Origin of the sequence: Enterococcus sp. SB12 (assembly GCF_030910025.2) — a bacterium.
GTDB classification, from domain to species: domain Bacteria; phylum Bacillota; class Bacilli; order Lactobacillales; family Enterococcaceae; genus Enterococcus_B; species Enterococcus_B faecium.
The window spans coordinates 115343-173013 of sequence record NZ_CP175676.1 but is presented as its reverse complement, the minus strand read 5'-3'; the positions used below and the strand labels follow the sequence as shown (position 1 = coordinate 173013).

Below are 57671 nucleotides of genomic sequence, written 5' to 3'. Positions count from 1 at the left end.
GTATGTTCTAACAAAAATTCCAATCAATATGACAACAGCTAACAATAGTGTAGTTTTAAAATATGAAACGCAACAAGAGTAAGTAATGATTCGGTGCTGCTCTTGTTATAGGAGTTATTTGAAGATTGTAAGCCCTAAAAAGTGTTATTTTTTTCGTGATATATCCTTAGCTTTCATTTTTTCGATTTCTTTGCTGGCTTTCTTCTTCCTATCCCTCAGTGCCTCTAACCAGATACCATTTAAAAGTGCCTCTCCCACAATCAATACCATTAGTTTGGCTAGTAAAGACTGATCCTTAGTAAAGATGATATAAACCATTAATAACAGAAAAGCAATTCCAGGAATCGCTCCAAACCATTTTGGCAAATATCTATCTAAAACGTAAAGTATAGCTACAATCAACATACCCATTAAAAGCCCTTTAAACTCACTCATTTTTTTCCTCCTTAAAATCTTCAATAATTTGTTTTGCTAAGTCTAACGATATTTTTTCGTCAATTACCAATTGCATAATTTTGGCTTCAAAGGTACTTGTATTATCCTGTTCAATTAAATCAATTTTTTGAATAATTTTATTCAAGCGCATTCTGACGGTCGGATAACTTACTTGATATACCTTTGCCAATTGCTTTAGAGAGCCCGAAGCATGTACTAACTGTTTAACAAATTCTTGGTCCGCTTGATCTAGTGTTAAAAACCAGTTCATATTTCTCCCCTCCTTAATTAAATAATATTTATTTTAATTTAACATTATTTATAATAAATGTCAACAAAAGACATTATTTTTTATATGTTGACCGATTTAATTTGACTCCGAATTTGACAAAAATAGTCTTTCAAAGCGATAACAATGCCGCTTTGAAAGACTATTTAAAAAGTATTTAGTACAAAATTGTTATTTAGATTTATAGACCCTAAACAAACATCTTTTGTAAAAAGCCTTTTTTCTGTTCTTTCAATAAATCTAACTTACGTTGATGAAGAGTGATAGTATCATCTAATTGTTTGAAGAATGAGCCGATTTTTCGTTGTTCTTCATAACTGGGAACACTTATTTCAAAGGTAGAGTATTCTTTTGCATTTACCCCAGGTTGTCCTGAACGTTGTGAGGTAACTCGAATAAAATTTTCGTAAGAACTTGTGAGTGTATGTTGAAATACAAAATTTGAGTCGACTCCAGATTTTATTCTAGCTCTTATTAAGAACCCTGCATAGTAGACTAATCCATCAGAATCAGCGGTTCTGTTGCAAAGTTTTAAATAAAGAATAAAATCCCTTACGGTATCTATGATTTAAGCTGGGATTCCCAATAATACCTTGATTTCAGTACAGACCGAAAACCCGAAGAGAGTGCCTTCTTTTCGGGTTTTCTTATATAATCCTCGAATGGCTTCCATGCCTTTAATCGTGGTAGAGGCAGTGCGTAAACTTCGATAGAATTTATTGCGTCTCTTTACTGGACGATGGTCTTGTTCAATCAAATTATTCAGGTATTTAATGGTACGATGTTCTGTCCCTTGATAAAAGCCGTATTCTTTTAGTTTCTTAAAGGCACTTGTAATAGAGGGGGCTTTATCTGTGACTACAACCTTCGGTTCATCAAACTGCTTCACTAACCGCTTAAGAAAAGCATAGGCTGCTTGTGTGTCCCGTTTTTTACGTAACCAAATATCCAAGGTTAAACCATCTGCATCGATGGCTTGATACAAATAATGCCATTTTCCTTTAATTTTGATGTACGTTTCATCCATTTTCCATGAATAAAAGGATTTTTTATTTTTCTTTTTCCAAATTTGATAGAGTAGTTTGCCATATTCTTGCACCCAACGATAAATCGTCGTATGAGAAACGTTAATGCCACGATCATATAAGATTTCTTGAACTTCACGATAGCTAAGGTTATAACGAAGATAGTAGCCCACGGCTACAATAATCACATCCTGCTGAAATTGCTTTCCTTTAAAATGATTCATCGTCATTCCTCCTGCTATCTTTTTCTATTATTCTACCTTATTTGATAGTAGATTTAAAACTTTGCAACAGAACCTTGGACTTCCTCTTTTAAAACACAAAAATAAATACTACCTTATTTAGGTAGTATTTATTAAAAGTTACGTCAAATTTGATTAAAAATATACTACTTGAACCTCTCATGAGTAAAGTCACGAAATTTTTGGGAATAGAGCGTACTTGATATCTTATTTTTTCACTAATAGCAGTGTCTCTTATTCACCAAGCGATCCCCGTAGTTCCTACGGTTCTTAATTTTTCTCTAGACTAATGATTGTATCTTTAGACCTTCGGCCATAACATGGAGCAAAATAAAAAGGTACTAAGTCTTATATATCAATCTTCGAGTAACCGACGGTTAACAACCATATCGAGCGGCATTAATCACCCACCTGTAGAGGATGAGCGACTTTTGCCTAATTATTGTTAAAAGCCTAGTTTCATTTGTTTAGATTGGAAAATACGTCCTACAAGTATCTCTTTTTTTTCATGGTCGATCCGATAAAATAAGGCATAGCTTTTGCCGATCACGATCCGATATGTTGGGATATCCATTCCATAGATTTCGGAAACTTCCTCATGCATAGTTGGAAAATTTTTGGTTAGTTCTAAAGCCTTCTGGATCGCACCTACAAATCTTTTTATGCTGGCTGGAGAAAGAGCAAGCTCATTTTCCCATTCTTCTATTATCGTTTCAAGGCTGGTCTGGAAACTTTTAGAATAAACTAGCGTGTACTCTTTCATCTATTCACTCCAGCCGTATTTTCCGAAAGCTTTTACCATTTCAATTTCTGAAACTGTTAAACCTTTCTCAAAGTCTTGGAAACTTTCTTCAATCAATTTGCGATCGTGTTCTTTTGCTATTTGAGTAGTATCTAATATGAATAAGTTGCCTTCTTGTTTGGCTTGGATAGTGTCTCCGCTTTTTAATCCAAGAGAGCTTGGAAGGATCACTCCCACGCTATTGCCGATCTTTCTAACCTTTAGTTCTTTTCCCATGTTATCACACTCCTTTTAGTTTTTGATGAATAAATTATAACATGTTATAACAACAATTGCCAACGGTGTTTCTTAAGGGATTCCACTCCTTATTATTATTGGACAAAATAAGCCACTTAGAACGCTGAAAACATATACAAACGATATCAAAATACGAGTGAACTACTCACCATACACTTCCGTTAACATCCATTTAAGTAGGTATTTTTATTATATATAGATTTAACATATGTCGGTCAGTTGATTGATATAGCTAAAGTTATAACTCAACCGAAGCCGATTCATCTACACGAATAAAGTTGCGAGTGTTCTCGGCTAATTCATAAAAATTGTTATGTGTTCCATATAGCAATACTGGAATAACTTTATTTTCTTGAATCTCATAAGCAACTCTATACACGGTGACCGCATACTTAAATCCATTAGACCAATTACCTGATAAACCTCCAATTTTTTGCTCTTACTTAAATGGATCAATAGCAATTTCATCACAAACCTATAGAGGATGAGTGACTTCTGCCTAATTACGTTAAAAAATATTGAAAGTAACTCTATGTAGCAAAAAATATCTAGAATTTCATTTCCTCAAAACTGATCGATATTGTATCTAAAAATATATACTACCTAAAATAGGTAGTATATATTAAAATATGTGCTTTTGTTAGAAAAATCGGGAGCGTCAATAATTTTGTGTAAATAACTCGTCCTTCTGCAAAATAATGGGTTACTCAGTAAACATTGAAGCTAATGTATCCGTCACTTTTTGGAAGCCTTTATGGCTTCTATTTAAGAATTTTTGATTGTATGTATCAAAGATGGATACTAGGAAACGCTCTAGTGATTCTTCATTTTGAAACTGATCTTTTCTGCGGCTGTATTTCTTGATTTGTTTATTGAAAGATTCGATTAAATTAGTTGAGTAAATGCTTCGGCGGATACCAGGCGGAAACTCATAAAAAGTCAATAAATCTTGATTTTTTATCAGTGACTGCGTCACTTTAGGATAAGTTTTCTGCCACTTCTCAATCATACTCCCTAAAAAGGTATTTGCCTCTTCCTTTGAGCTAGCTTGATAAACAGCCTTAAAATCATCACAGATTTCTTTTCGATCTTTGACACGTACTTTATGAGCAATATTACGGGAAATGTGAACACAGCAATGTTGGTATTTAGCTTTAGGATAAATCTGGTGAATCGTATCTTTCATGCCTTTTAAGCCATCGGTAATAAACAGTAAGACATCATGAACCCCTCTGGAGTAAATGTCCTGTAACAACTCATTCCAAACGTAGGTCGATTCAGTCGGAGCAATCGCATAACTTAGTACTTCTTTAGTGCCGTCTTCTCGTATACCAATGGCAATATAGATTGCTTCTTTGGAGACGGTTTGCCGTTTTAAAGGAATATAAGTAGCATCCATGAAAATAGCGACATACTTATCATTTAGAGTTCTAACTTTAAATGCATTTACTTCTTCAGTCAGCACTTTAGTCATGTTGGACATGGTTTGGGGCGTGTAGTGATGCCCATACATTTTCTCAATCAAGTCTGCGATTTCCGACATGGTAATACCTTTTCGGAAGAGGTGAATGACGGTCTCCTCTAAGGTATCATTCGTCCGTCTATAAGCAGGAACAGTCTGTTGCTTGAACTCGCCGTTGCGGTCGCGCGGAATCTGGAGATGAAGTTCCCCGTACTCGGTCTTGACCGTACGGTCATAGGAGCCGTTACGAGAATTACCCGTGTTAAAACCAATACGATCGTACTTTTCGTAATCGAGGAAAGCCGTTAACTCCGTTTTGAGAAGCGTATTGACAGCTTTTTCCAAATGGACACGGAATAATTCATTCAAATCGCCTTTGTTCGCTAGAGTCTTTAGAATTTCTGTAGTAAAATCGTTCATATGGAAGTCCTCTTTTCTGTGAATGTGTTGTGGTAACTCTATTCTACAGAAGGGACTTCCTTTTTTCTATTTACACAAAATATTTTACACTCTCGAAAAATCAATACATAAGTTATCATATCTGTATATGTCATTTAGGTATTTCAGTTATGTTATAATAGTTTTGCTGTCTGCTACCCGGGCCTAATCTGGCAAGGGGAGGAGGAGATATAATGAAATACCTTTTTGATTTTGTTTTTGCAATCAAGCCACTTGCAGATGTAGTGTGCTGTTACCTCTGCAAATGGCTTGATTGCAAAATTGCCAAAAAAGACAGTAAGCCTACCCGTTAATTCTATAATATAGAAACGTAAAAAAAAACCCCATCAGCCTGCACGCTGATGGGGTTTGGTGATATAATGAAATACCTCTTTGTTACTCATAATTATACCATAATTAGTCACGAATGCAACCAATAGAAAAAACTACTTAGAACGGTAGATCATCGCTAATAACAATGCATTGTCCACCAAATGGATTTTGTGAAGCATTAAATACATTGTTATTAATTGTCGCTGCTTTTAACTAGGCCTCTCCCCTTCTATTATAAAAGAAGATATATATCATTTCTTAATTACCTACTACCTTAAACCAAAATTTAAGTACTACCTAATTTAAGTAGTACTTAAATAATCTAAAAAATAGTTATCCCAATTGTTATGCTTTTATAATACGATTATTTGTAACAAAATGAATATTATATAATTAAACACTACCATATTTAGGTAGTGTTTAATTATTAGCAAAACAAAAAATATTTATTCTATTCTCTTAACTTCAACTAAGTTATGCTGCACACCTTTATATAAATCATATGCAACTCATTAGCTAGACAAACTACAAGCATGTAGTTTTATCTGTTAATTATGTACTACCTAAATAAAGTAGTTTATAATTAACAAGTATATATATTTAAAAATTTAAGATTAATTTTTTTATGACTTGTACAAATTTATCTGATATTCTCTTATTAAGAACTACCTAATTTGGGTAGTTCTTATTTTTTACATTTTAAGTAGTATTTAATTGCAATTTGGTAGTATTTTTTTATTATCTTATTCCTAGAACGGTAGTACTTAATATAAATATAGGTAGTATCTGATTTAAGTATTAATGGTAGTATCTAATTTAACAGGTAGTATGTAACTACTTTAAAGTAATTTTTTTCAGATTAACACAGTAGTATCTTATTAAATAAGTTAATTTTAATGGTAGTACTTAATTATTATATATATCTGACATTGGTAGTACTTATTGTATTTTTTAGTAGTATATAATCTATTGTTTTCTAGCCTAAAGCCTTGTCTTATAAGAATAATATAATATATACTACTGAAATAAGGTAGTATATATTACTAGTAATGGTAGTATTTTTTATATGCATAAGGTAGTTCTTAATTTATTTTTTGTTTTGACACTGGTAGTACTTAATTATCTTTAATTTTAAAACTAAATTTTATTCATACGTTCTTCTGGTAGTATTTAATTATAAATAATATTTATTTAAAGTAGTTCTTAATGACTTTAAAGGTAGTACATAATTCATTTTATTTCTTATTTTAGGTAGTATTTAATTAAAAAACAGTTTTAATACGTTTGCATTTTTTATTTATCTTTGCTATTTTCGAAAAGAGTAGGTAATTTTACATAAATAAAACAACGTGAAAGTAGAGGATCTACAATGACTGATTTTAATTTTTTTAAGGCGGATAGAGTTTACAACGAGTTATTTTATCAATTTCCAAAAGTCTTTATTGTTTCTGACGAATACAAAAAAATGAAAGATTCAACTAAGATTGCCTATATGCTTTTAAAAGCAAGATTAGAGATCGCAATCAGCAAACGGCAAATCGATGAAGAAGGTAATGTTTATTTTACTTATACGACAAATGAACTATGTAGCGTATTAAACTGCCAAAAACAAAAAGCGATAGCAATCAAAAAAGAGTTGGAATCCTTTGGTTTATTATTACAAAAGCAGATGGGATTTAACAAACAGTTAGGGAAAAATAATCCTAATAGACTATATCTAGCAGAATTAAAAGTCTCAGAAAATGATATCTACTTACTCGAAAAATTTGATAGAGAGAATAGGGAAAACGTTGATAAATCAGAGGGTATGAAAATCATACCCACCCTCGACGAAAAATCAGACGCTGAATTCCTTGGGGCTCAAGAGGGTATGAAAATCATACCGTGCCAAAACGTTGATAAATCAGAGGGTATGAAAATCATACCAGAACTTAATAATAATATATTAGACACTAATAGACACAATATAGACACTGAAAAAGACCGCCTACAAGATCAATTGTTGTTAGACAATTTTGAGACAATTATGACAAACGATAGCATTGCTACGTTTGTCCCTGAACGAGTATTAAATTTGATAAAAACATTTTCTTCAAGTTACAGTGAAGCTCAAAAAACCGTCCAGACTATTCATAATGCAAAGAAAAAAGCTGAAATAGAAAGTGGTATTTCGATAGTTTTTGAAGAACTCGATAGTTATTATGTCAATGCAGAACAAGAATTATACACGACACTGTTAAAAGCCTATCAAAAATTAAAAACCGAAAAAGTCGAAAATATCCAGAACCTGATTTTTGTCTATGTAAAAAATTGGTTTATCGAAAAACCAATAGCTGCTAAAGTATCAAGTGAAAAACGTTTGAATTCTGAAAGCTTCCCAAAAACTATTACGAAAGACTGGTTAGAGTGAAATATTACTGACAAAGTGATTGTTGCTTCATGGAGTAGCATTAAAATTAAAAATTTTTTATTATTCTAATTATATTACAAATGTTACAAAGAAATAGCTATTTTAATAGAATTTATGAGTTAAAATATTATGATAAAAATCACAAACGTAGCTTTTTACGTCATAAGTGTTAATAGTTAATAATTAATTTCCAACACAAAAAAGAGAACAAACGTTTGCATGTTGCTGTTTTTTAGTTATAATAATACGCGAAGAGAGGTAATTTCATTTTTTAAAAAAGCTAAAAACCTTGATATTACTTCTTTTCAGGCAATACGAATATTATTCGCTTACATTTTTTTGTATAAATTTAGTTGTTTTAAATTTAATTGTCTGCTATGCTTGTGATGAATTGATTTTCGTTCTGCACTTTTGGACGATAAATTTGGACAATTGAAAATACAAAAAAAAGAAAGGCGGTATGAACTCGGAAGGCTGGTAACCTTCGTCAGCGTTCATACACGGCATTAAGATTTGGCCCTTAATGCGTTAACCTTTCAGTGTTACGGTATTACCCGCAACGGATTTAGTATAACAGATATTCAAAAGTGATACCACTTTTTTTGGCTGTGTTAAGGTTAAAAATACGTGATATTACGATGAATCTATGCCTAAGCATAATGTTATAAAAATGTCCGTGTGGCTCTTTGCCGTATGACGAACGCTGAAATTAGAGGGAACGCATGTTTGGATGCGTTCCCTCTTTTTTGTTTGTCATGAACGAAAATCAATTCTCTATTTTTGAAAAATAACAAGAAAAACTTGTTAAAAATATTTAAAGAAATTGGGTGGTTTATTTTATGTCATATACAGGAATTTTGAGTCTCAAAGATATTTGTCACTACGGTAAACGGTGTACCGCTACAGAGAAAATCACGAAGAAACTATCAACTGGCCAAAGTAAAACCGTTGTGCAGTGTAAGAAATATATAATCCAGAAAGACAAAGTCTCAGAGGAAATGATTTATTACATTGGGAAACAAAAGCAAATAATTTTAAAAGATCCTATCCCCTTAAAAGAGCTATATCCAACAATCAAACATGTTTATGACCAAAACGGTGTACTGATTGGTCGAAGAAAAAATGGAGTCTTGCGTTGTACCGCAAAAGGGATGGGGCGTTTGATCAGCTGAATTGATCATTCTCATAACTTGTATTTTATCGTTTTTCGCTTGCTTGAAAATATTGTCGAGACTTCTAAAGGAACTTAGAGTCACTAGAAAAATAAGGAGTAGACTTGATCTATCAACAATTCCCTTCGGGGAGTGACGGGGTAGGTTTTAACGATTGGTAACGTAAAAAATTGGTCAATCGAGTAAATGCGCTTGTTTGGATAGTGGTGAAATGAATTTGTGTAAATAATATGCGCAGAGTAAACAAGAGGGAATTTAGAAGTTAGACAAGTTAGAATAGCGTCTAGATTAATCATGAGCAGCTACTAAGGGATCTAGACTTTAACGCAAACTCATGGAATAAGGAGTAGGTCTTCTCGTAATGGGGAGGACGCACAAGAAATTGTGTCGTGTGCTGCAGTACATGTAGATACTTGCGAGGACGTTGATTATTGGATCAATCGAGCATTTACCGCTGTCTACTAGGGTTTCTCGTTTCGGACGCCATAAACGAGTCGAAATTTTTTATGTATTTTTAAGTAAACGAAAAACGATAAAATATGAACAAGTCCTGAATAAAGTGAAAAAATTGATATAAAACATAGAGAAAATGAAATTTACGTAATGGAGGAATGACAAATGAAAAATTATGATCCGAATATACGATTGGGCACACATACTATTAAGGTTTCTTTCCAACGTTGGGATTACAAAGGATTTGTGACGTTTAGAAGAGGCGGAAATTGTAAAGGATTAGATGTTTTAGCATTAGACGAGGATGATTTATACGATTAAACATTGACTGATAATCCAATTGGATTCGGCTTGCTACCTGAAGATGATGAAGGCGATGAGTGGTTTAAAATGACGCTTACGAACGACAAAGGAGACGAATTGTCTGTAGAAGATACCTGGTCATATTTGAGTGATTATATTGTCAGTGTTGAAATCATTGACTTTGTAGCGGATAAAGAAGAATAAAAATTGGAGGAATAGATCATGAAATTTTTCGAAGTAAAATCACCATGCTATTATGCGTTAATCGCAGAAAATAATGAAGAAGAATGTGCAGAAATTACGACGAATAATAAAAAGCTAGTATTATCATTAGACATCGAGTAAAGAATTTATTTAGGAGGCAAATTAGATGGCGCGACCAGTTTTAGATGCGATGGATATGGATACTTTGACAAAAGGAAGGTATGTACAGCTGTTAGCTCGTGGTTATTCACCTAAAGATGTATTTAAAGCCTTATCCAAAGGAACAGATATGGAAAAAGAAAGATTACGAAAAGAGTTTGATTATTGGAGAACCTATAATGGAATCAAGGATTTGAAACCAGCAAGGCCAGTAGTTAAAAGAAAGAAAAAGATAACCCAAGAGTGAAGTGTAGAGCGTATGTGATCATAGGCTTTTTTATTTTTATCAAAACAAGGAAGGTAGGAAAACTCATGAATTGTAAAGAAATCGAAAATAGAAAAAAAGTGTCGAAAGAAATGGAAGAAAAGTTACTAAAAACGATGAAACAAAAACACCTTAAAAGGTTATCTGTCATGCAATATATCAGTGACATGCAGATAACAGGAAAGGAGAAAGCCTGTCTATTGGGATCAATGAAAAATTTTGAACAGTTGAGACGAACTTATGTGAAAATAAGTTCTAATTGCCAACTATTATTAGAAGTTTCTTGACGATTATGATATGAAAATGATCAATTATGATGTGGCATTGTTATTGAATAAAAAGAATAGTAAAATTTAACGTGGTTTATCTTGGTTAGATGTAGTTAAATTAATTCAAATATAGAAGGTAGATAGATGAATAAAAACAATAAAACTTTATTTAATCCTTACGTGGGCGTAATCATTGTTTTTCTCCTTTTTAGTTATTTTGCTTATCAAGGTTATCTAAAGGACAAAATCGCTGAAAAAGTAGATGGTGTAACAAAAACAATCCATATTCAGGAACAAGCTAAAACCTATCAAGATAATTTAACCAGTTTAACGGATATTTGGATCAATACAAATACGATAGGTAGTTCTTTAATGACATTAGCCCTTCTTATCACAGGATTTGCTAGTTCATTTGGAAAATGGTACATGCGATTGCTATCATTACCAGCGTTGATTCTTGCTGGGGCAACGATTTGGGTTTGCCAATCGAAAGCAGCATTATACGCGCTTGTTATCTTCGTTATCCTAGAAATTTTACCTAAGAAGATTTTTCGAAACACACACTTGTCCTTTTGGATGTATGCAGCAGTTTCGGTTCTAGCTTTACCGATTTCTTATTTTGCTGCAATGTCAGACAAAGTTCATTTATTTACAGGACGAGAAGAAATTTGGCGCAAATTCTATGAAACATTAGGCGAAAAAACAGGACAAATATTTGTAGAGATGAACCTTTCTTTTTCCATATAGGAAATCAGATTCTAGGTAATCATAATACGTATCACGCACTCGTCAATCACTATGGATTGATTGGTTTTGCTCTATCGATTATTCTTTTGCTTAGTTTTTTATGGTTGCTCGTAAGAAAATGTGAGCTGACAAACGGACAACTAACATTCTTGTGGGCTTTTTTAGCGATCATGTGTCAATCATTCATGGAAGAAACATTAACTACAATCAGTTGGGTGCCAATTGTATTCTTAATGTTAGCAATGGCTACACACCAATATAAAACCACCAGATAAATGAAATAGAATAGTAATAAGAGAAAACACTTTTTCGTTGTGAAAAAGTGTTTTTTGTTTTGTCTGAAAGGAGGCAGATGGATGAAAAAATGGTTATTTGGTTTTTTAGGAGTCGCTTTAATCGTCTTTTGCAGTGTGTTTGGCTATGTTAGCTACCAAAAACATGAAGGAGAGGTGTTTAAGCAAAATATAGAAAAAAAGATGCCCGTAGATCAAATCAATGCACACGCAAAGAGTTATAAGGAGGATGCAACGAACGTCAATAATGATATGTCTTTGGGGCAAATGTTGTCCATACAAAAAGAAGCAATCAAAATGGGCGTCAATAAACAAGTATTTGCACAAATTCAGATTCCTGCACTTGGTTTAGCATTGCCAATTTTTAAAGGGGCAAATCAATACACTTTGTGTCTTGGAGCGGCTACTTATTTTTATGAAGATGCCGAAATGGGCAAAGGAAACTATGTCCTAGCAGGTCATAACATGGAAATGCCAGGGGTTTTATTTTCTGATATTCAAAAGTTGTCATTAGGGGAGGTGATGGACTTAGTTAGTAACGATGGCGTCTATCGTTACAAGGTAACGCGTAAATTTATCGTACCTGAGTACTTTAAATTAATCGATGGCGTTCCTGAAGAGAACTCTTTCTTGTCTTTGCCAAAGAAAGGAGAGAAACCCTTATTAACGTTGTTTACTTGTGTTTATACGTCACAAGGAAAAGAAAGATACGTGGTACAGGGAGAGCTACAATAACAAGGTTTTAATCAACGCGAGTCGTTGAAATATGAAATGAGGAGATAAAAAAATGGCAATAAATCGGTATGTAAAAAAAGCTGGAATGCTTGTTGGAATGTTAGGAATCATTGCAAGCTGCTTTCAGGGGTATCAAGCATATGCAGAAGATGTCACACAAAAAACGCCACCAGAGAAGGTCAATATCACGGTTCATAAATTAATGTACGATCAAGGAACGCAATTGAATGTTGATATTGACGGGATCAAAAACGATGGTTATACGCACGATCAATATCCTACAGGTGTAACGAAATACAACAAGGCAGATTATGGTGATGTTGAGTTTACGTTAGGAAATATTACGGATCAAGTATTACTGACTGAAGATTCTGATCTAACCAACGCGAAAGTGGACGAAATCGTTAAAGATGTAGAAGACAAGGGATCTAACAGTGAGTACGTCAAGAATGCAACCAATAAAATTACTTCAGCTGTAGATGAAAATGGTGAGATCACTTTTGCTGATCAACCAGCCTATGTCAATTCCAAAGGGAATGTATATGTGGTTTATGAAAGTAAATCCGCTGCTGGATTAGTCACACAAAAAGCAAAACCAATGGTTGTGATTGCGCCAATGACTGATAATACAGGTTCAGGTTTTTTAAAAGACATTCACTTATATCCTAAAAATATTGTTTCTAAGTTGAGTTTTGAATTAACGAAATTTGGTGACGATGGCAAAGCTCAAAGCAAACAAACACCTTTAAAAGGGGCAAAATTTGAGTTATACAAGGGCGAACCTGGAAAAGGAACAAAATTAGGAGATCTTGTATCGGATGATCAAGGAAAGCTGACTGCTACTGATTTGACGTTAGGAAAATACTATTTTGTGGAAGTTCCTTCAGAAGTTGTAGTGGGATCAGATAAAGAACCAACAGCAGATCAATATTTATTAGGCGCAGACGCTCGCAACGATGCGCACAATAAATTAACCTTTGAAATTACGAATGATGGCGTGACAAGTGACTTAAAAGCTTCATACGTAAACTATAAAGCACCAGTGATCGATAAAACAGTAACAAATGGAACAGGACAAGAACATTCTTTCCAAATTGGTGACGCAGTAAATTATCAAGGAACGATTCATATCCCAACAGACATTGCAGGCGGAGCAGACGGTATCACAGTAAACGGAGTGAAAAGCGAAACTTCTCCTTACAGTGTATTTAAATGGGGGGATACAGCAGGACAAGGACTTTCTTATGTCGCTGCTAAAGCAAATATCAAAGTAACAAATAAAGATGGATCTGTGGTATTAAAAGAAAATACAGATTATAAAATCCAAAATTCAGAAAATGGCTTTGTGATCGATTTTATCGTGAATAATGGCCAAGTAAGTGATACTGTAGCAAGTTTACACGGACAAGATCTTCAAATGACTTATAACATGTATGTAAACGACAGCGCAGCTGTTGCCAATCCATTAACAAATAGCGTGGATTTCGTTTATAACAACAATCCATTTAATCAAAAAGAACACCACGAAAAAACGAAAGCTGACGTTGTGACTTATGGTGCAAAATTCTTAAAAGTCGATAGCGGACTATTTGGAACAGGAATCAAAGCAACACCGCTTGAAGGCGCAGAATTTGCTGCTAAAAACGCAGAAGGAAAATATTATGGTGGATTAGTTGATACGGATAAAGACGGTGTCAAAGAAGCAGTATGGGTAGACGATGTAGCAAATGCAGCGATCCTAAAATCAGATAAAGAAGGTCACTTTGAAATCACTGGTTTAACTGAAGGTGAATATTCACTGGAAGAAACAAAAGCGCCTGAAAACTATCAAAAATTAACGAAAGAGATCTCTTTCAAAGTAGGCAAAGATTCATACAAAGAAGAAAACCGAATCACGATCAAAAACAATCAAAAAGCTTCCGTACCAATGACCGGTAGCAACGGTTTTCAAACGTATGTATTAATCTCTTGCTTGTTGCTAGGAGCAGGGGCACTTTCTGCAGTTGTTTACTTTAAGAAGAAAGCCTAGAAGGATCAAAACCAATGATTATCAGGAAGCCTAAGAAAAAGCGAATCATGGGTAAATGGATCATTGCTTTCTGGTTACTTTCAGCTGTAGGTGTCTTACTTTTGATGCCTGCTGAAGCGAGCGTGGCGAAATACCAACAAAATCAGCAGATTGCCGCAATCGATCGAACAGGAACGGCAGCAGAAACGGATTCTTCTTTGGATGTTGCTAAGATTGAGTTAGGCGATCCTGTTGGTATTCTTACAATTCCAAGTATTTCTTTAAAACTACCAATTTATGACGGAACGTCCGACAAAATTTTAGAAAATGGTGTAGGTATTACGGAAGGAACTGGTGATATTACAGGAGGAAACGGTAAAAATCCTTTAACCGCAGGTCATAGTGGACTTTATAAAGATAATCTTTTTGATGATTTACCTTCAGTAAAAAAGGGAGAAAAGTTTTATATCAAAGTTGATGGTGAGCAGCACGCTTATCAAATCGATCGGATTGAGGAAGTGCAAAAAGACGAACTACAAAGAAACTTTGTCACTTACTTAGAACCAAATCCCAATGAAGATCGAGTAACGCTAATGACATGTACGCCTAAGGGGATCAACACACACCGTTTTCTAGTGTATGGGAAGCGAGTAACCTTTACAAAATCAGAATTAAAAGATGAAGAAAATAAGAAACAAAAATTATCTTGGACATGGCTTTTAGGAAGTACTGTTTTTCTTTCAGTCATGATCATTGGTTCGCTATTTGTTTATAAAAAGAAAAAATAAAGGAGGGTAACCAACATGAGAAATAGAAAATGGCTATTTGTTTGTGCAGCCGCTCTTTTTTCTTTCACTGCCTACACACAGTTGACGTTTGCAGACAGACAAGAAAGCACGGATAGCACAGAACAAACAATCCAAACGTCAGATAGCAGCACGATTCAAAGCAGCGATGAAACCGTCGATTCGTCAACAGTTGATTCTTCAGAAGAACCTAAAATTGCTGAAGACGATCAAATAGTCAAACAGACCATTCACGTTCAAAAGATTATTTCTTCAGAACAATTAGACAACCAGGGGCATGAAAAACAAGAAGGAGTAAATGGCGCGAAGTTTTCTGTTTATGATGTATCGGACATTTTACAAAAGATGGATGTTAAGGATCTCACTACTGACCAAATTGAATCCCAATTAAAAGATCGAGTGAAAAAACTATCCAGTGATCAATTGAAGCTAGTTTCTAATGGAGAAACAAAGACAATTGATCAACAAACAGGTGTCTTTGAATTCTCGGTAGAAGTACAGGCAAATCAGAAACAAGCTTATTATATTGTCAATGAATCAAGTCCTGAAAACATTTCTAATAGCGAGGATATTTTGCTATTAACACCTGTTTCTGATAAAAACGGTGAATTCTTAAAGGATGTGTGGATCTATCCTAAATCAGAAGCTTCGCAACCTAAAGAAGAAGTAAAAAAAATCGTTTCTACTGGCGTAAAGAAAAACTTCTTTGAGAATTGTTGGTATTTTGTTACTCACTTGTTTTCTAGAGATTAAGGAAGAAATAAAATGAAACTGATCAAATTATTATTATTCAATCTTTCTTGTTTAACCGCAGTCTTTTTGTACTGCGGTTTATTATTTTCTAAACTATCTATTTTGCCAAGCTACCAACTATACCTAATGAGGATTTTAAACATACCAGCTGCTTCCATGCCGCTAGATATTATGGAAAAGCTCATTAGGAATCCATTATTTACTACGATCAATTTGATCGTTATTGTCGGAATTTCACTAGTCATTTATAAAAAAGAGGGGATGAAGGGATGAATTTTAAACACTCGTGGACAAGACGGTTAAAATATGTTTTTCCCATAATGATGATGTTAGGTACATTGTTTGGGTTAAAAACAGCCAATGTCTTTGCTGAAAAAGTTATTGTCGATCCGTCAAATCCAATCCAGAACGTAAAGAATAATTTTATTATTCCAAAAGATGTTCCTAATGCAAAAACAAATATTACTGTAAACGGAGCGTCAAAAGTTTACAAATATCATGTTGATGCCAACAAAGGTGGTTTTACAGACGACTACGTAGGATTAGTGGAGGGAAACAAAAATATACGCTATCCTTCTTTCCAAAAAGAATACGGTGAAACAAACCTTGTTTTAGAAGGCGTAACAACCAACACCAAAGTCAATATTGACTATGGAAAAATCGGTACGTATAACGGGAAAAAAGTCAATATCAAGCTAGTTCTATCTAATATTCACTTATACTCGGATACGTTGCCGTGGAATCTACTAGATAACAACTATACAAAAACTCATTTTCGAGACGATGGCTATAAAAATACGAATGGTGCAATGAGTAAATCTAAAAAAAGAACAGTACTTTGGATCTCAGACAATCTTTTCTCAGGAATTGTTTACCATTCAACACAAATGAATGTGCAGCTAGTAGCCACATATGAGGACGGTAGCCCCGTTCAATTTTCAGGAGATACATTTATCAGTTTTAACTCTTTGAACCCTGCAAGAGGAAAAAGCACGGATCTTAAAGGAGAATATGCCCACTATGACAAAATGAATAAGACAGATTGGTATGTCAGAAAAGATACGGTTCTTTCAGAATTTAAATCTTTCTACAACAATCTGAACGTGGTAGGTGGCCACCCAGGAGGAAGCTCTAGGCTGACACAAGCGGATAATGATTTCAATAATTTGCATGATAAATTAGGAGATCCGAAGTTTGGTCAAGGTACTGTGTCCTTTAAAATATCTGAAGCAAATCCGACGTTTGTGATTGGTTCTTCTAATGTTCAAACCTGGTTTACTTTATCTTCTGCGACAATCTTTAGTGTTGTTCCTGATCAACCTGAAAAAACAGGGGTTGATAAAAATGGAAATAACGTGAACGATAAAATGTTGCAAGTAGGAGACACGATTCAATATCGAATCAAACAGAAGGTGAATCGATTAGGAGTGGATTTACTAGCGGTTTACGATCGATTTGAGTTAATCGATAATTTACCAAAAGAAGTAAATTACGTCGATGCACACGTTGAAAGTGGTACAAATAAAAAATTCGATGTATCTGGTGAAGTGACCTATGACAAAACAAAACACCAGGTAAAATATGCAGCGAAAGCTGATACATTAAAAAATCGAATGAAGTATAACGGCGAAACTTACGAATTAGTGATCAATGTAAAAGTCAATGAATTGGCCAATCAAAATAGTGTAGCCAAAAATCAGGGAACGTCGATCATTAATAAAGTAGAAAAGGATACAAATATCATTACCGTTTATTTCCCTAAAATTCCAGTGAAAGAAGTACAACAAAATGGAAAAGATGTAAACGGACGAAATGACGGTAAGAAGGGTACGCCGACAGCTCCTTTAAACGCAGGATCTGAAGTACAATATCTAGTCACACAAAAATGGCACACAAAAGGCGTAGACGCTGCGTCAGATCACTACAAACAATTTAGTATTCAAGATCCAATTGAAGCTCGTTTGACATATAAAGAAGGTTCTGCGCAAGTAATAGATAAGAGTAAAGGAAAAGATATTACTTCTGAAGGCACACTAACCTATGATAGCAATTCAAGAACGCTGAAGTGGGAAGCTTCCGCTGACTTCTTAAGTAACAATCTTTTAGATGGACGAGAAATTCAGCTGATATTTACAGCTAAAACTCCATTACAATCAGAAAAAAATATTGATAACCAAGCCGTAGTAGCAGTAGATAATGTTTCTAATAAAACAAATGTTGTGACAATTGGGGTTGATCCTAACTTGCCACAGGTCATTGTTCCTAAAACAGGTTCTACACATTTAGTAACGATTTCAGCGGTCAGCTTACTATTACTTGTGTTAGCAACTTTTAGTTATGCGGTTCTGAGATACATTTAAAATAAAAAAACGAAAGAATGAATAAAATGAAAAAGTTAATAATAGTAGTTACTTCCTTGATTGCCATGATTGTTATTTTAGTCGGATGTAGTAATGAAAAAAATAAACAAACTAATCAAGATAATGGCGTATTGAAATCAGGAACTATGTGGAAAGAAGAAGTAGGTGGTCTTGTTTATAATTTGAAAATTATAGACGAGACTACCTGGGAATACTCTGAGAGTGTATGGCATCCAGATCCTGTACAAATAACAGTCAAGAGGCAAAAAGACTATAAAGGTTTAGAAAGATACAAAATAGTAGATTCAGCTGGTGTTAGGGAATTTATAAACAAATCTGATTCTTTACTTATTGTTGTTCCCTATGAGAAGAATGGCGTAAAAAAAATAATTTTTCTTGGATCTAGCAAGGATGAAAAGCGAACGAAAGAGAAATTGATTCACGATGGATCACAATCCAATAAATATAAGTTACAAAAGACTAGCGAGTGATTGCTAGTCTTTTTATTTGTCCTGAAGGAGGAATCACAGTGGCAAAAGCTAAAACGCCATTTGAAAAAGCCGCGTCTAAAATCTTAGAACGCCGCGGTGTATCTGAAACACAGTGGAAACAAGAAGTCCTTGAAAAAGCACAATTTGACCTATTACGGGGAAAAGACAAGGACTTAGAAGGATATATCTATCAACGTGAACGTGAAAAGCTTGTTTTCGATGAAATTATTAAACACTAAAAGGAGCGAACAATTTTATGTTTGAATCAATTACAATGAATTTTTTAACACAACCGAAAGTAGTAGCTGCGGTTGATATTTTTAGAGCATTACAAACTGCCGCAACTAGTTTAAAAAACAATCTGATGATTTTTGCTGCTGCTGCGGCCGTTGCTTCCATTGTTATTGGGGGTCTTTTCTTCCTATTTGGACGAAGAGGAGCTGAAAATGGGAAGATGCACGTAGGCTATGTATTGATGGGGGTAGGAGTTATTTTAGCAGCAGCTTCTATTGTGGTTTCGTTATTTGGATTGTTTGGACAAACACCTCAAGGATTATAAGAAAGTAAAAAAGTAGGAGTAAGAAGTAGTCGATACTTTTTACTCCTTTTTTATGAAAGGAGAATACTCATGCACTTTACGATTGCAGGCAATACCAAAACAGATAAAGAGTTAATAAAAAAAGCAACGAAGGAAGTAGGAAAGCGTACTTCTTTTTTACCGAAAACAATTAAATATTCTGTCATTGAAACGGAAGAACAGCTACATGTGTTAGGGAAAGTACTGGAACACGAAAGTCGATCTTCTGTTAAGTTGACTCTCACGTTACATGACACAGAAGGAAAAATAGAGAAAGCTGGTACAGAATACGTTTTTGGCCCACTGGATTATCAAATTTCAGAAGGTTTCTATCCTACATTGATGAATTTAATCCGCCTTGATGTGTTTAAAGAAACGGATGAAACTATGAGTGTGGAAGAGTCTTATCGAAACGAAAAACTTTGGTGTTAGTATCAAATCTTAGACAGCTTTTCGTAGAGACAAGAATAAATTAAACTTATCTACGAGAGGATGAATTTTTATGACCCGATATGAAGAAAATTTTAAACAAATGATTGTTGAACTGAATCAAACTGGACGTTCTGTTCGAGGGTTAGCGAAAGAATATGGCTTATCTGAAGCAACGATTTACAAATGGAAGAATTTATATTTACCTGATCAGTCCACAGGACTGACTGGAAAAGAAGTAGCTGAACTGAGAAAAGAAAATGCTCGTTTAAATGAGGAACTTGAAATCTTAAAAAAAGCCGCAGCCATATTCTCTCGGAAAACCTAAATTCGCTTGTTCAATTTATTGAAAAATGGTGTAAGGATTACACTGTTTCTTTGTTGTGTCGGTTATTAGAAATCCCTAGAAGTGTCTATTATTTTTATAAGAATAAACCGTTGACAGCTACAGAAATCAGAAATAATAAGTTGAAAAAGAAGATTTCAACAATTTTTTTACGAATAAACAACGCTATGGTGCCACAAAGATCCATCAAGTTTTATTAAAAGAAGGGATTTCAGTATCTCTTAAACATGTCCAAAAGCTAATGAAACAATTAAATTTAAGGTCGATTGTAGTTAAAAAATATAGACCTCAAAGGTCTAATAAACCGATCATTTCAAAAGAGAATCTCTTAAATCAGGACTTTTCTACTGAAACGATCTGTGAGAAATGGGCAGCTGACATTACGTACATTCCTACTAAGAAAAATGGTTGGTGTTACTTATCTTCAATCATGGATTTACACACGAAAAAAATTATTAGTTATACATTTTCAAAACGAATGACTGTGGATTGTGTCATTCAAACATTGAATAAAGCAAAAATACATTATCACATTCCAGAAGGAATGATTCTACACACTGACTTGGGCAGCCAATACACAGCAAGAGAAGTGGAACAATGGCTTAAAACCAACAAAATAAGGCATTCTTATAGTAGAAAAGGAACACCTTATGATAATGCTGGAATCGAATCTTTCCATGCCTCATTGAAAAAAGAAGAAGTCTACACGACTAGCTACTCAGATTTTGAAGAAGCAAATCGAGCGCTATTTAGCTACATTGAAGGATTTTATAACCGAAATCGAATCCATAGCTCGATTCACTATCTAACCCCACAGGAATTTGAAGAATTAGCAAAAGAAAAAATGGCTTAACCGTCTCTACTAAAATGTGTCCAAGATATTGACTCAAATCCACTTTTACAAGTTTTAGAAGAAGAGTTAGAGAGCGACCAAAGAAAAGTGAATCAAGGGAGTGAAGTCGAAGTAAATGAAGAAGTACCATGGGAACGACCAATATTTCCAAAGAAGGAGTCAAAAGAAAAAGAGACAGTCTATGTTGACGAACAAGCTGATATTCCGACTCAGAAATCGATATTTGAGGAAGAGAACGATGTGATGGGTCAATTGGAGGTAGATCCCTTTGAAGAAACAATGGAGGATGAAGAGACGGCCGAAGTAGAAGTTGATCCAGTTGAAGCTAATGAAGAGTCAACATGGACTGAAGGGGATTCTCAGGAATATATTGAACCACTTATCAGTGAAGAAGTAGAAAAAAACGAAATAGAGATACAAAAGGCAACTGTATTTGATTATATTTTGGATCAATATCCGCCAGAGCATGAATGGATGAAAGAAAAAAACAAATTATTTTTAAATGAGCTTTATTCGAAATATCAATTACCCCAAACCTATCAAGCATTTTTAGAGAGTAAAGAAGAATTAATCTCACAGGGTAAAGGCACACTTTTAGAACAGTTAGAGTCTGTCCAATCAACAAATTGGCATGAGCTTGCACAAGAAGATTTATTAGCCACCTTTGAAGAACGTCAACAAGAAACAGATCAAGAAATTAATGAGTATGCGACGGAACAGTCGTCTAATTGGGAGAAAGCAAAAGAGGAACTAAATAAAGAAGAACAGCGAGTGATTGAAGAAGAAGTACAAAAAATTAAAGAGCGATACGAAAAGAAACGCGACAATGCGTATTCCTTGTGTGTAGCAAAGATCAATAATTTTACTCAGACGAATCAAGAAGCGTTATCGAAAGAAAAAGAAAACTTGTTAAAAGAACGTATTAAAGAACGAAAAGAAGAATTTTACCGAGGTTTGCGTACAGATAAGCTAAAGATTAGCAAAGAATTAAATGAACAACTGAATAAGCTATATCAAACAACGACTGAAGTTCTTATGGAAAAACACGAATAGGTCCAGCAAGAATTACAAGTACAAATTCCAAAATGGAAAAAAGAGTATGAAATTCAACAACAAGAATTGAAAGAACAAGAAGAAAAACAACGGCAAAAAGAAAAAGAGCGCGAACAATTAGAACTAAAAAAACGTGAACAGGATCTTGCGGAACAACAAATGGCAATAGAAAAACAACGGTTAAACCAAGAAAAGGAAAAAGAAGCAGCTGCTCGTAAGGAACGTCAAGAACAAATGGATACATTGCGACAAGCTCAGTTAAATTATCTAGCACAACCTCAACCAACGCCTTCAGTAGCTGCTGTTCAAACCCCAATGAACAACCAAACAAATCTAACTCCTTCACCACAGCGTTCCTTTAACGGATGGATGGTGGGATGTATTGCAAGTTTAAGCTTACTTCTAGGTGGAGGGACAGTATTTGCTTTTAATCATATCAATCAATCTTCACAGGCTGATTCTGTAGCCACAACGGCGTCAATCAAGGAAGAAGCCCAAGAACAAGCCCAAGAACAAGCCCAAGAACAAGCAAGAAAAGAGTATGAACAACAATTGGAAGAATTATTGAATCGTACCAATCAGTCAACAACAGAGTCAAGTATGGAAAATAGCAAAGAGAGTGATCCTAGTAAGGCTAAAGAAGGATCAAGCGATTCAACTGTACAATCAAACACTTCCGAAAGTTCAGAATCAAATGAGGTGAAATAATGCGTGTTAGAGAAACAACGAGACGAAAAGACAAACGATTCAATTTAGAAAAGAATAGGTATCTTTCTCATTTCTATCGCTATACTCCTTCAGGAGAAGAGCTACCAGAAAAACATGACAAACGTATTTCTCAAAAGATTTTTTATAGTGGATTAGCTTATCTTCCTTTAAACTATGTTGTTACAAGAATACCAGAAGCATTTCATCGATTTGAGATTATTCCAGGAAGTTTACAAGGAGTGAATATTTTTCAGTTACAAGAAATGCCGCAGTTATTCCATTTTGATTCAACTGGTTTTTGGAATCCTTTGACCCCAACAACAAGTTTAGGCACACGTTTAGTTGTTTCTACGATTTGTGTTGTTCCAGCTATACTTATGGGATTGAAAATGGACATGTGGTTTCGTCCTCTAGCAGATGGGCAAAAAGGAGATAACCGATTAAAAACGTTAAAGGAAATCCAACAAATTTATCCGCAAATACCAGAATCAAAGGGAGGTTTTCCTGGTTATGGCGGAATACCAATTACTCATTATAAAAAGTACTGGTATATTCAGACGGATACAGTAAATACTTGTATTGTTGGTACTTCCCGTTCAGGGAAAGGACAGATAGAAGTTTTAGCAACCATTGACAATTTGTCTCGTGCAGAAAGACAAAGTTCAATGGTTGTTAATGATCCAAAAACAGAATTATATGTTGCTAGTAAAGATGAACTAGAAGCTAGAGGGTATGATGTGTATGCATTTAATATCACCGATCCACTGCAATCAATGAGTGATAATCCATTGGCACTCATCGTGAAATACTGGAAGCGAGGAGACATAGATACTGCAACGCAGTTAACCAATACTTTTACGAATACGATTTATTATGATGCCAATGCTTCAGACAACAAATACTTTAACGAAAATGCGCAGAAAGCTGTAAATGCGCTTATTTTTGCGTTGTTAGAACAAGCCGATCAAACAGGGGATTACTCCAAATTAACACCCAATAATCTTGTTGAGCTTCTTTCTGAAATTGGCGGTTTTAATTATCAAGATCCTGAGAATGATTACAAACAACTCAATGCCTTAGATGAATTCATGAATCAGTTACCACCTGGAAACATAGCAAAAAAACAATATGGGGCAACAAAAATTGGTTCTGATAAAGCAAAAGGGAATATTTTATCGACGGCAATCACAGGATTGAATCCATTTACCCTAACGAAAATTGCGAAAATGACTTCTCAATCAACCATTGATTATAAGTCCATTGGTTTTCCGAAGTATTTGGATCTCAAACTACACGAGAGTCTGTTAAATCAGCGAATTGTTGTAGAGTTTTATCATCAAGGAAAAAAATTTCATGAGGAACGTGTCAAAGTAGGTTATAGAGGTTTTTGTGAAATCAACTTTGATTGTCATTTAGAGCAGGGAGATCATGTTTGCTTAAAATACGATCATCAAGGAAAAGAATATGTTGCTTGGTATGAGTTTTCTCAAAGAGTATTGAAAGACGAAGAGGGAAATATCGTTTATCGAAAAAAACGAGGAGAAACCCATTTACCAGAATTAGAAAAAGAAGCTGTTCTAACATTAGATGAGGATAAAAGTAACTTATTAGTAGAGTCTATTCGGATGCACTATACCGATAAACCAATGGCTATTTTTATGCTCACACCTGATTATGATCCATCTAACCATATCATTGTTAGTATTTTTCTTAGTCAGTTGTATAAAGAATTATCTACGCAATGTGTTAAGACTAAAGGAGATAAATGTCACCGTAGGATTCATTTTATTTTAGATGAATTTGGGAATATGCCACCAATGGATAATATGGAAGGAATCATGACAGTCACAGCTGGTAGAAACATGTTGTGGGATCTGTTTATTCAATCCTATCAGCAACTTTATGCGAAGTATGGGGAACAAAACGCAGCGATTATCAAAGAAAATTGTCAGACACATATTTATATTATGTCGACAGACGATAATACCATCGAAGAATTTTCCAAAAAAGTGGGGAATAAGACGGTTGAACAAGAGAACAGTACCACCAATTCATTAGGTATGAATACTCATATCAATCGCAATGTTGATTCAGATCGTATCTTAACTCCTGAAAGAATTTCTACTTTTTTAGAAGGTGAAACGATTGTACTCGCTCCTTTAAAACGACAAGATTTGAAGGGTCATAAAATACGGCCGTATCCTATTTTTAATCATGGGGAAACGAATCTTCCTTATGCTTATCAATATATTGAAGATTTCAATCCATCGTGGGATATCAATGATATAGACATACATTGTACACATGCGGACTTGGATCTTAAGGCTTTACAAATTGATTACGATTATTTTCTACCTGATATCTATGCACGTCGACTTTATCACAATATGCACGATCAAATAGAAGAGGAAGCTAAAGAAAACATTTTTATTAAAATCGTTCAATCTTTAGACAACTCAACGGCACAAAAGTTACTTATTCAATTTTATGAAGAGAAGCAAATAGATCGTTTGCAAGAATACCTTGAAAAATTGCATCAAAATGAAGAAATTACAGAGGTTATAAGGAAACGACTTTTGCTAGAAGCTGAAAAGGCGGTGAAAGAATGATCATTGGAGGAATATTTTCCGGCATTGCCGACTGGTGGTCAGGCTTATTTGGGGATGGGGATGCAGATCCCAAAACCGTAACGAAAGTCTTACAAGATTATGGTAATTATCTGCAGTATCAAGATGTATTCAGTTGGATTTGTAATACTTTTTTATGGGGTTTGATTAAAGGGTTATATAAGCTCAATACTTTACTAGAAAAAACAATTTATCAAAGCTTTGATTTAAAAGACTTATTGAACGCTGCTGGTGTTAATGAACTGTTTCAAAGTTTGATTAGCAAGGTATTGGCTCTTTTTTGTGTCGTCACATTAATTTATTTAGGCTTAAAATTTTTTATGAGTAAACATCCACCAAAAATCAAAAATATCTTGGTTAATCTATTTATGGCCATGATTTTGATTTTTGGTGGTAGTTCTTTAATCGATGAAGGGCTAAATATTAGTAAAAACTTTTACGGAGACGTGACTGCAGCAAATAAAGCAGATAAAACTGGATCACCTGCTTTTCAAATTATTCAAAATAATGTGATCGATGTGAGTACGCTACTAGAAACTGATCCGAATAAAGTAGAATCCCTACCAACAGATAAAAGAAATGCTCTCACGGCGAAAAACTTTAAGACAGCAAATATTAATTCAGTGATTATTCCTAAGGAAGCCGCTAAGATGGCGGATGAAGATAAGAGTGGTCTATCAGATATACAAAAGGATCGGCTAAGAGCGTTACAATACCGACTGGAACTGGATGATAATGGAAAAGAAATCCCTGTAGAGATTAGTGATGAGGGGTTAGCAAAATATGTGTATACTTCAGGCTATCGCCGATACATTAGTAGTCCAGGGATTATTTTAGCTGGTGAATCTTCTTTGTCGGTTGCCTATTTATTTATCTTGTTTACGATTGTAACTTGCATTATTGAGCTGGTATTTAAAAAATTCTATTTAGTAATTGCCGCGTCAACGGACTTTGAGACAGGACAACGGATGAAAAGTGCTATAGAAGATATTTCTCAATCCTTCTTGTTATTGGCGTTTACGATTTTAGAATTACGAATCTATACATTAATGCTGTCAGGTATCGGTGATTTGCACGCAGCAGGCAAGATCAACGGATTTTTGTATGTTGTCGCTTTAATTGTACTAACCATTGCGCTATTCAAAGGATCTCAATCTGTTACGAAGATTTTCGGTGTTGATACAAGTCTGAAAAACGGCAGCAATTCTCTTCTTAGCATGTTTGCCTTAGGAAATATTGCGAAAAATGTGGGTAGTGGGGCTAAAAACCTTGCAAGTGCTGGTAAGAGTGGTTTAAGCAATTTAAATGATATTCGTAAAAATGGATTTGGCAATCGAAAAGATGTTACCCCTGATAACGGGGAAGAACAATCAGACGATAAAGCTACAACTGTACCTAATAGTAAGAAAACAGTTTCCGAAATGTTCGGGAAAGCGAAAAATGGTGTTTCTAAAGCCGCAGAAGGTCTTGGTTACGTCAATGAACGTGGGTTAAAAGGAACAGCTGAAGATCTTACAGAAAAAGCCAAAGACACCTTAGAAGAGAAATTAGACGGCACGAGAGCTAAAGAATTGGCTGAAGCTGTGAAGAATCCATCCGAAGCACTAGAAAAACAAAAAGAAAAAGCTTCAGAAGTCAAAGAAGGACTAAAAGGTGCGTATGGTGAAGGACAAGTCAATGCAGCAGTAAAAGTTAATACAACAACCGAAAAAGAAAATCAAGAAGGTGCAGCGATTCCTTCAGCCAAAGATCACCAAGATGGGTTGCATTCTAACGAAAATTCAGAAGAAGAACAAAATGGTCAATTACCAAAAACAGATCCAGAACAATATCGTTATAAATCTAACATTAATTCTGAGAATGAAAAGCGCATTTCAGATTTACCAAAACGAAATCAAGAAGTACAAACGGATGAGGATTCCATCGATCTGCCAAATGATAATGGAATCGAAGTTGGAACTGAAAAATCAACGAAAATTGGTTTGCCTAAGACACAAAATTTACCAATGAAAGATAGTCGTTTGAATCAATTCAAGGAGAATGATCAAAGCTTTGTTCACCAATCAACTGCAGGTACTGTTCAAATGAAACCAAGTCGTTTGCCTGAAAATGGAAATCTGACAACTGTTTCTTACAATTTATCTGAAAGTGGTGAGACAGGGAATGCGTCCGTTCAAAATGTTGTGACAAGAGAAGCTGCACCAGAACCTATTCAAAAAGTTCACACAGGTTACAAACCAGCAAATGTGGCATTTACTGCACCAACAAAAATAAATGTAACAAGAGAAACTAAAAACAGGAACAATGAATTGAAAGAACAATTATTGAAGGATATCAAATCATAAAAGGCCTACGAGTTAGGCCTTTTTTCTATGTATGAAAAGGGGAAATCATTTATGGATAAATATATTAACATGAAAAATCCTCCAAGATTTAGTGGGGAATGGAAGTTTTTCGCATTTTTCTTTTTAGATCTATTAACGCTTGGTGGTTGCTTTTTTTGGGCGAAAATAGTCAATAATCTTGTCCACTTACCACTCTTTTTTGCACTCTTGAATTATGGCTTATGGATTGCGATAGCTTTAGTGATTGTTTGGCGCCCCTATAATAACCCTGGTCAACGCCAGATTTTTGCGATTATCGAATCTATTTTCTTTACGGATAAGAACCACTATCATGCGTTAGATCCTAACCGAAATTATCATGGCACGTATAAGGAGGATGAATAAATGCGAGTCAAAGGACAAAATTCAGTTGATAAGAAATCCATTTTTCAGTTTGGAAAACCAGAAGAACGATCTATCTTGGATTTATTTCCTTATAAATCCTGTACAGAAGAGGGAGTCTTAGTTACTAAAGAAGATCATTTTCAACGTTATTATCGTGTAGTTTCTACAGACGTGGAAGGATTAAATGAACAAGAGAAACTAGAACGAATGAATCAGTTGACCACCGTCATGCGTACGTATGTGCCAACAATTAAGTTAGTTAATTTGACCACAGAGACGGATCTAACGGAACAAATCGTGCAAAAGCGGCAGTTATTAGATAAAAATCGTATGGAACAATCCTTAGGAAGAAATCTACAGCGATTAAGAAAATATGAAAAGAAATTAGTAGAGGAAATCCAGGAATTGAAACGAGCAGAACAAGAACGTCCTGACTTAAGCTTCTTTTTCATCATTGAAGGAAAGACAATCAAGGATTTACAAACCAGAAACCGTCAGTTAATGCGATCTAGTGGCATTTTAGGGTTAAAACCACTCTACAAAAAAGAATTGATCAAGATTCTTTATCGAATGAATAATATGAATGATGAGTAGGAATGGAGAAGAGAGAATGAAATATCTGTTGATATGGTTAGAAAAAGATGTTCCGAAGGAAGAGACCACTAGAAAATTTCCTCACACTTTAAGCCTGAGTAAGTTGGGAAAAGGGCAATCTTTTCACCAAGTAAAGAATCAAACAAGAAGAGGTGACTGTACATGTTAGAAGCGATTAAAACAGCTTTTTCACCACAAAATGATCAAAAAGTACTTGATCCATTAAAGCAACTAGGAAATCGGGAAATCGAAATTTCAAAATCCAAAGGGTATGATTTAGATTTTTTAAAACAAGTGATGCCACAAGGTGGATTAAATTTCGATGAAGAGTATGTGACCTATGGAAATGGTTATTCACGGTGTGTGACAGTTTATCACTACACAAAAAATCCAACGCTTTTTTGGTTGGCCAATCTCATGAACAATCCTCATACAGTGGCCACACTCGATGTTAGCACAGATGAAAAGCAAAAAGTGATTGATCAAATCAATCGTGCCTTAGATGAATTAAATGATCGATCAGATAACGAACGAAAAGCGACTGACCGAAATAAAAGCGCAGAAGAATACCTGGAACTAGCGGAATATGCCCGAAAATTGACTTCTAATGGTGAAATTTCTAAACAAGTCAAAGTGAGAGTACATGTTTACGGAAACACGATTCAAGAAGTAGATGAACGAGCGCAGGAACTGATTGAAAATCTCAAAGGGATGGATTATCGTGCGGTGACCTATCTGCATAAAACCAAACGAGATTGGCAATCGATGTTTACCATGTTCGATGAACAAGCTGAATGGTTCGGAAATATCAAAGGGCAATCACTACCATCGTTAAACATTGGCGGAGGTTTCCCGTTCCACCACCAAACGCTAAAAGATCCAGGAGGTACACAATATGGGGAAACCATGACAGGCGGCCCATTTGTCTGGAATGCGACGTATAAAAATAGTGTACGGTTGTCTACTAATACCTTGCTTCTAGGAATGATGGGAGCTGGTAAATCGACCGTTCTTAAAATGATCGCGGAAGCCCATTTAGCTGCAGGAGACTTTATTTGGGGCTTTGAAAAGGGAAAAGACTTTATTCCTTTCTTAAAGGAATATAACGGTATTATGGTGCGCTTAGACGGATCTGACGGGATGATCAATCCTTTAGAAATATTTGCCACACGGACGTATGATGAAGCATCCAGTTTATATGACGATGGATCAGTCAAAGATTTGAAGATCAATGAAGCAGCGTCCTATCAAACACACTTAGACAAAGTGGTCTATCAGGTACAGTTAGTGAGTCCTCAGCTAAAAGGAACGATGAAAGCAGAATTTAAGACCTATTTAAATCGTTTTTATGAAGAGTATGGAACAGTACCACGCGGCTTTACTTCCTCAAACTCGCGTTCAAATACTGATACGCAAGTCACAGGGAAAGATCCAGAAGCTTATCCGACATTCAAAGAATTTTTAGACTTCTTAGGACAACTGGAATTACCAGGTGCTTCCCAAGAGAAAAAGAATCGAAAAGAAGAAATGGAATCCATCGTAGAATCCTTATGTGAGACGTATGGCATGATTTTTGATGGGCATAGTACAATTCGACACCTTGACCAACAACAGTTGGTCTTTTTTGATATTGATTCAATCACTGGATTGGATCGTGGGGTGCAACAATGTCAAATGTACATGGCGATGACGTTGATTTGGAATCAGGCATTGATTCAAGGAAGAAGACAACGACGTTTAATTAAAGAAAAACAAATGGAAGAACAAGATTTCAAACGCTTCTTGGCGATGATTGATGAGTGCCATAATGCGATTAATCCAGATTTCATTGAAACGGTAAATTATGTCACAAACTTCCAACGAGAAATGCGTAAAGTAGAAGCAATGACTGTTTTAGCGACACAATCCCCACAAGAAATGGTGCCAGAAAATATGTCTTCTGATAACTTCTCGAAACTGAAGAAAGTCTTTGAATTTTCTTCTACGAAGATCTTTATGCGTATGGATGAATCTATTTTACGTCATATAGAAGGATTAGTTGGTAAATCAATGACAAACTCAGAATTAGAATCCATTCCTCAACAAAATCAAGGAGACGCTGTGATCAATTTTGGCTCAAAAGAAACCATACGTGTTCATTTTAGTCCGAACAAACGTCAATTAAAATTGTTTGATGGAGGAAAATAATGGAAAACCAAAATGAAAGTTTAATCAAGCAGTATGTTAAGCGTCGTGCAAAGCGACGCTTATTTTTGTGGTTGTTTGGTACTTCTGCAGGTTTGATTACTATTTTGATTACTGTGTTCGTGACCCTTTTTCTAATACTTGCGGCGGGTTCGATTGATAATTCGGATTCAGATTCAAGTAGTGGTGGCGACGCTTTTACAGGAGAATATTCGGAAGGATTACCCATTTATAAAGAAATCAAAGGAAGAGGCCCTTTTTCTGATGAGATTGCGCAATATGCTGTAGGTGCAGCAGTGAAATATAAATTATTACCAAGTGTGATCCTTTCGCAATACGGTTATGAATCAGCGTTTGGTACATCGGCGTCCGCAAGAAATGATCTCAACTATTTTGGGATTACTTGGTTTGATGGTTGTCTGTTTCCTAAAGGAACTGCACGAGGAATTGGTGGCATTGAAGGTGGCTGGTATATGAAGTTTCCCAACTCAAAAGCTGCATTCTCCTATTACGGCTTTATGGTAGCCACACAATCAAATTTTAATGCATGTGTAGGAAATAAAAGCCCTGGCGCAAGCTTATTGATCTTAGGACGAGGTGGTTATGCCGCTGCAGGAATTACTGAAGATAGTCCGTATTATACAGGTTGTATGTCAATTATCACTTCTAATAAATTAACCGAATATGATGAATTCGCGATGAAACATTGGGGTGAAGGTGGTAATGATAATGGCACAATTACTGGTGAATGGACGAATCCATTCCCTGGCAGCAGTTTAGATAAAAGTTCCTTCAGCGGTGGTCAATTATTTGGAACGAATCCAGGCGGTGAATTCCGTCCGAATGGCTTCCATGATGGATTAGACTTTGGTTCAGTTGATCATCCAGGAAGTGAGATTCATGCGGTTCATGGTGGAAAAGTCGTGTACGTTGGAAATCCTGGTATTTCAGGTTTAGGCGCATGTGTGATCGTGATCAATTACGATGGATTGAATATGGTGTATCAAGAATTTGCGAATAGTACAGGAAATTCTCGTGTGAAAGTAGGCGATCAAGTGAAAGTTGGTCAAGTAATCGGGATACGAGATACAGCACACTTGCATTTAGGCTTCACTCGAATGGATTGGCGTCAAGCACAAGGACACGCATTCACAGATGATGGTACATGGATCGATCCATTACCATTTTTGAATAGCAGCAAAAAATAGATCAGGAGAAAAAATATGGAAAATAAAACTTTAAAAATCGTCTTAACAGCTGCAATTAGCGTTAGTTTAATCGGCAATATCGCGTTGTTTTGGCAGCTGAAAGAGGAACAAGCGACAAATACAAATACCTATAAAATTGAAGAAGTGGCTAAAAACGCCTCTGAGAAGCTCAAAAAAAATTCCTCTTCAGCGCAGGCAAAGATCGACAAGTTAAATCAAACTATTAATGAGAAAAACCAAGAAATCGATCAGCTGAAGCAACAAGATGGCACAAAAGCAAAAGAAGAAGTAACTGAATCACAAAGTAAGACGGCAGAAGAGTTCGGTAAATTGGCCATTGATAAATCATTAAGCAGAAATGAATTAACGGAAAAACTAAAAGATGTAGCAACCCAAGAAGTGATTGACAAATTAAGTCCTGCAGACGATGATCACCAACATGATGATTACGGAAGTTACTCCTTTACATTAGGTGACGTGCAAACTTACGCTCAAACAAGCAGTGTAAAAGAGGAACAAAATTTTGTCGTATTTGTTGATTATACAATCGGCAATCCTCAATTCAAAGATGTCAAACCGCAAAAAATAAAAGGTGGATTAACTGTCACTGAAAAACAAGTAGATGGTCAATGGAAAGTCACAGACTTTAGTTATTTCACTCGTTAGGAGGAAGAAAATGAGTAAGAGAAAAGGAGCAAGACAACGTTTCAAAAAACGAAAAAGTTATCTTAGATGGCTGGTAATCTTTATGATTCTCGGCTTTTTAATTCTTGCTAGTCCGATTTATACGCACAAGAAGGTAGACATACCAGATGAGGTAAGCACGAACGCATTCTTAAACACGAAGGAACTGACGATGGTTTCAAAAGAAAAAGGAGCAAATCAGCAATTAGTTTTTGAATTTGCGATCGACGATGAAGATCAAAGCTTATTAAAAGAACTGGCTAATCTTAATTATCGCGTAGAAGTAAAGACAGCTAAAGGGGATTATCAAGCAATAAAAGCCGAAGTGATCAAAGTTTCTGATGATTATTTTGCAGTGAAGCTATCGCATGTACCAGAAGAATATATTGCTATGCGATTAACCATTATTCCTGAAAAAATCGATCCAAAGGTGGATATGCAAGAACCGCAAGATCTGATTTTTTATATTCACGAAGATAAGGTCAAAGATCAAGTGAAAGACAAAGATTATGAACAACATGCGATCAATTACAAAGTGAAAGGATACAAGAAAGAACAAAAAGTAGCACAAAAACAAATTGAATCTTTCCAAGCAACCATAGATTTGAATGAAGAATTAGTGAAGAAACTAAAAGATCAGTTGCCTTATCAAGTCGCAGATGATCAGGAAAACACTGAAAATAAGATTAATGGTTACCAGCAAGAAATTGAAACATCGAAAACGCAAATGAAAGATCAAGAAGAGATCATTCAAAAACTTCAAGAAAAAATTGATCGTATTACAAAAGAAAATATTTAGTAGAACAGGTGGAGTGAAAGAAATGAAGCGAGCGAACTTGGTCGGCAAAGATATTTTCGCTGAGCAGAAAGTATTGATTAAAGCCTATCTCAAAGTTGTAAAAGTCAAAGATGTATGTCAAGAAGTGAATTTATCTAACACGACAATATCTGAACTGAAGAATGGTAGAAAGAATTTAGACACATTAAAATTGAGATCTTTTGAATCTCTATATATAGCTGCTAAAAAATATTTTACAGCTGATAATAAATAAAAAATCAAGGTGGGTTCTATGTGAAAAAAAGTATCAAAAGTTTTTATGGATTAGCTATATCGCCCTATTTATCGTTGGGTTTCTCGTCAGTGTGTCCGTGATCGTCGGAACGCTTTTTCTTTTGTTCTCTGACGAAGATCTGTTACTTAAGGGGTTAATGAGTACGTTATCGTGTGTTATGTTACTTTACCTATGCATACAGCTCAACGAAATTATGCCCCCTCATTGGCAAGAAAAGAAGAAAGAATTTAAGGAAGAAATCGAAATAAAATCCAATGACTGGATCGAACATACGTGGCTTCCTCTGAAAAGAAATAGCAAACGAAAGGAATTTTGGGCATTGCAATTATGGCCAATAGGAAAACTTTTTAGTTATATGGCTTCACTTATGGTTACTTTAATCGGCTATTTGGTGGTGGTCTATGGGATGGCCTATTACTTGTTAAGTGAGCCAAAACAGATCGCGGCGTCAAATATTTTCACGGCAGAAATGACAATAATGTGTGTCATGTGCTTTTCTATTTTTAGTTACTTACTCGTCCAATTTGTCAGGCAAAATTTAACAATGAGTAAACTTTTCAAAAGTTTATTGGACTTACTTATCTTAGGCAGTATGTTAACGACTCTAACAGATCGGTTCGAACAATCTGGAAGAACGGTAGAGGGGATAAAGAACTTCTTAACGACGATTGATCAATTTATAAATGGATATATGTATTTGTTTGAAGTAAGCTTTATTCTCGCTTTGTTTGGTTGTGTATTTATAGAACTCATTAAAAGATCAATCGAAAAAGAAATGGTTATTGATCTGATTCCGACGCTGAGCGGCTATGAGTATTACGTTGATTTTGGAAAGTATGAGGAGTTGATCCATACGGATATCGTTCACACGAGTATCCATGAAGTAACCGTTAAGGGCATCAGATCTACTTTAAAAGATGGACAGGAGACGAAAACAATCGACCGAAGAAAAGAGGTCTACAATTTTTATAAAGTTGAAGCAAGTCTACGATATGGCATTGGGAAATTGTGGTTAGATGGGAGTAATATTCAACAAAACAAACCATATGTTTTAGGAAAAGTGGTGATTTAGAACTTCCTATGAAAGATGAATAAATAAGGAGAATCCTTTGAAAATGATTCTTCTTTACAGAATTGTGCTTATAGTTGGCACGGAATTAAAAATCTTAAAGAAGGAGCATTTATTCAAAGTGAAAGAAAATCAGGATCAATTACTATGTAGTAAAGCGGGTATGGTGAACATTGAATACCGAACAGAATATTTAGAATTAATGGATCAAACTGATTTTTTGTCGATTCGAGAGCAACAAGAGCAAGAAAAATTAATGGCTACTTATAGCCAATTGATTGATGAATGGGAACAATTCAAGGAATCTAAAACATAAAATTCCATTTAAACACCTTATTTTTTAAAGAGCATAAGGAAACGTGGGAACACTTTTTAAAAAAAGTGTTCCAATAGGCTGTGCCTATTACGTTTCTCAAAAATAAATGTGGGAACAAAATATTTAAAAATAGGATAGTGAAAGGATAGTGAAGGATAGTAAAAGGAGGGTAGTAGGATAGCAAAAAGGATAGGCTCCTTTTCGCTATCCTTTTTAAATTGGAGGAATTAATATGGAAGTAAGAATAAGAAATGTGGATGAGAAAATCGTAAGAGAAATTGATCGAAGATGTGACGAACTAAGTAACCGTACGGGTCATAAATGGAGTCGTAACGATTATTTAAAATTACTAATAGAAAATGATTTTGATCGTCCTTTGATGGAATATAAAAAGAAAAGTTTGATCAGTTATTAGAAAAGTTTTCAGAAATTCAAAGCTATAACACAAAGATATTAGAAGAATATGTTAGCCAAAACAATCGTATTTTAGAAATCTTGATCGAGCAAAATAGAGGAAGTGAACTTTGATATGGCAAAGGTTATAGACAAACACATTTACTTTCACCAAACACATATCGATGTGTTGGATGAGATTATTTCTACTCATGCAGAAGTTAAAAACTATAGTGAAGCCGTTCGGTTTCTATGTATGAATTATGATCCAGAAATGGAGAAAAAAGTAAATTCCAATCAAGCAAAGTTGAATGGAATGAGTAAAGAAATTTCTATTTTAACCGAAATGGTTTCAGAGTTTGCAGATCTTCATTTGAAAGATACAGGAATACTAATTGGTACAAATTCAACAGTTTACCAAGAAGCAAAAGAACGTGTGGAAGGAAAAATTAAATCTAATCAAACCAAAAAATATTCCCCTCAGTTGAAGAAACCTGTGAATGAATCTGTTCATGCCAGAGTAGATACATTTGATCCAACGAAGATTCTAAAAAGATAAAAAGTAGAAGGGGAACGTGATGAATAAATCGCCTGCAGTCATTCTTACTTGTCAATTTACCTTGCCCAATAAAAAATCTTTTTCAACATACATTGATTATATGACAAGAGAAAAAGCGCTGGAAGAAATGGAACGACGTACGCCTGAAGAAGAACAGGAACTGCAACGAATCAAGAATGCTTTAGAGGATTTTTATATTCCTGAAGGAGAAACTTTTTCGGAGAGTAAGACGGATAAAGAATTCAGTGAAACGTCGAATGAAGCTCAATCTTTGATGGGGAATGGGATCAATTTTGACAAGTTAGAGGAACAAGATTTTACCAAATATCTTTCTTATATGACCCGTCACTATGCGTTAGAACAAAAGAAAGAACTTACGCAAAGTGAACAAAAAGGCTCAATCATTTATCAAGATGTTGTCTCTCATGATAATTCTTATCTTGAAAAAATAGGATTGTACGATACCAAAACAGATACTTTAGATGAAGAAGGGTTAAAAGCAGCTGGAAGAAAAATGATGGAGACATTATTCGAGAAAGAGCAACTGAATGAAACAGGCTACTGGATGGCAACGATTCACCGCAATACTAAACATATCCATATTCATTTTGCAGTTGTTGAAAAAGAAAATACGCGTAAACCTTACACTGAGGTTGAAAATGGTGTGAGTTATATCGTACCGAAAGGTAAGAGAAGACAAGCAACATTAGACGCAATGAAGACCAATTATGTACATGAGTTAGAACGTTTTTCTTATGAAAAGGATCGAATAATTGGTATGGAGAAACGAAATTTATTGACACGAAAAAGTGATTTGCGTAACAGCTTAACAAAAGTGGTAAAAGAGCCAGTACGTTATGATCGACACGCAATGAACTTATTAAATGAAGTATATAGAACCTTACCTGAAAAACGTTCGGAATGGAATTATGGGGATGAAAATCGAACTAAACTTTCACCATACACAAGAGAGAAACTCGACGAGTTAACCCAATATGTGTTAACAAAAGAACCTGAATATCAAGAATATATACAGATTTCAAAAGCATTGAAAGAAGAAGCAGAAAGTCTTTATGGGGAAAGCAAGAGAGAATCAAAGGATGCAGAGAAAAATGCTCTCTTTGATTTAAAAAAGCGCACAGGAAATGCCATCCTAACAGAGCTGAAGAGACAGGATAGTCAAATAAAACCATTAATAGAAAGTGTTGATCAGATGCAATCTATTTACAATGAACGATCCTTTCGAACGCTTAAACAATTGCCAACGAATGAATACAAATATAGTTACGAAGAATTCATGAAGCGCAGGAAACAATTCCAACAAAGAGTTGTCACGCAGCGGAGTTTACGTCAATTAAATCGAACGATTAATGCCCATGAAGAAAAATACCACGCAAGTAAAGTATACGAAGAGCAACAACGAAGAATTCAAATGGAACAAGAAAGACAGTAGGAGGAAGAGAAATGAAACGATATTTGAATCAATGGAAAGTCATAGAAGGATCACTAAAAAAAGAACGAATCGAACAACTTCCCGATTGTTTGGAAAAAGAGCATTTGTTCCAGATAAGAGAAATGTTGAGAAACGAACAGTTTGATCCAAATCAATTTTTAGTCGTTGAGTACCCAGCTACTGGTGTGTATTGTTGTAATCATGTGAATGGTGAAAAATATTTTATCATTCAAGAATATGAGGGCAAGTTAGCACCTTATTATACTACTTGGGAAATGAATGAAGAGGGAATCAATAACTTTCCATGTAAAAGCATTGAAGAGTCCATTTCACTCACAGAGTGTTAGTTGTTAAGTGAATAAAAGAAGTAAAAGAGTCCTGAACGTGATTGTCCAGGACTCTTTTTTTCAATGAATTGTTTTCCGCCAATTTATTGAGTGGTGCGATTTCCGACTACATTATATCAAAAGAAAGGAGGAAGAAGAAATGGCTTATTCAACTATTGGAGTTGTTGTTGAAAAAAGCAGAGACAATCTCGTTTTTGTGACAGAAATTCAAACAGGCAGATCTTTTGTCGTCACAGACAAAGCGGCAAAAGCTTATCAAAGTGGCGATATTTTAACGTTAAATCTGACTACGAAGACGTTCGTCGATGCGACAGAAGATTATCCATTTGTTTAGGAGGAAACGGACATGGCAGAAGAAAAAGAACCACTAGACAATAGTCGTTTGGGAAAATCAAAAAGAAAATTAGTACGATTGCAAAATGAATTAAACGAACAAATTGAAAAGATGTTTGAACACCAGAGAAAGACCAACGGTCAACCAATGAACGATAAGAGAAATGGGCATTCTTGGTTTAGGCAACAAGAGCGAATCGAAAATAAAGTGCATAGTCTGAGAGAAGAGATCAAGCAACAAGAAAAACAAGTAGAAAAACTTGAAAGACAAGAAGAGATAAAGGAAATGGGCTATAACAAGTACGGCGGACTGGATATGACGATCGAGAATATTCCAAGAATCAAAGAAGAAATCGAACGCTTTGAAAAAGGTGAATCGACTTTTTCAGCCGCTACGATCCGAAAATACCAACGGAAATTGGAAACATTAGAACAGCTGAAAGAAAGATCGGAAAAAGGAAAAGAAAACCTTCTTCCTGAAGTACAAGCAATCATTGACAGCGGACGAGTGACGCAATGGAAAAAAAATCCGACCATTTATTTTCTGAAAGGCTATCGAAAAGTCGCTTTAGAACTGAATGAAAACGGGGAATTTGAGGAATCTAAAAAATACCAAGCCACGTCGGAAGAGGAAAAAGCAGCTGTTCGTGAATTACTTGAAGAGGCTGTACCAACTGATTCTTTGAAGGAGAAAGAAAACGATCATTTTTATCGAGTAGAATTCAACGAAAATGATCCAGAAAAAGGATTGAAAAGTTATGGTGGGGAGATCGTAACATTCGAATTGATCGATCAACTCAAAACGTTGGATAACCAATACGCCGCAGAAGCAGGTTATTATAAATTCTATTTTGAAGAAGTGAAGAACGGAGAAGTAGTCGATCAGATCCGAATGGATCTAGGGGATGGCGTCAACAGTAATCAACCCATCTATTTAGAGTTAGCAAAATTGTGCGAACAAGTACCTGAGAAGGAACAAAAACAATCGGTCAAAAATGAACCTGTTTCGAAAGAACAAATGCAGTCGAAAGAAACAAAAACAAAACAAAAGGGCTATCAAAAACGAACGGCAGAAGAGATTAAACAAGAAGTTAAATCCCTTTCGCAACAGGCACTGGATGCGGTGAAAAAGCATACTCATTCTCCTGAAGACGTCAAAGAACTTTTGAACTTTATGTCTCGTTTTCCAGAACGATCCTTTAGAAATCAATTATTGATTGAGGAACAATTTCCAGGTGCAACGGCTTGTTTAGGTCGTGCCGCGTTGAAAAAAGAAGGAATCTATATCAAAAAAGGGGAACAAGGGAACAAGATCTTTGTCAGAAAAACGGTCAAAGGATTTTATGAGAAAGGACGTGGCTTTGTTCGAGAAATAGAAGCTACACCAGAAGATAAAAAACGAATCGAAAGTGGTCAAATCGAAGTGATCAAAAAAACTTACTACACGATTGAAAAAGTGTTTGATATCACACAAACACAGTTAAAACCTGAAGACTATCCGAAAATCTTTCCGAACCGTGTCTTTGATTTTCAATTGGATAAAAAAGGACAGTCAGAACTTCAAGCTGGGATTCAAGCGGTAGCCAACAATATTGGAATACAAATTCGAGATATGACAGAAAGTGAAGTCTATCAAAGAGAATTAGGACAAGCACGTGGGGCGTATGTTCGTAACGAATTTACTGGCGAAGAAGAAATCGTCATGAATACTCGAAATACTCCTACGCAGCATTTAGCTACAAGTATTCATGAATTAGCCCATGCAAGAATGCACAAATTTTCAGAATTAGATACCGCAACTAAAGAATTGCAGGCAGAAATGACTTCTTATATTGTGTGCAAACATTTTGGAATGGACACGTCGGAGAAATCTATTCCTTATATTGCAGCATGGACGAAGAATGGTCAGACGTTGGATGATAAGGAAGCTGCGGAACGTGGGAAAATCATGAATGATGTCAGCCGTGTCGCAAATGAATTCATTCAAACCATTTCTAATGAAATCAATCAATACAGAGAAAGAGAACCAGAGATCCAACCAGCAGAAGTGAAGCAGGAGCATAAAAATACTGTAGAAACGGCAGAACAAAAGAATATTGTTCCTGTTGGTTCACTTTGGATCGCCAAGAAAGACGGGAAAGTAATGGAAGAAGATACGGGTCGAACGTTACATTTGAAGGATGCGGCGTTTATTGAAGATCCGCAGCATAATCAAGTAATTTTAAAAGGAAAAAGTTATGGAAAAGAGATCCAAACGGCGTTACCTTCAGAAGAATTTGCGCTAGGAAATCCATTCCGATTTTCACTTGAGACAGTGTCAGAAGTGGCAAAACGAAAAAATGAAATCTATTATGAACAACAATTGTCACAAAAAGAACGTGTATAAAACAAGTAAAAAAGACTATCTGAAAAACGGATAGTCTTTTTTCTTTTGGGAGGTTTTAAAATGACCGAGAAAAAAATGAGTCTTATTGATCGATGTAAACAGATCGATATAGTGGATTTTGCTCGAAACAATGGAATGGCTGTAGTCAATAAAGGACGAGACTATCGCTTAGAAGACCATGATTCATTTGTTTTTGATCGAAGAAAACAACGTTTTTATTGGAACAGTCAAAATATTAGTGGCGACATTATTGAATTAGCTAAACTTTTTTTCATAGACAAAGAGATCCAAGACCCTAAGCAACAATTTAAAGCAGCCACTGATTTTATTCTAAAGAATGAAGACAAAACAGAACGAGTGGAAAATCTTCATTTTGAGACAGAAAAGTACAAAGATCACCCCGTTGATTATCAACCACTCACAGAAAAAGGAAGGAATTATCTGAAGGAAGAACGAAAACTACCAGAGTGGCTGATTGATTATGCAGAAAAAGAAGGGTTGATTGCTGAACTAAAGCCGAAACATGAACGGCAAAATTTTTTAGTTGGGGACGACCGTTTAGATCATGCGGTTGCTTTTTTATGGAAAGATCCACAGACAGGAGAGACAGTAGGGGCAAGTTATCAAGGAACGATCGTCGATTTTAATCGTTTCGGTAAACGGGGAACGTATAAACACATTGACAAGAATCCTACGCCAAATCACGGATTTAATTTAAAAATAGGCGATCCGAAGCATTTAAAATTCTTTGAAAGTAGTATTGATCTGTTAAGTTACGCTGCATTGAATCGGGAGAAACTACAAGATGCCTGGTTAGTTTCGATGGACGGGTTAAAACGTCATGTAATCAGTCATTACGTTGAAGAGTCGATTTCTGAATTAAGTCGAAAACAAACATTTCCTCAATCGATTGAAGTATGTGTGGACAATGATCGTGCAGGACATATTTTTTATGAAAAAGAACAGATGAAGGGAATCGTTGATCCTTTTACCAATAAGAAAATCCGTTGTGAGCGAGGAATTCCAAATGATTGGCAAGTACCTAAAGAATACAAAGCTACTTATGAAGCAGTCGCAAAAGAAATGAGTGTTGAACCTGAAGCAATTATGGCCATACACAAAACTGAAACTAATTTACAGCTGACAAATCAATTGGTGTCTGCTCATGATGTTCAATCTACGTTTGGAAAGATGTTGGCGAAGGGCGAACCAGTAGAAACAATTGATTTGAAAGAAGCATGTACCACGGTCGCGAAGGAACTGAAAGTATGTGAACGCGCAGATGGAACATACAACTTTGATCGTTTTTATAGTAGAAAAGCCAACATAAAAGACGTTAATGCAGGAATCCTTCTTTCCTATAAAGCAGAACAATACTACAAAGGCTATAAAAAGCATGAACATGAATTTGTACCTGAAGTGAAAAAGGATTGGAATGATCAATTGAAGCATGAGATCCAGCAACAAGAAATCAGAAAGCAAAGACGTGCGATGTTGTTTCAACAAGGCAGACAACAAGAAAGGGAGTGAAGTCGTCACTATGAAAACCGTCATTTTAGCAGAAAAACCGTCACAAGCGAAGGCTTATGCCGATAGCTTTTCTAAAGCTACCCGAAAAGATGGGTATTTTGAGATCCAAGATCGATTGTTTACAGGAGAAACTGTGATCACGTATGGTTTTGGTCATTTAGTCGAGTTAGATTCGCCCGATATGTACGATGAAAAATGGAAACAATGGGCATTAGAACATTTGCCTATTTTCCCCAATCAATACCACTATCATGTTCCTAAAGATAAGAAAAAGCAGTTTAGTGTCGTCAAACGACAGCTGCAGTCAGCTGATACGATTGTGATCGCGACTGATAGCGATCGTGAAGGGGAGCTGATTGCCTGGTCAATCATTCAACAAGCAGGCGCCAATCAAGGAAAAACCTTTAAAAGACTTTGGATCAACTCCTTAGAAAAAGAAGCCATTTATCAGGGATTCCAACAGTTACGAGACGCAGAAGAGACCTATCCAAAATTTGAAGAAGCACAAGCACGTCAGATCGCCGATTGGTTAATTGGGATGAACGGTAGCCCACTGTATAGTTTACTCTTGCAGCAAAAAGGCATACCAGGAAGTTTTTCTTTAGGTAGAGTCCAAACCCCAACACTCTATATGATTTATCAATTGCAGGAAAAGATTAGAAACTTCCAAAAAGAACCATATTTTGAAGGAAAAGCCCAATTAATCGCTCAAAATGGCGCATTTGATGCGAAGCTTGATCCAAATGAAACCCAAGCGACACAAGAAGCATTTGAAGCCTATTTAAAAGAAAAAGGTGTTCAATTAGGAAAACAGCCAGGTACGATCCTTCAAGTCGAAACAGAGAAAAAAAGTGCGGCTAGCCCACGTCTTTTTTCTTTATCGAGCCTTCAGTCTAAAATGAATCAACTCATGAAAGCTAGTGCCAAAGATACTTTGGAAGCCATGCAAGGGTTGTATGAAGGAAAATATCTAAGCTATCCGCGAACGGATACCCCTTATATTACGGAAGGGGAATATGCGTATCTGTTGGATCACTTAGACGAATACAAGCATTTTTTAAAAGCCGAAGCGATTCCGACTCCTATTCATACACCGAATAGTCGGTATGTGAATAATAAGAAAGTCCAGGAACATTACGCGATCATTCCTACAAAAACGGTTATGACAGCAGCGGCTTTTGAACAACTAAGTCCACTGCAGCAGGCTATTTATGAACAAGTGTTAAAAACAACGGTGGCCATGTTTGCGGAAAAGTATACCTATGAAGAAACAACGATCTTGACGCAAGTTCAGCAGCTTCAGTTAAAGGCAATCGGAAAGGTGCCGCTAGATCTAGGTTGGAAGAAGTTATTTGGAAAAGAGAGCGACGGAAAAGAGAAGGAAGAAGAGCCGCTACTTCCTAAAGTGACAAAAGGAGAAATGGTGACGGTGGATCTACAAGTTCTTGAAAAAGAAACCAAGCCACCACAACCTTATACCGAAGGTACGTTGATCACTGCAATGAAAACAGCTGGGAAAACCGTGGATAGTGAAGAAGCGCAATCCATATTGAAAGAAGTGGAAGGAATCGGTACAGAAGCGACACGAGCGAATATTATTGAAACCTTGAAAAAAAAGGAATATATCAAGGTAGAGAAAAATAAGCTCGTGGTGACGAATAAAGGGATTTTGCTTTGCCAAGCCGTGGAAAAAGAGCCGCTGCTTACGAGCGCCGAAATGACCGCCAAATGGGAAAGCTACTTGTTAAAGATCGGTGAACGAAAAGGAACACAAACCACTTTTCTAGCCAATATCCAAAAATTTGTCTCTCACTTATTGGAAGTCGTACCAGGGCAAATCCAATCCACTGATTTTGGATCGACGTTACAAGAAGTGAAAGCAGCCAGTGAAAAGCAAGAAGCCGCGCGTCATTTAGGAATTTGTCCAAAATGCCAGGAACAAGAAGTCTTACTCTATCAAAAGGTGGCAGCTTGTACGTCTGAAGCCTGTGATTTTAAATTATGGACAACGATTGCCAAAAAGAAACTCACAGCGACACAGCTGAAGGAGATTATTCAAAATAGCCGAACAAGCCAACCAGTGAAAGGGTTAAAAGGTCAGAAGGGTTCATTTGAAGCAACGATTGTTTTAAAAGAAGACTTCACTACAGGCTTTGAATTTTCTGAAAAGAAAAAAACGAACTTCAAGAAAAGAACACGCCGCACTGCAAAATAATGGAGGGTTAATCTTATGCGTAATACCACACACAAACAACAAGAAATCGAAAATCAAAAAGCCAAAATTCGTTCAGAACAGGAAAAAATGCGTGCCAGCAAACGAAGACTGCAGCAATTGAAGAACCAGCAGAGGATTCAAAAAGAAATCGAATTAGATCGATAAAATCTTCCTAACTATTGTATACGTATAAACTTATGTTATACTGTTTTTATAAGTTTATACGTATACAAAGGAGGGAGAAAATGACAAAAGCAATGGTATACAAGCTGCTAGAAGAATTTAATGGAACTTTGGCTTTGAAGGATGCCAAAAAAGCGGGCATTTCTCCTGTAACGATCAAACGTATGGTAGATCGAGGGGAGCTGGATCGAGAGTATCCAGGTTTTTTCACCTTACCTGGTCAATTTCCTGATGAATTGTTTATGGCGCAAAAAAAATATGAACGCGGCATTATTTCACATATTACCGCGTTAGATTTGTATGATTTAACAGATATGATCCCTAGACAGATCGATCTGACTGTACCTTACGGTTATCACGTTTCTGAAAAAGGATTGAAGGAATTCGCAGTTGAGCTACACTATACAAAAGCGGAATGGTATGAATTAGGTAAGATTGAAATAAAAAGTCGCTATGGGAATCCTATTATAGCTTATGATCCAGAAAGAACTTTATGTGACATTTGGAATCCCTGGTATACCGTTGAGGATGAAATCAAAGTAAAAGCAATCAAAAACTATATGGAGTCGGACAGAAAAAATCTTAGAAAATTGAATGAGTATCGACGAATTTTACCAACAGACAAAACGATGCGTTCTTATATTATGGCTTTAAATTAAAGGAGAAGATACATGACACCTACGCAGTTAAAAGCAAAAGTGAAGAATATTTCTAGAGAAAAAGAAGTTGATCCGAGCTTGTTTTAAGACATTTTATGATGGAAAAATTCTTGGAAAAAATCTCAGAGTCTCCTTATCGTGAAAATTTTGTGTTAAAAGGCGGCTTCTTGATTGGCTCAAAGTATGGCATTGAAAATCGCACAACCAAAGATATTGATACGACTTTACGGGAAATGAAAGTAACCAAAGAAACATTAACAACGGTTCTAAACGAAATTTTTTCAACGCCGACGAAAGAAGGCATTCAATTTGAGATTCAAGGAATGAAAGAAACGAGAGAAGCCGATTACTATCCAGGATTTAGCTTACGTGTGCTGGCACATTTGGAAAACATGCGGCCAGATTTGACTACAGGTGACTCGATCTATCCTGCAACGATCACTCACAGTCATAAATTGATGTTTGAGGATCGAACGATTCCTTTGGAATCCTATCCTACAGAACAAATTATTGCTGAAAAATTAAGTGCAACCTTTGATTTTTTAACAGATAATTCGAGAGGAAAAGATTTTTATGATCTCTATACTATTCCTAAAATGGAGAAGATCGATGAGAAGACCTTGAAAGATAGTGTGAGAAATACATTTACACGTCGAGGAAAAACTGATCCGTTAAAGATATACTGTGAAAAGGATATGGATGTACTGAAAAATAGTCACGAGCTAAAAGATACATGGAAGAAATATCAAAAAAGCAATCCTTATGCTGCATCGATCACGTACGATGAGACAATGGATTCGATTAGTAATTTGATGGAAAAAGTGATTCACGTCGAAGAAAAAGAGCGAAAACTAGCTTATCAAAGACACCAACAGATGAATAGAGAAATGGAGAGATAAAGATGATTAATAATGTGACATTAGTAGGACGCTTAACCAAAGATCCTGATTTACGTTATACCGCAAGTGGTACTGCAGTAGCGACTTTTACCCTAGCCGTCAACCGAAATTTCACGAATCAAAACGGCAATCGAGAAGCCGATTTTATTAACTGCGTGATTTGGCGCAAACCAGCAGAAACAATGGCGACATTAGCTAAAAAAGGTAGCTTGATTGGTGTAGTTGGGCGGATTCAAACGCGGACTTACGACAACCAGCAAGGACAACGTGTATATGTGACTGAAGTTGTAGCAGATAACTTTCAACTATTAGAAAGTAAAGCAGCGACAGAGAGCCGTGCACACGCTGATCAATCGTCCACCAGTCCAAGCACCGCCACCTTTGAACAACGGGATACAGCGACGCCTAACAACAATGGATTGAACGCTTCACAGAATCCATTTGGTGGACAATCAATCGATATTAGCGATGATGATCTACCGTTTTAGTTTGAGAAAGAAGGAGTAAGCATGGCAAAAAAAATTAGTCTGACGATGGATCTATTGATACCCGTAATTGCATTTATAGACGGGATTTCTTTGGGCGTCACTGAAAATCCTTTGGTAAATAGAATTGCGAAAGGATCACTATTTCTTGTATTCGTGTATCTTGTCTGTTCTTATCTTTTAAAAAGAGCAGGAAAGGATAATTCCTTTTGGCGATTGACTAAAGTCACAGTAGCAGCGACAGCTGTTATACTTACGGCTATTCTACCGCTTTATATGTAGAGTTAACGGGAAATCGTTGAACTTCTTGCGAAATATTGCTATAATGAACATGAAAAAGAGGAGTTGCGCTAACAACCCCTCATTAACAGCACCGATTAAAGAACGGTGGCAGAATATTAGTTATTTGGAAATAACCGCTGACCTGCTAAAGTAGACGGTTATTTCTTTTTGTCATTTTTAAGCATATTTACAATCAAACTAATCAAAGCAATGGTAAACATACCAAAACCAAGAATGGTTTGAATTGTCTCATATGCGGACAAAAGGCTTACTCCTTTCATAGATTTTAGCACTTACATTCATAAGCACCACCACCTTTCCAGAAGTCGCCACCGTCTTCAAACTTTACTGTCTTGACTATTATAGCGTATCTAAAATCGAATAAAAATTCTCAATTTTAACTGTTTTTGCTATAATTTTAGCGAGGTGATCGTGATGAACAAATATGTTGGTTTGCTTGATAAAATCCGAGTAATAAAAACACAACCATTATTGGTTCGCTTTACTTTACAAACAATTCATGAATCGATTAATTGTGTAGTTGCAGATATTGAAATTATCGATAAATTGTTAATTATGGATGATGGAAAATACAATATTGCCGTCACAGGTCATTTCAATAAACGGAATCAATTAGTCATTGAATCGATGCAAATTAGAAACCCTGATCATTTTACGCGATCAATGGGCATATAAATAAAAGAAGAGCTGCAATCCTAATGTAGGACTGCAGCTCTTTTTGTTTTACATAGAAACAGGAAGAAAGGAAAAGGCCTGTTTAGGAAGGCACAAGCGCCTTCTCAATTGAAAAACCTTTCTCTCACTCCAACCGCCACCGCCGTTCGAGAAGAAAGGAAGTGAACGTTGCACGTTCACTAAGATAAGGGGCCTTGCTTTGTAAGACAAAATAGGAAAAGCTTCCTCTCACCAAAAGGTTCGTTCCTGTTCGCTATCTCTTTATTGATTTGCCAGACCGGCAACAAGTTGCCTTTTATCACCAAAAAGCGACAAGGACAAGGGTAAATGGCACGCTGCGCGCCCTTGTCCTTGTCGCTTTTCGTTGATTCATTCTGGCCAACAAATCAATAAAGAAAGAACTAACGAAAGGAAGTAAAACCTTTCCTAAGAGGAGGCAGAATCAATCATGCGAAAGAAATTTGATTATTGGGGTGTTCCCTTCAGCGAATTATTCCCAAACTATCATGCACCACATACTGTCGAATGTGATTGTGGAGAAAGAGCGAAATGTATCAAAAGCTATTGTTTGTATCAATGTCCAACATGCGGGAAAAAATATACCTTGTCTTATGGCGATTATATTTTGATTGAGGAGAAAGGAAAGAAACGCTGATGAAAACACAACACAAATTATTGACTGTAAAAGAAGTCGTTCAAATTTTGGTGGACAAAGAAGTCATTTCTGAAAAAGTAGCAGAAGCTTTACTTATTCCGCGGTACTGGACGATAGAAACCCCTTTAGTAGAGGATGCACCGACTATGCTATTTGAAGACCTAGTGAAGATTGCAGGATGTGAACTGCATTATCAAGAAAACTTGGAAACTTATGAAAACGAATATTGGTTAACCAAATTAGAGAACTAAAAAGGAGAAAAAATATGGCTCAAAATTACTATGACGAATTTGTCAAATTACCTTTGGATAAAATGGCACAAAAAATGGAGGATATGACGTTCCTATACAACGAAACACGTGTTCCAAAAAAACATTATAAAGAAAAATTGTCGGTAGCTGTGGAAGAAATGATTGAATTAGGTGTCGAAATGAATCTTATTGCGACGTACTATCGAACACTGGAAGAACTGAAAAAGCAAAATGCAAAATGGTTTTTCCAAGCCTTACTATGCTTGGAAGTAGGTGTCAAACCAAGCACTATTAAACCTTCTGAATATCAAGCTTTAGAACTAACGTATGCGAAATTTGTCGAAACGAAAAAAGCCAAGACTGTTTCAAGTGAATGGTTAGATTATTTTGAAAATATCAATAAGTATGGCGCCTATTACACCATGAAAAAGGAGGACAACGAAAATGAATAAGGTGATTTATCAACTAACAACGGATTCCATATCAACGATTTGAAAGAAAAAAAGGTCAATAATCATTTATACCGAAAAGTGAGAATGTGTGAAATAAGGACAAAAAAAGCCTAGTAACTAAGGGAATGGTTCTTATTTCGCACCAACCGCCCCCGCCGCTTAGGTGGTGCGAAATAAACGGGCAAAGCCCGATAACTTAAGAGAAAGAAGGTGATCCATTTGAACAAGATTATTCCCTTATTGTTAGTGGATTTGAGTCAATATCTTGGACACATTTTAGTAGAGACGGTTAAGCCATTTTTTCTTTTGCTAATTCTTCAAATTCCTGTGGGGTTAGATAGTGAATCGAGCTATGGATTCGATTTCGGTTATAAAATCCTTCAATGTAGCTAAATAGCGCTCGATTTGCTTCTTCAAAATCTGAGTAGCTAGTCGTGTAGACTTCTTCTTTTTTCAATGAGGCATGGAAAGATTCGATTCCAGCATTATCATAAGGTGTTCCTTTTCTACTATAAGAATGCCTTATTTTGTTGGTTTTAAGCCATTGTTCCACTTCTCTTGCTGTGTATTGGCTGCCCAAGTCAGTGTGTAGAATCATTCCTTCTGGAATGTGATAATGTATTTTTGCTTTATTCAATGTTTGGATGACACAATCCACAGTCATTCGTTTTGAAAATGTATAACTAATAATTTTTTTCGTGTGTAAATCCATGATTGAAGATAAGTAACACCAACCATTTTTCTTAGTAGGAATGTACGTAATGTCAGCTGCCCATTTCTCACAGATCGTTTCAGTAGAAAAGTCCTGATTTAAGAGATTCTCTTTTGAAATGATCGGTTTATTAGACCTTTGAGGTCTATATTTTTTAACTACAATCGACCTTAAATTTAATTGTTTCATTAGCTTTTGGACATGTTTAAGAGATACTGAAATCCCTTCTTTTAATAAAACTTGATGGATCTTTGTGGCACCATAGCGTTGTTTATTCGTAAAAAAAATTGTTGAAATCTTCTTTTTCAACTTATTATTTCTGATTTCTGTAGCTGTCAACGGTTTATTCTTATAAAAATAATAGACACTTCTAGGGATTTCTAATAACCGACACAACAAAGAAACAGTGTAATCCTTACACCATTTTTCAATAAATTGAACAAGCGAATTTAGGTTTTCCGAGAGAATATGGCTGCGGCTTTTTTTAAGATTTCAAGTTCCTCATTTAAACGAGCATTTTCTTTTCTCAGTTCAGCTACTTCTTTTCCAGTCAGTCCTGTGGACTGATCAGGTAAATATAAATTCTTCCATTTGTAAATCGTTGCTTCAGATAAGCCATATTCTTTCGCTAACCCTCGAACAGAACGTCCAGTTTGATTCAGTTCAACAATCATTTGTTTAAAATTTTCTTCATATCGGGTCATAAAAATTCATCCTCTCGTAGATAAGTTTAATTTATTCTTGTCTCTACGAAAAGCTGTCTAAGATTTGATACTAACACCAATGGTAACAGGGGTTTATATGACTCCAGCAACGAATTTTCCTTTCCAAGATTTCTTCACTCGTAATGTGAATATTAAAATGGGACAAGCTCCGGTTATCCACTTGATGCCGAAAATCTATGACATGATTGAAAAAGGGGAATTCGACCCATCGGATATCATTACACATACAATGCCTTTAGAGCGTGCTGCTGAAGCATACGATATTTTTGACAAAAAAGCAGATAATAACATTAAGGTGGTATTGAAACCAGGTATGTCTTAAAAGAAATAGTGGGTCTAGCAAATAACTAGCTCTAAATATAAAAAACGCGATGAATAATCATAAATGTGATTGCTTCGTCGCGTTTTTTATTTTTGCCTGCTTTGTGTTGAAAAGCTTCCGCTTTTCTTCTAGCCTCAAGGGATAATTTGGTTAGATTCATGCTCATAAGCATCATTCCAATGTCAGTAGGTGCAACGTTCTTGGCTCTGACATGGGTTCTTCACATACCAAATGCACCTTTCAATCGATCAAAAATAGTTTCTACGTCAATTTTGCATTGAGCGTAGAGGGCTTTTCCATAATCACTTTCAAGGCTATTATTTAAAATCGCTAAGGCGTGAAGGCAAATGCTGTTCATATCTCAAAACGGTTTTCTGACTCGCAATTTTTTCTCTTTGTCTTCCAAGTTGATTCCTAAGAGATCACCAACATGCGCCATCACCTTATGAAACTGCTTCTCAGTGATATGAAGATCATAATGGGCTGTCGAGGGAAATAACCACTCAGAATTGATATTTTCTTGGGCCAGCCAATCATGATATTGCAACAAGTCTTGCTGAACAGGCTTTAAATATAACGTGTTTGCTTTACCGGTCTTTTTATCATGAATAAAGGTTGTATTTTTGACAGAGCCGTCTGGATTATAGACATCTGATTTTTTTAATGTCATGACATCACTCACACGTAGTAGCGTGGCCTTACCAACTTGAAAAACGGTGTAATTTCGGCGACCAGCACGGAAACTATCGAGAAGTGTATCTTGTACCATCTTTAAGACGCTGGAGTCTTTGATGGGTAGGACAATTTGTTGCACCATGATTCATGTATACCTTTCTGAAATTAAATAATTAAATAAATAATTAATTAAATTGTTTATTTATTGATGACCAGGACCGTATTTCTAAACTTCTTTTATGGTTTATTATATCACTTAACAAAAAAACAGCCCCCATTATCTAGTCACTAGATAATGGGGGCTGTTTTAATCAGTTTTCAAAGGGGCGATTTTATAATTATAGACCCTGTTTAGATGTGTGAAGATAATTTATCCATCATCTTTATTGACTTCTGAGCACTCACTTCTTTCATCTGCCTTTGTAATCACAAATCTTAATTTGGTTAAATATATTGATTTATTGTGTGTCAGATTACGACTAATTATTTTTTGACTGATAACTATCACTAACAGAATTGCAAAAATTGAAGCCATAAAGTAAAAATCACTTTTAACTGTTCCGCCAAATAGATTACCTCCAGTGGTTAATGCTATCGGTGCAACAAAAGATCCCGCATTGCAACCAATTAATACCATTGTATTTATTGCGTTCTCTTTCCCACTCGGAGCAGTTTCAGAAATTGTCTTAAATGCATATGTACCAATAAGTGGCGAACCTATTCCTGAAATTACACTCCCAAGGTATACTAGCCATAAATGACCCTGTGGGATAGTTAAACTTCCAATTAAGAAAGCCACTATGCCACTTGGGACGACCCACCAATGAAGCAAATTATAAATTTTGCCAAAGAAAATACCGACTATCATCGCCATAGTTGTTTTCATTGCTATGATAATACCTGATAATGTTCCAGTTCCTATTTTTTGCTCCACTAATAGTTTTGGTAATTCCACATTAGTACCAGTATCACATAAAGTTACCAACATGAGAAATAAGGCTAAAAATACAAAGCCTATCTGTTTTTTACCATGACTTTCATTACTACTATTATTTTTTTTAAGATTATTTTTATCGGTTTTTGATTGCACTTCAGGTACATACTTCCAAAAAATAAATGATATTGGAATTGCCCAAACATAAATTAAGAAGCCAAAACGCCATCCAAGTAACAGCAAAGCTCCCATCATAAGACTAGCCAATGAATATCCTAATTGTTCCATGGAAGTTCGAATACCCAACAATTTAGTTTTTGCGCTACCACTATAAAGTAAATCAATAACAGTAATTGCCAAAGAATTAAAAAAACCCACTCCTACACCAAAGACAATCCTAGAAATTAATATTACATAGTAATTATCAATAAAGAAAGGTACCACACCTGCAAAACCGGCCAATAAAAGCCCTAATATTACAGTTTTTTTGATACCTATTTTTTTAGAAATAAAATTTGCAATTATTAAGGAAATGACAACTGAAAATTGTTGTACAGTACTTAAACTTTCAATAGCAGCCTCTGAAATATTATTATAATGGTTACTAATATCTGGCAACAGCGGAGAAATTGCCGGTCCTGTTGTGATAATAAGGGAAACGCTTAAAACCGATATTTTTGTTAATAAGTTTAATTTATTTTGTTTATTCATTCATATCAACCTTTCATTTACAAGAATAAAAGTAACGTTTAATATTTTTTAATTTTATGATTTGTCAAATTAAGCTAGAATAAAATGCTTCTTGTACATAGCTCAAAAATATTTCGATTGGTGTTCTGTAATTCAATGATTTTCTTGGAATATGATTACGTTGATTGCTGACACTGGAAATAAATGTCTGATTCACTTCTCTAAAATCCATTGATTTCGGCAGTCCATTACGACGCAGAATCCCGTTAGAATTCTCGTTTAATGGGCGTTGAGAAGGTGTTCCAGGGTCCGCAAAATATATATCAATATCATGTTGGTTACTAATGGCTTTCCAGTTAGAAAATTCTTTTCCACAGTCAAACGTAATAGATTTAAAGAAGTTTTTAGGGAAGCGAGAAAACCATTGATTAAGGGCAGTTTCAATATCTAATGCCTTACGGCCGTTGGGTTTAATCGTGATAATGACTTTAGATAATCTTTCAACTAAAGTAATGACGGCACTTTTATGATGAATGCCAACGATCGTATCACCTTCAAGGTGACCAAACTCAGAATTGAAATCAGGATAATTATCAGGTCGATCATGGATTGAGCGCTGATACTGTTGTTTTCCCCGTTTTTCCTGATGGCCATTGGGTTTTCTTTTACCTTTCATCGGTAGTGTGTCAATATCAAATATTCCTTTAGAAAATAAACGATAAAGTGTTCTCATACCGCATGAAACAGGCCTTTCTTTTCGCCCGATAATGACGTCAGGCGTCCAACCAAGAGTGACTTTCTCTTTAATGTAATCTACTTCATGAGCAGGTAATTGAATGACTTTTCTCCCACATTTTTTCTTATTTTCTTTATACTGGTGCCAATAATCAAGAGCAGTCTTGCCTTGCTTGAACTTATTGACTACATTATAAATAGTTTGTATAGCACGTCCCATTCGGTTAGCGATTTCAACCGGCTTATTATGTTGAAGATAATATGATTCTATCATTGTCAGTTCGTCTATGGTAAGATGTTTGTAGGTCATTTATGGTTACACTCCTTTGTTTTCTTTCGTCGGAAATACAATTTGAGTGTACCATAAATGCCTTTTTATTTTTCTAACTTAATTTTACAATTCGCGTAATTTAATGCGCTTTAAAGTAGTTTTTTATGATTTGCTTTTTATTAATTTGCTGGCTTTAATGAAATCTCGTTGTATCCAGAATGAGATTAGCAGTGCCAATAGATCAATCAAAATAAAGGCAGCTAATGTCAAAGTATAATTGTGGAACAGTTGATGTGTTAATGATAATAGTAATGGTCCAACAACTCCGGCAGCAGCCCATGCTGTCAGTACATATCCATGAACAGCTCCTAATTCTTTAGTACCAAAGACATCACCTAAGTAGGCTGGGATGACAGAAAAGCCTGCTCCATAACAAGACATCAACAAGCATAATGCAATGACAAATAGGAGCGGTAATTTGAAGATGAGCATGGCTGAAAGCATTACAATATCGAGAATAAAAATGGCACTGAAAGTAGCAGGGCGCCCGATATAATCAGACAAAGTTGCCCATATCAAACGTCCAAAGCCATTGAAAAGGCCTATGATTCCAACCATAATTGCGGCTGTTTGGACAGACATGCCGGTCATACTTTGAGCCATGGGGGATGCAGCTGAGACAAGGCCGATCCCGCATGTAATATTGATAAAGAACATTATCCAAAGAAAAGTGAAGGATTTAGTTTTGAGGGCTTGGTTAGCTGTTAGCTCCGGTCCTCTGGTTAGACGTGTTCCCTTTTTTTGAGAAATGCTATTTTCAGTAGTGCTTGATAGTGCCAGATTTGGACGAACAATAAACTGTGCAGCGAGCAGCATAATAACAAAATAAAATGTTCCTAAGAGATAGAATGTTTGTTCAAGACCAACACTAGCCATTAGCTGTTGAGCAACAGGACCAGTCAGCATTGCTGCAAAACCAAATCCCATAATAGCTAACCCCGTTGCTAAACCGCGTTTGTCTGGAAACCATTTAATAATTGTTGATACAGGGGTAACGTATCCTGCTCCCAGTCCTAAGCCGCCTATGACACCATATGAGAGATATAATAGCCAAATTGAATTTTGATGGATAGCCCAACCAGTCATAATGGTTCCAGTTCCGTAAAGAAAGCTAGCAATAGTTCCCGTTAGTCTAGGGCCTATTTTTTCAACGACTTTGCCCATAAAGGCGGCTGACATTCCCAAGAAGAAAATAGCGATACTAAATGCAAGAGCGACTGAGGATTCTGCCCAACCATTTTGTTTTGCAATTGGATTAGTAAAAACACTCCAAGCATAAACGGAACCAATCATTAAATGAAACATGACACCTGCAAACGCAACAACATAGCGATTTGTTTTCAACAACAATTCCTCCATTTTTGATAATATACGAACAATTTAAACGTTGTTCACAACCATTGTTGGCATATAAGAATAATATCACATTGATTATCACATTTAAACAATTAAATTTTAGTATAAGACGAATTTTAACGTTGGCTAATGAAAAGTACATTTAAGTTAGCTATAGTACTGGGAAAAAACAAATTACGGTTGCTGTTTTTGAACAAATAAAAAAGCACAGGGAACCTAAAGTGCTCCATAATTGTTAGACAAGAAATCTAACAGTTATGGAGCACTTTTTCTATGGTCAAATATAGTTCAGAATTAAAAGCAGAAGTCGTTAGTGAATATCTTCAAGGTGACATTAGTATCAGTCTTCTTTCAAAGAAACGCAACTTGCCTCGAATACAAGTAGGTAGATGGATACAAAACTTTCGTTTGAGCGGCGCAGACGCTCTTAAACGAAGAAGAGTTAAACGAAGTTTCTCAGTTGAGTTTAAAGTTGATGTGATAAACTACTATCAAACTCATGATGAAACTTTAGCCGAAGTATCCGCAAAATTTGATGTTAATTCTTGTCAAATCAGTCTTTGGAGGACAGCCTTCAATCAGTATGGTATAGAAGCCTTGAAGCCTCATCCGAAAGGCAGAAAAACCAAAGTGAAACATAATAAGAAGAAATTACGTAAGTTAGTAAACAAGAACGAAATCGATCAACTTCGTGAAGAATTGACGAAAAAGAATCAAGAATTATATGATGCAAAATTGGAGAACGAAATCTTAAAAAAATCAATGACCCTGTTCGGAACCTCAAAGGACGAAAGAAAACACAAATAGTTGATCAGATCAGGGTTGAACAAGAGTCTCTTCCGAAATCTAACCGGTATAAAGTCGGCGATATTCTTAAGACCATTGAACTTAAGAAAGCGACTTATCATGATGAACGTAAACGTATCAAAAATTATGTAGATAAGTATGAAGATGTAAAAGTAGAGATACTAAAAATTGCCGAAAGCGGAAGATATCGCGGACGTCTAACCTACGGTTATCGTCGCGTTCAAGAAGAGCTCATTAAATTAGATATCCATCTATCAGACGCCGTAGTGCGTCGTTTGATGGATGAATTAAATGTTCAAGTAAGCCTTTATAACCGCCACAGAAATGGTAGATATTCATCTTATAAAGGTACAGTTGGAAAAGTGGCCCGTAACGTTCTACATCAGCATTTTAATGAAACCGTACCTTTCAAAGTATTACATACCGATGTTACACAAGTACGCTTGGCCGATACTAAGTGGGCTTACGTTTCAGCTATTACTGACGAAGCAAGCAAGGAAGTTTTAGCATTTCAAGTAAGTAATAGTCCTAACAGTAAACTAATTATGGATACACTCGATGAACTCACAGAAAATATTCCGGAAGGAATAAAACCAATAATTCATTCAGATCAAGGTTGGCATTATCAATTGAATTACTATACCGATAAACTCTCTGAAAAAAAATTTATACAAAGCATGTCTCGTAAGGGAAACTGTCTCGATAATGCACCAATTGAAAGCTTCTTTCATCTTCTTAAAACAGAATGTCTTAATGGATTTCCACAGTGTAAAGATATTGGATAATTCAAGGAAATCACAAAGAATTACGTCGATTGGTTTAACAATCGACGAATATCACAGAAAACAAAAGGCATGACTCCCTGCGAATACAGGGAACATGCCTTAGCAGTTTAAAAATATTCAATTTTGTCTAACTTTTGTGTTGCACTTTAAATGAGGTGATCTTTTTGAATCTTTTAAGAAATTATAGCTGCTAATGCAGCACCAGTCCGAGAGTTTTTATCGTTTAGGCTATCTTTTGGATGACCTTCAAAACAAACTTGACCGCCGAATTTACCAGCATCGGGTCCCATATCGACTAACCAATCGGCTCGTGAAATTAATTTCAGATTATGTTCAATCAGAATTAATGTATTGCCCTTATCAACCAATCCTTCAAATAAATCGATCAATTGTTGAGTATCCTGTAAGTGCAATCCGGTTGTTGGTTCATCTAATAAATAGATTCGGCCGGTATGATTCAATTCCATTGCTAACTTAACACGTTGCACTTCACCACCAGATAAAGTGGTCATCGACTGGCTAAGATTCAAATAACCAAGTCCAACTTGGTGGAGTAGACTAACCTTTTTGTAGATATCTGGCACATCTTTGAAAAACTCTAAAGTGTCGTTGATAGAAAGACTTAGAACCTCAGAAATATCTTTGCCATGATAAGTGTATTGTAGTGCTTCTTGGCTATA

56 protein-coding genes and 11 pseudogenes (1 of these 67 cut by a window edge) are annotated in these 57671 nt (G+C 35.7%); 51 read left to right on the top strand and 16 right to left on the bottom strand.

What is annotated here, in order from left to right; all coding sequences use genetic code 11:
- Positions 1-144: 144 nt before the first annotated feature.
- From RBL01_RS13530 to RBL01_RS13490, 9 genes and pseudogenes are all read right to left on the bottom strand, one after another.
- Positions 145-435 (bottom strand): hypothetical protein, encoded by a 291-nt coding sequence (locus RBL01_RS13530; protein ID WP_024636107.1) that lies wholly within the window; start codon positions 433-435, stop codon positions 145-147.
- Positions 428-706, bottom strand: a complete 279-nt coding sequence (locus tag RBL01_RS13525; protein ID WP_002330374.1) for a DUF2089 family protein — start codon at positions 704-706, stop codon at positions 428-430. Before RBL01_RS13525 ends, RBL01_RS13530 begins: the two co-directional genes overlap by 8 nt.
- A gap of 214 nt (positions 707-920) precedes the next feature.
- A pseudogene (locus tag RBL01_RS13520) lies at positions 921-1229 on the bottom strand (restriction endonuclease subunit S); the annotation flags it as partial.
- Positions 1230-1292: 63 nt separating this feature from the next.
- A complete protein-coding gene (locus tag RBL01_RS13515) occupies positions 1293-1973 on the bottom strand; it encodes an IS6-like element IS1216 family transposase (RefSeq protein ID WP_185937550.1) in 681 nt (226 codons plus the stop codon).
- 463 nt (positions 1974-2436) lie between these two features.
- Complete coding sequence (locus RBL01_RS13510) at positions 2437-2754, bottom strand: type II toxin-antitoxin system RelE/ParE family toxin (protein ID WP_002290394.1); 318 nt, start codon at positions 2752-2754, stop codon at positions 2437-2439.
- A complete protein-coding gene (locus RBL01_RS13505; RefSeq protein ID WP_002290397.1) occupies positions 2755-3009 on the bottom strand; it encodes an AbrB family transcriptional regulator in 255 nt (84 codons plus the stop codon).
- 259 nt (positions 3010-3268) lie between these two features.
- A complete protein-coding gene (locus tag RBL01_RS13500; protein ID WP_002290398.1) occupies positions 3269-3409 on the bottom strand; it encodes a hypothetical protein in 141 nt (46 codons plus the stop codon).
- Positions 3410-3733: 324 nt separating this feature from the next.
- A complete protein-coding gene (locus tag RBL01_RS13495; RefSeq protein WP_410779650.1) occupies positions 3734-4912 on the bottom strand; it encodes an IS256-like element ISEfm2 family transposase in 1179 nt (392 codons plus the stop codon).
- Positions 4913-5380: 468 nt separating this feature from the next.
- Positions 5381-5467 (bottom strand): annotated as a pseudogene (locus tag RBL01_RS13490) (single-stranded DNA-binding protein); the annotation flags it as partial.
- Between the two features lie 1165 nt (positions 5468-6632).
- Between RBL01_RS13490 and RBL01_RS13485 the strand changes: the two are divergent.
- The 43 genes and pseudogenes from RBL01_RS13485 to RBL01_RS13275 all read left to right on the top strand — a co-directional run bounded on the left by RBL01_RS13485 (position 6633) and on the right by RBL01_RS13275 (position 46865).
- On the top strand, positions 6633-7673 hold the full coding sequence (locus RBL01_RS13485) for a replication initiator protein A (RefSeq protein ID WP_058128672.1): 1041 nt from the start codon (positions 6633-6635) through the stop codon (positions 7671-7673).
- A gap of 839 nt (positions 7674-8512) precedes the next feature.
- Entirely contained in the window at positions 8513-8845 is a 333-nt protein-coding gene (traE, locus tag RBL01_RS13480) for a type IV conjugative transfer system protein TraE (protein WP_002322486.1), read from the top strand.
- Positions 8846-9463: 618 nt separating this feature from the next.
- Positions 9464-9805, top strand: a pseudogene (locus tag RBL01_RS13475) (DUF5406 family protein).
- Between the two features lie 18 nt (positions 9806-9823).
- Complete coding sequence (locus RBL01_RS13470; RefSeq protein ID WP_002293478.1) at positions 9824-9946, top strand: hypothetical protein; 123 nt, start codon at positions 9824-9826, stop codon at positions 9944-9946.
- 25 nt (positions 9947-9971) lie between these two features.
- Positions 9972-10211, top strand: a complete 240-nt coding sequence (locus RBL01_RS13465; protein ID WP_002347362.1) for a hypothetical protein — start codon at positions 9972-9974, stop codon at positions 10209-10211.
- Positions 10212-10276: 65 nt separating this feature from the next.
- Complete coding sequence (locus RBL01_RS13460) at positions 10277-10516, top strand: hypothetical protein (RefSeq protein ID WP_002322851.1); 240 nt, start codon at positions 10277-10279, stop codon at positions 10514-10516.
- A 126-nt stretch (positions 10517-10642) separates the two neighbouring features.
- Positions 10643-11520, top strand: a pseudogene (locus RBL01_RS13455) (EpaQ family protein).
- An 81-nt stretch (positions 11521-11601) separates the two neighbouring features.
- Entirely contained in the window at positions 11602-12273 is a 672-nt protein-coding gene (locus RBL01_RS13450; protein WP_016177598.1) for a class A sortase, read from the top strand.
- A 52-nt stretch (positions 12274-12325) separates the two neighbouring features.
- Positions 12326-14302: a pilin N-terminal domain-containing protein gene (locus RBL01_RS13445; protein WP_307781030.1), complete on the top strand. Its 1977-nt coding sequence runs from the start codon at positions 12326-12328 to the stop codon at positions 14300-14302.
- 14 nt (positions 14303-14316) lie between these two features.
- On the top strand, positions 14317-15069 hold the full coding sequence (locus RBL01_RS13440) for a class C sortase (RefSeq protein ID WP_038809267.1): 753 nt from the start codon (positions 14317-14319) through the stop codon (positions 15067-15069).
- A 15-nt stretch (positions 15070-15084) separates the two neighbouring features.
- On the top strand, positions 15085-15840 hold the full coding sequence (locus tag RBL01_RS13435) for a pilin N-terminal domain-containing protein (protein WP_038809269.1): 756 nt from the start codon (positions 15085-15087) through the stop codon (positions 15838-15840).
- A 12-nt stretch (positions 15841-15852) separates the two neighbouring features.
- Complete coding sequence (locus RBL01_RS13430; protein ID WP_002314405.1) at positions 15853-16113, top strand: hypothetical protein; 261 nt, start codon at positions 15853-15855, stop codon at positions 16111-16113.
- The gene (locus tag RBL01_RS13425; RefSeq protein ID WP_005878749.1) at positions 16110-18200 is read left to right on the top strand and encodes an isopeptide-forming domain-containing fimbrial protein; all 2091 of its coding nucleotides are present in this window, start codon (positions 16110-16112) and stop codon (positions 18198-18200) included. The genes RBL01_RS13430 and RBL01_RS13425 overlap by 4 nt, the downstream gene beginning before the upstream one ends.
- Positions 18201-18226: 26 nt before the next feature.
- The gene (locus RBL01_RS13420) at positions 18227-18691 is read left to right on the top strand and encodes a hypothetical protein (protein WP_038809270.1); all 465 of its coding nucleotides are present in this window, start codon (positions 18227-18229) and stop codon (positions 18689-18691) included.
- A complete protein-coding gene (locus RBL01_RS13415; RefSeq protein ID WP_002305229.1) occupies positions 18688-18930 on the top strand; it encodes a DUF5415 family protein in 243 nt (80 codons plus the stop codon). Before RBL01_RS13420 ends, RBL01_RS13415 begins: the two co-directional genes overlap by 4 nt.
- A 17-nt stretch (positions 18931-18947) precedes the next feature.
- Positions 18948-19250, top strand: coding sequence for a hypothetical protein (locus RBL01_RS13410; RefSeq protein ID WP_002295662.1), 303 nt, complete (start codon positions 18948-18950; stop codon positions 19248-19250).
- 69 nt (positions 19251-19319) lie between these two features.
- Positions 19320-19691, top strand: a pseudogene (locus RBL01_RS13405) (hypothetical protein); the annotation flags it as partial.
- Between the two features lie 79 nt (positions 19692-19770).
- Positions 19771-20896, top strand: a pseudogene (locus RBL01_RS13400) (IS3 family transposase).
- Between the two features lie 42 nt (positions 20897-20938).
- Positions 20939-22657 (top strand): annotated as a pseudogene (locus RBL01_RS13395) (hypothetical protein); the annotation flags it as partial.
- Positions 22657-25266, top strand: coding sequence for a VirD4-like conjugal transfer protein, CD1115 family (locus RBL01_RS13390; protein ID WP_002331344.1), 2610 nt, complete (start codon positions 22657-22659; stop codon positions 25264-25266). The pseudogene RBL01_RS13395 and the gene RBL01_RS13390, both read left to right, overlap by 1 nt.
- A complete protein-coding gene (locus RBL01_RS13385) occupies positions 25263-27629 on the top strand; it encodes a pLS20_p028 family conjugation system transmembrane protein (RefSeq protein WP_307781011.1) in 2367 nt (788 codons plus the stop codon). The genes RBL01_RS13390 and RBL01_RS13385 overlap by 4 nt, the downstream gene beginning before the upstream one ends.
- A 51-nt stretch (positions 27630-27680) precedes the next feature.
- Positions 27681-28013, top strand: coding sequence for a hypothetical protein (locus RBL01_RS13380; RefSeq protein ID WP_002295656.1), 333 nt, complete (start codon positions 27681-27683; stop codon positions 28011-28013).
- Positions 28014-28607, top strand: a complete 594-nt coding sequence (locus RBL01_RS13375; RefSeq protein ID WP_002318309.1) for a hypothetical protein — start codon at positions 28014-28016, stop codon at positions 28605-28607.
- Positions 28608-28769: 162 nt separating this feature from the next.
- Positions 28770-30794, top strand: a complete 2025-nt coding sequence (locus tag RBL01_RS13370; protein ID WP_058138866.1) for a VirB4 family type IV secretion system protein — start codon at positions 28770-28772, stop codon at positions 30792-30794.
- Positions 30794-31999 (top strand): glucosaminidase domain-containing protein, encoded by a 1206-nt coding sequence (locus RBL01_RS13365; protein ID WP_058138864.1) that lies wholly within the window; start codon positions 30794-30796, stop codon positions 31997-31999. The genes RBL01_RS13370 and RBL01_RS13365 overlap by 1 nt, the downstream gene beginning before the upstream one ends.
- Positions 32000-32014: 15 nt before the next feature.
- Positions 32015-32665, top strand: a complete 651-nt coding sequence (locus RBL01_RS13360; protein WP_038809275.1) for a hypothetical protein — start codon at positions 32015-32017, stop codon at positions 32663-32665.
- Positions 32666-32675: 10 nt separating this feature from the next.
- Entirely contained in the window at positions 32676-33482 is an 807-nt protein-coding gene (locus tag RBL01_RS13355; protein ID WP_080489884.1) for a hypothetical protein, read from the top strand.
- Between the two features lie 22 nt (positions 33483-33504).
- A complete protein-coding gene (locus RBL01_RS13350; protein WP_002297493.1) occupies positions 33505-33735 on the top strand; it encodes a hypothetical protein in 231 nt (76 codons plus the stop codon).
- Between the two features lie 157 nt (positions 33736-33892).
- Positions 33893-34828: a hypothetical protein gene (locus RBL01_RS13345; protein WP_307781012.1), complete on the top strand. Its 936-nt coding sequence runs from the start codon at positions 33893-33895 to the stop codon at positions 34826-34828.
- A gap of 43 nt (positions 34829-34871) precedes the next feature.
- On the top strand, positions 34872-35141 hold the full coding sequence (locus tag RBL01_RS13340) for a hypothetical protein (RefSeq protein ID WP_002331351.1): 270 nt from the start codon (positions 34872-34874) through the stop codon (positions 35139-35141).
- A gap of 232 nt (positions 35142-35373) precedes the next feature.
- A pseudogene (locus tag RBL01_RS13335) lies at positions 35374-35669 on the top strand (hypothetical protein).
- A 1-nt stretch (position 35670) separates the two neighbouring features.
- Positions 35671-36093 carry a hypothetical protein gene (locus RBL01_RS13330; protein ID WP_002299248.1) on the top strand — a complete coding sequence of 141 codons (423 nt, stop codon included), beginning with the start codon at positions 35671-35673 and terminating at the stop codon, positions 36091-36093.
- Positions 36094-36112: 19 nt separating this feature from the next.
- Positions 36113-37546 carry a MobP2 family relaxase gene (gene mobP2, locus RBL01_RS13325; RefSeq protein ID WP_307780975.1) on the top strand — a complete coding sequence of 478 codons (1434 nt, stop codon included), beginning with the start codon at positions 36113-36115 and terminating at the stop codon, positions 37544-37546.
- Between the two features lie 11 nt (positions 37547-37557).
- Positions 37558-37893 carry a hypothetical protein gene (locus tag RBL01_RS13320; RefSeq protein ID WP_002295640.1) on the top strand — a complete coding sequence of 112 codons (336 nt, stop codon included), beginning with the start codon at positions 37558-37560 and terminating at the stop codon, positions 37891-37893.
- Between the two features lie 139 nt (positions 37894-38032).
- A complete protein-coding gene (locus RBL01_RS13315; protein WP_002295639.1) occupies positions 38033-38227 on the top strand; it encodes a hypothetical protein in 195 nt (64 codons plus the stop codon).
- A 12-nt stretch (positions 38228-38239) separates the two neighbouring features.
- The gene (locus RBL01_RS13310) at positions 38240-40612 is read left to right on the top strand and encodes an ArdC-like ssDNA-binding domain-containing protein (protein ID WP_072538794.1); all 2373 of its coding nucleotides are present in this window, start codon (positions 38240-38242) and stop codon (positions 40610-40612) included.
- A gap of 60 nt (positions 40613-40672) precedes the next feature.
- Positions 40673-42142 (top strand): toprim domain-containing protein, encoded by a 1470-nt coding sequence (locus tag RBL01_RS13305; protein ID WP_200771304.1) that lies wholly within the window; start codon positions 40673-40675, stop codon positions 42140-42142.
- A gap of 10 nt (positions 42143-42152) precedes the next feature.
- Complete coding sequence (locus RBL01_RS13300) at positions 42153-44357, top strand: type IA DNA topoisomerase (protein WP_200771305.1); 2205 nt, start codon at positions 42153-42155, stop codon at positions 44355-44357.
- Between the two features lie 15 nt (positions 44358-44372).
- Entirely contained in the window at positions 44373-44522 is a 150-nt protein-coding gene (locus RBL01_RS13295; RefSeq protein ID WP_002295632.1) for a hypothetical protein, read from the top strand.
- An 80-nt stretch (positions 44523-44602) separates the two neighbouring features.
- Positions 44603-45199, top strand: a complete 597-nt coding sequence (locus RBL01_RS13290) for a type IV toxin-antitoxin system AbiEi family antitoxin domain-containing protein (RefSeq protein WP_002299811.1) — start codon at positions 44603-44605, stop codon at positions 45197-45199.
- A gap of 12 nt (positions 45200-45211) precedes the next feature.
- Positions 45212-46098: pseudogene (locus RBL01_RS13285) on the top strand (nucleotidyl transferase AbiEii/AbiGii toxin family protein).
- Between the two features lie 2 nt (positions 46099-46100).
- Positions 46101-46586 (top strand): single-stranded DNA-binding protein, encoded by a 486-nt coding sequence (ssb, locus tag RBL01_RS13280; protein ID WP_002295626.1) that lies wholly within the window; start codon positions 46101-46103, stop codon positions 46584-46586.
- Between the two features lie 21 nt (positions 46587-46607).
- On the top strand, positions 46608-46865 hold the full coding sequence (locus tag RBL01_RS13275) for a hypothetical protein (RefSeq protein WP_002295625.1): 258 nt from the start codon (positions 46608-46610) through the stop codon (positions 46863-46865).
- A 158-nt stretch (positions 46866-47023) separates the two neighbouring features.
- On the opposite strand, the gene RBL01_RS13270 is transcribed toward RBL01_RS13275, so the two are convergent.
- A complete protein-coding gene (locus RBL01_RS13270; protein WP_002295624.1) occupies positions 47024-47146 on the bottom strand; it encodes a putative holin-like toxin in 123 nt (40 codons plus the stop codon).
- Between the two features lie 154 nt (positions 47147-47300).
- Here RBL01_RS13270 and RBL01_RS13265 point away from each other — a divergent pair, with 154 nt between their 5' ends.
- The 4 genes from RBL01_RS13265 to RBL01_RS13250 all read left to right on the top strand — a co-directional run bounded on the left by RBL01_RS13265 (position 47301) and on the right by RBL01_RS13250 (position 48919).
- Positions 47301-47561 (top strand): hypothetical protein, encoded by a 261-nt coding sequence (locus tag RBL01_RS13265; protein ID WP_002295623.1) that lies wholly within the window; start codon positions 47301-47303, stop codon positions 47559-47561.
- A 448-nt stretch (positions 47562-48009) separates the two neighbouring features.
- On the top strand, positions 48010-48216 hold the full coding sequence (locus tag RBL01_RS13260) for a hypothetical protein (RefSeq protein WP_002330430.1): 207 nt from the start codon (positions 48010-48012) through the stop codon (positions 48214-48216).
- Positions 48216-48467, top strand: a complete 252-nt coding sequence (locus RBL01_RS13255) for a hypothetical protein (RefSeq protein ID WP_002293542.1) — start codon at positions 48216-48218, stop codon at positions 48465-48467. Before RBL01_RS13260 ends, RBL01_RS13255 begins: the two co-directional genes overlap by 1 nt.
- Before the next feature lie 14 nt (positions 48468-48481).
- Positions 48482-48919, top strand: coding sequence for a hypothetical protein (locus RBL01_RS13250; RefSeq protein WP_053109454.1), 438 nt, complete (start codon positions 48482-48484; stop codon positions 48917-48919).
- Between the two features lie 289 nt (positions 48920-49208).
- Here the strand turns inward: RBL01_RS13250 and RBL01_RS13245 are convergent.
- Positions 49209-50335 (bottom strand): IS3 family transposase gene (locus tag RBL01_RS13245; RefSeq protein WP_094850654.1). Its coding sequence is split into 2 segments (ribosomal slippage): positions 49209-50107 and positions 50107-50335, totalling 1128 coding nucleotides; the frame shifts between segments, so codons are not numbered across the junction.
- A gap of 73 nt (positions 50336-50408) precedes the next feature.
- Here RBL01_RS13245 and RBL01_RS13240 point away from each other — a divergent pair.
- Positions 50409-50678 (top strand): annotated as a pseudogene (locus RBL01_RS13240) (glutathione-dependent formaldehyde dehydrogenase); the annotation flags it as partial.
- Positions 50679-51084: 406 nt separating this feature from the next.
- Here the strand turns inward: RBL01_RS13240 and RBL01_RS13235 are convergent.
- The 4 genes and pseudogenes from RBL01_RS13235 to RBL01_RS13220 all read right to left on the bottom strand — a co-directional run.
- Positions 51085-51495 (bottom strand): annotated as a pseudogene (locus tag RBL01_RS13235) (tyrosine-type recombinase/integrase); the annotation flags it as partial.
- 228 nt (positions 51496-51723) lie between these two features.
- On the bottom strand, positions 51724-52998 hold the full coding sequence (locus RBL01_RS13230; protein WP_200770387.1) for an MFS transporter: 1275 nt from the start codon (positions 52996-52998) through the stop codon (positions 51724-51726).
- A 64-nt stretch (positions 52999-53062) separates the two neighbouring features.
- Positions 53063-54022, bottom strand: coding sequence for an IS30-like element IS6770 family transposase (locus RBL01_RS13225; protein WP_002293280.1), 960 nt, complete (start codon positions 54020-54022; stop codon positions 53063-53065).
- A gap of 123 nt (positions 54023-54145) precedes the next feature.
- Positions 54146-55387 carry an OFA family MFS transporter gene (locus RBL01_RS13220; RefSeq protein WP_002334583.1) on the bottom strand — a complete coding sequence of 414 codons (1242 nt, stop codon included), beginning with the start codon at positions 55385-55387 and terminating at the stop codon, positions 54146-54148.
- Between the two features lie 285 nt (positions 55388-55672).
- Between RBL01_RS13220 and RBL01_RS13215 the strand changes: the two genes are divergently transcribed.
- Genes RBL01_RS13215 through RBL01_RS13205 form a run of 3 tightly spaced genes read left to right on the top strand, consistent with a single transcriptional unit; the run spans position 55673 to position 57102 of the window.
- Positions 55673-56206 carry a helix-turn-helix domain-containing protein gene (locus tag RBL01_RS13215; RefSeq protein WP_002331365.1) on the top strand — a complete coding sequence of 178 codons (534 nt, stop codon included), beginning with the start codon at positions 55673-55675 and terminating at the stop codon, positions 56204-56206.
- Positions 56134-56991 carry an IS3 family transposase gene (locus RBL01_RS13210; protein ID WP_309302710.1) on the top strand — a complete coding sequence of 286 codons (858 nt, stop codon included), beginning with the start codon at positions 56134-56136 and terminating at the stop codon, positions 56989-56991. Before RBL01_RS13215 ends, RBL01_RS13210 begins: the two co-directional genes overlap by 73 nt.
- 9 nt (positions 56992-57000) lie before the next feature.
- Complete coding sequence (locus RBL01_RS13205) at positions 57001-57102, top strand: IS3 family transposase (protein ID WP_099130717.1); 102 nt, start codon at positions 57001-57003, stop codon at positions 57100-57102.
- A 62-nt stretch (positions 57103-57164) separates the two neighbouring features.
- On the opposite strand, the gene RBL01_RS13200 is transcribed toward RBL01_RS13205, so the two are convergent.
- On the bottom strand, positions 57165-57671 hold the 3' portion of the coding sequence (locus RBL01_RS13200) for an ATP-binding cassette domain-containing protein (protein WP_200771337.1). The gene runs 1761 nt beyond the window's last position; the window shows 507 of its 2268 coding nt (coding positions 1762-2268); its start codon lies off the right edge, out of view — the gene reads right to left on this strand; it ends in the stop codon at positions 57165-57167.

What these genes read in the sequence shown, in the direction of transcription:
- RBL01_RS13530 (WP_024636107.1), bottom strand. Translation starts at nt 435, where the DNA reads ATGAGTGAGTTTAAAGGGCTTTTAATGGGTATGTTGATTGTAGCTATA.
- RBL01_RS13525 (WP_002330374.1), bottom strand. Translation starts at nt 706, where the DNA reads ATGAACTGGTTTTTAACACTAGATCAAGCGGACCAAGAATTTGTTAAA.
- RBL01_RS13515 (WP_185937550.1), bottom strand. Translation starts at nt 1,973, where the DNA reads ATGAATCATTTTAAAGGAAAGCAATTTCAGCAGGATGTGATTATTGTA.
- RBL01_RS13510 (WP_002290394.1), bottom strand. Translation starts at nt 2,754, where the DNA reads ATGAAAGAGTACACGCTAGTTTATTCTAAAAGTTTCCAGACCAGCCTT.
- RBL01_RS13505 (WP_002290397.1), bottom strand. Translation starts at nt 3,009, where the DNA reads ATGGGAAAAGAACTAAAGGTTAGAAAGATCGGCAATAGCGTGGGAGTG.
- RBL01_RS13495 (WP_410779650.1), bottom strand. Translation starts at nt 4,912, where the DNA reads ATGAACGATTTTACTACAGAAATTCTAAAGACTCTAGCGAACAAAGGC.
- RBL01_RS13485 (WP_058128672.1), top strand. Translation starts at nt 6,633, where the DNA reads ATGACTGATTTTAATTTTTTTAAGGCGGATAGAGTTTACAACGAGTTA.
- traE (WP_002322486.1), top strand. Translation starts at nt 8,513, where the DNA reads ATGTCATATACAGGAATTTTGAGTCTCAAAGATATTTGTCACTACGGT.
- RBL01_RS13470 (WP_002293478.1), top strand. Translation starts at nt 9,824, where the DNA reads ATGAAATTTTTCGAAGTAAAATCACCATGCTATTATGCGTTAATCGCA.
- RBL01_RS13465 (WP_002347362.1), top strand. Translation starts at nt 9,972, where the DNA reads ATGGCGCGACCAGTTTTAGATGCGATGGATATGGATACTTTGACAAAA.
- RBL01_RS13460 (WP_002322851.1), top strand. Translation starts at nt 10,277, where the DNA reads ATGAATTGTAAAGAAATCGAAAATAGAAAAAAAGTGTCGAAAGAAATG.
- RBL01_RS13450 (WP_016177598.1), top strand. Translation starts at nt 11,602, where the DNA reads ATGAAAAAATGGTTATTTGGTTTTTTAGGAGTCGCTTTAATCGTCTTT.
- RBL01_RS13445 (WP_307781030.1), top strand. Translation starts at nt 12,326, where the DNA reads ATGGCAATAAATCGGTATGTAAAAAAAGCTGGAATGCTTGTTGGAATG.
- RBL01_RS13440 (WP_038809267.1), top strand. Translation starts at nt 14,317, where the DNA reads ATGATTATCAGGAAGCCTAAGAAAAAGCGAATCATGGGTAAATGGATC.
- RBL01_RS13435 (WP_038809269.1), top strand. Translation starts at nt 15,085, where the DNA reads ATGAGAAATAGAAAATGGCTATTTGTTTGTGCAGCCGCTCTTTTTTCT.
- RBL01_RS13430 (WP_002314405.1), top strand. Translation starts at nt 15,853, where the DNA reads ATGAAACTGATCAAATTATTATTATTCAATCTTTCTTGTTTAACCGCA.
- RBL01_RS13425 (WP_005878749.1), top strand. Translation starts at nt 16,110, where the DNA reads ATGAATTTTAAACACTCGTGGACAAGACGGTTAAAATATGTTTTTCCC.
- RBL01_RS13420 (WP_038809270.1), top strand. Translation starts at nt 18,227, where the DNA reads ATGAAAAAGTTAATAATAGTAGTTACTTCCTTGATTGCCATGATTGTT.
- RBL01_RS13410 (WP_002295662.1), top strand. Translation starts at nt 18,948, where the DNA reads ATGTTTGAATCAATTACAATGAATTTTTTAACACAACCGAAAGTAGTA.
- RBL01_RS13390 (WP_002331344.1), top strand. Translation starts at nt 22,657, where the DNA reads ATGCGTGTTAGAGAAACAACGAGACGAAAAGACAAACGATTCAATTTA.
- RBL01_RS13385 (WP_307781011.1), top strand. Translation starts at nt 25,263, where the DNA reads ATGATCATTGGAGGAATATTTTCCGGCATTGCCGACTGGTGGTCAGGC.
- RBL01_RS13380 (WP_002295656.1), top strand. Translation starts at nt 27,681, where the DNA reads ATGGATAAATATATTAACATGAAAAATCCTCCAAGATTTAGTGGGGAA.
- RBL01_RS13375 (WP_002318309.1), top strand. Translation starts at nt 28,014, where the DNA reads ATGCGAGTCAAAGGACAAAATTCAGTTGATAAGAAATCCATTTTTCAG.
- RBL01_RS13370 (WP_058138866.1), top strand. Translation starts at nt 28,770, where the DNA reads ATGTTAGAAGCGATTAAAACAGCTTTTTCACCACAAAATGATCAAAAA.
- RBL01_RS13365 (WP_058138864.1), top strand. Translation starts at nt 30,794, where the DNA reads ATGGAAAACCAAAATGAAAGTTTAATCAAGCAGTATGTTAAGCGTCGT.
- RBL01_RS13360 (WP_038809275.1), top strand. Translation starts at nt 32,015, where the DNA reads ATGGAAAATAAAACTTTAAAAATCGTCTTAACAGCTGCAATTAGCGTT.
- RBL01_RS13355 (WP_080489884.1), top strand. Translation starts at nt 32,676, where the DNA reads ATGAGTAAGAGAAAAGGAGCAAGACAACGTTTCAAAAAACGAAAAAGT.
- RBL01_RS13350 (WP_002297493.1), top strand. Translation starts at nt 33,505, where the DNA reads ATGAAGCGAGCGAACTTGGTCGGCAAAGATATTTTCGCTGAGCAGAAA.
- RBL01_RS13345 (WP_307781012.1), top strand. Translation starts at nt 33,893, where the DNA reads ATGAGTACGTTATCGTGTGTTATGTTACTTTACCTATGCATACAGCTC.
- RBL01_RS13340 (WP_002331351.1), top strand. Translation starts at nt 34,872, where the DNA reads ATGATTCTTCTTTACAGAATTGTGCTTATAGTTGGCACGGAATTAAAA.
- RBL01_RS13330 (WP_002299248.1), top strand. Translation starts at nt 35,671, where the DNA reads ATGGCAAAGGTTATAGACAAACACATTTACTTTCACCAAACACATATC.
- mobP2 (WP_307780975.1), top strand. Translation starts at nt 36,113, where the DNA reads ATGAATAAATCGCCTGCAGTCATTCTTACTTGTCAATTTACCTTGCCC.
- RBL01_RS13320 (WP_002295640.1), top strand. Translation starts at nt 37,558, where the DNA reads ATGAAACGATATTTGAATCAATGGAAAGTCATAGAAGGATCACTAAAA.
- RBL01_RS13315 (WP_002295639.1), top strand. Translation starts at nt 38,033, where the DNA reads ATGGCTTATTCAACTATTGGAGTTGTTGTTGAAAAAAGCAGAGACAAT.
- RBL01_RS13310 (WP_072538794.1), top strand. Translation starts at nt 38,240, where the DNA reads ATGGCAGAAGAAAAAGAACCACTAGACAATAGTCGTTTGGGAAAATCA.
- RBL01_RS13305 (WP_200771304.1), top strand. Translation starts at nt 40,673, where the DNA reads ATGACCGAGAAAAAAATGAGTCTTATTGATCGATGTAAACAGATCGAT.
- RBL01_RS13300 (WP_200771305.1), top strand. Translation starts at nt 42,153, where the DNA reads ATGAAAACCGTCATTTTAGCAGAAAAACCGTCACAAGCGAAGGCTTAT.
- RBL01_RS13295 (WP_002295632.1), top strand. Translation starts at nt 44,373, where the DNA reads ATGCGTAATACCACACACAAACAACAAGAAATCGAAAATCAAAAAGCC.
- RBL01_RS13290 (WP_002299811.1), top strand. Translation starts at nt 44,603, where the DNA reads ATGACAAAAGCAATGGTATACAAGCTGCTAGAAGAATTTAATGGAACT.
- ssb (WP_002295626.1), top strand. Translation starts at nt 46,101, where the DNA reads ATGATTAATAATGTGACATTAGTAGGACGCTTAACCAAAGATCCTGAT.
- RBL01_RS13275 (WP_002295625.1), top strand. Translation starts at nt 46,608, where the DNA reads ATGGCAAAAAAAATTAGTCTGACGATGGATCTATTGATACCCGTAATT.
- RBL01_RS13270 (WP_002295624.1), bottom strand. Translation starts at nt 47,146, where the DNA reads ATGAAAGGAGTAAGCCTTTTGTCCGCATATGAGACAATTCAAACCATT.
- RBL01_RS13265 (WP_002295623.1), top strand. Translation starts at nt 47,301, where the DNA reads ATGAACAAATATGTTGGTTTGCTTGATAAAATCCGAGTAATAAAAACA.
- RBL01_RS13260 (WP_002330430.1), top strand. Translation starts at nt 48,010, where the DNA reads ATGCGAAAGAAATTTGATTATTGGGGTGTTCCCTTCAGCGAATTATTC.
- RBL01_RS13255 (WP_002293542.1), top strand. Translation starts at nt 48,216, where the DNA reads ATGAAAACACAACACAAATTATTGACTGTAAAAGAAGTCGTTCAAATT.
- RBL01_RS13250 (WP_053109454.1), top strand. Translation starts at nt 48,482, where the DNA reads ATGGCTCAAAATTACTATGACGAATTTGTCAAATTACCTTTGGATAAA.
- RBL01_RS13230 (WP_200770387.1), bottom strand. Translation starts at nt 52,998, where the DNA reads ATGAATAAACAAAATAAATTAAACTTATTAACAAAAATATCGGTTTTA.
- RBL01_RS13225 (WP_002293280.1), bottom strand. Translation starts at nt 54,022, where the DNA reads ATGACCTACAAACATCTTACCATAGACGAACTGACAATGATAGAATCA.
- RBL01_RS13215 (WP_002331365.1), top strand. Translation starts at nt 55,673, where the DNA reads ATGGTCAAATATAGTTCAGAATTAAAAGCAGAAGTCGTTAGTGAATAT.